The following is a 57,671-nucleotide window of genomic DNA, read 5'->3' as shown; positions in this document are numbered from 1 at the left end:
CCACGCCAGCAGCGCCGCACCAGCGAGCTTGGGCAAAAGGCAGGTCTGCGCTGACCGTCAGCACAACGACGTCATCGCCAAGACCGGCAGCTTCTTGGTTAAACCGACGGGTTTGCGCGTCACAGACGCCGGTATCCAGTGAAGGAACAACGCTGATCAGTTTGATTTTGCCGGCGAAGTCCTGGAGTGTAGCTTCTTCCAGCAAGTTTTTATTTAAGCGGAAATCTGGGGCTGTATCGCCAACTTTCAGTTCCGGGCCGATCAGCGTGATCGGATTGCCTTTAAATGTAGCTACATTTACGCGTTCTTGGGCCATGTTTATTTCCTCCTAGACAGATGGATTTATTCAATCAAATTTAATTATAATCGTTTTGAAAAGAAAATGTCCAACATTAGGAAAAACAACGGTAAGGAGGGGATCCGTTTGATTTTCATACGATACGAAAACTGGCGAAGCTACCTGCGATATTATCCCGTCACCTGCTTGCTTCTGGCAGCTAACATCGTGATGTTTATCGTCCTTGCGCTGAATGGGGGATCGACGAACCGGATAACCTTGCTCAGATTTGGGGCGATGAGCGATATCGAGCCCTTTGCCGGGGAAAGCTGGCGGTTGTTTACGGCGATGTTTCTGCATAACGGGTTTGATCACCTGTTTTCAAACTCGTTTGCGATTTTGGTCTTTGCGCCGCCGCTGGAGCGACTGCTGGGCTGGTGGCGATATGCCTTGGTCTATTTGGGCAGCGGACTGGTCGGCAACCTGATCAGCATGGGGGTGTATCAGTTTAGCTCGGTCTCTCATATCTCAGTTGGGGCCTCAGGCGCTGTCTATGGGGTGTATGGCGCGTTTCTCTACATTGCCTTGCTGCAGCGTCACCTAATGGATGAAAGCTCGCGAAAAACGCTGTACAGCCTTCTCATTATTGGGGTGATCTATTCACTATTAGTTCCCAAGATTAACCTAGCCGCTCATGTTGGCGGGTTGGTTGGCGGCTTTTTGATCTATGGACTTCTTGTCCGTTTGTTAAAACGGCGTTGAACCAATGGATTGTAAATGGTACATTAAATTTAGAGTATTATGTCATCAGAAGATGTTCGATGTTCGTAGCACATGCGAAATGGAGCGATCAGATTCGTGGAATTGAGACAACTGCAGTATTTTGTAAAAGTGGCGAGGAAAGAGCACGTGACTCAGGCTGCCGAGGAACTGCACGTCGCCCAATCGGCGGTAAGCCGGCAAATTCACCAGCTCGAGCAGGAGCTTGGCGTTAATTTGTTTATGCAGAAGGGCAGGAATCTCCACCTTACCGCTGTGGGCCAGCTATTCTGCAGCCGGGTGGAGATGATTCTGAAGGATCTCGACCGGGCCGTGAGCGAGGTGCACGAATTTCTCGATCCGGAGCAAGGGGAAATTCGCTTAGGCTTCCCTAATAGCCTAGGTATTCATATGATTCCTAGTGTAGTGGCAGAATTCCGCAAGCTGTATCCCAATGTGAAGTTTCGGTTTAGGCAAGGCACTTATCCTACATTAATTCGGGATGTAGTTTCGGGAGAAGTGGATTTAGCTTTTATTTCTCCGTTTCCGGAAAATCATGATCAAGTCACCGGTAACGTGGTATTAACCGAGGATTTGGTAGCCATCCTTCCGCCGGGGCATCCTCTGGCTGGGGAGCAGAGCATCAAGCTCAGCCAGCTGAAAGACGAGAAGTTCATTTTGTTCAGCAAAGGATATTCCTTGCGGCCAATCGTTTGGCATGCCTGCCTGGAGGCTGGGTTTACGCCGAAAATCGCCTTCGAAGGTGAAGAGACCGATACGATCCGCGGGTTGGTTGCCGCTGGGATGGGCGTCAGTCTGCTGCCGGAAATGGCGCTGTTTCAGAGCTTTACGCTTCAGCCGATCCGTGTGCGGATCTCTGAACCGAAGGTGACTCGCACCATCGGGCTGATCCATCGGGTCGACGAGAAGCTGCCGCTGGTAGCCCAATCGTTCCGAATGTTCCTGCTGGAATACTTTGGACTTCAGGTGGATACGCCGCCAAACCAACAGAAGTAATGGAATCATCAAGAAGAACCTATTTACGAGGTAGGAACGAAAAAAGGCTGCACGATCTCGAGCCGATTGGGCTCGGTACCGTGCAGCCTCTTTTTTTGAGATTACAGGTTATTCGCGGTTGCTTGTAAAAATCAGAATGTAGCGAAGCAACTCCAGAATGGAAATCAACGCGGCAGCTACATAAGTTAATGCTGCAGCATTTAATACTTTGCCAACACCGCGTGCTTCATTCGGCGAAATGAAGCCTTGTTGAAGCATGACTTTGCGGGCCCGATTGCTGGCGTTGAACTCCACCGGCAGCGTCACGATCTGGAACAATACGGCCGCGGAGAAGAAAATAATCCCCAGACCAATCAGGTTCAGTGCGCCGAACAGGAAACCGGCGAGCAGCAAGAAAGGAGCAACCCCCGAGGCGAAGTTCACCACCGGGAACATCCGGTGACGCAGCACCAACATCGGGTACTTCTGCTTGTGCTGAATTGCGTGTCCGACCTCGTGGCAGGCAACGGCTACCGCAGAGATGGAGCTCTCATAATACACCGGCTCCGACAAGCGGACAACGCGGTGAATCGGGTCGTAATGGTCCGTCAGCGCGCCGCGCACCGGTTCGATAGGGACATCATAAAGCCCGTTCGCATCCAACATCCGTCTTGCGGCATCATGACCGGTTAAGCCATAAAGGTTCTGGACCTTTGCCCATTTGTTAAAAGTGCCTTTCACCCGAAACTGCGCCCACAAGGACAACCCAAATGCGAGCAGAATGGGAATCAGCATCACGTCTGAATACATGAATCATTCCTCCATATGATTTAGTTATCAAAGAAGCAATTGAGGCTGATCAGGAGTATGGGTTAGGAAAAGGGTCCGTGATTTAAGAGCAGCCGAAGAGCTTCCATGCAGGCCAAGCTTTGCGGCAATATATTGGCGAAAGCGCGTTTGGCCTGGTTCGGTTGTAAGCTGGAAATGAGCGGCTCCAGTTCTTTGACCTCGCGTTCCAGCTGCTGCATATGGAGCTCCAGCGAGCTTAGTTTCTCCGTCACTTGTTCTTCCGGAGAAACCCGGTGCCACTGGTCCAGCTTCTCGCGGATCTCTTCCAACGTATATTTCTCCTGTTTCAATTGATTAATACGTTCCAGCCTGGTCAAGGTTTCACTACTGTATAAACGATAATTTGTCTGGGTTCGCTTCTCCGGGGAGATCAGCCCGAGCTTCGTATAATAATCGATTGTACGCTCGCTGACATCAGCTGCCTTCGCTAACTCTCCGATCCGGTACAGTTTCTTTACTCCAATGTCATCACTCTCCCGACAATTCCAAAGGATAGCATTCTATATTTATTCTATTTATCCCCATAATACTTAACAACAAGCATACAGTCAAACGTCATACTTTATTTTTGTCAGTAACTATAAGGTGTGTTATTAAAATACCTTACATACAATGTAATAATACATGCAATTTGGCGATTTTTTTTGAAAAAAGTATTGTCATCCCTGAATCTTTCTCTTATAATCACATTAACAATTCATTTTGTGTTAGGAAACTTAACATTGGGGGAGTGTTCAAAATGAAGAAGAAGTGGCTTTACGGGGTACTCATTTTTCTTGCATCGTTTGCGTTTCCGGTCTCGGCGTTCGCAGCGGAGGGAGAGGTTACCGCTCCGGTTCTGGAGCTGGGCCTGAACTCGCTTTTCGTATTCGTCGCAGCCATGCTCGTATTCTTCATGCAAGCAGGCTTTGCTCTTCTTGAAGCGGGTACAGTTCGGATGAAGAACGCCGGACACGTTGCAGGTAAAACCGTCCTCACCTTGGGGATTGCTATTCTTGCTTGGTGGCTGATTGGTTTTGGCTTCGCTTTTGGCGACGGCAACAGCTTCCTAGGTACAACCGGGTTCTTTTTTGGAGGAGAAGGGGATATCGGTTCGTTCAGTGTATTTGCTGAAATCGGCGTACCATTAAATCTGATGTTCCTGTTCCAAATGGCGTTTGCAGCAGTATCGCTGGCGATCGCCTGCGGCGGGATGGCAGAACGTGCCAAACTCAGTGTCTACATTATCTTCGGAACAATCTTTATCGTATTGATTTATCCAATTGTCGCTCACTGGGTATGGGGCGGCGGCTGGCTTGGTAACTTGGGAATGCAAGACTACGCTGGTTCGACGGTAGTTCACTTAACGGGTGCTACAGCGGCGCTTGCAGCAACGATTCTGCTGAAACCGCGTCTTGGTAAATACAATAAAGACGGTAAACCGAACAACATTCCAGGTCATAACCAAGTGTTGACGGTACTCGGTGTTATCATTTTGTGGATTGGCTGGTTTGGTTTCAACCCAGGTAGTGCATTAACTCCTTTGGGTGATGGATTCTTCGGTTATGTCTTGATGACAACGAACCTGGCTGCTGCAGCTGGTGCAGTTGCTGCATTGCTGATCTCCTGGGCAGTTCTGGGCAAGTCGGATATTCCAAGCATGCTGAACGGCGTGCTGGCGGCTCTCGTAGCGATTACTGGTTCTTGTGCTTTCGTTGATGCTTGGGCTTCCGTAATCATCGGTGCGGTTGCAGGGATCTTGACCTTCTTTACCGCTAGATGGTTTGAACGTGCTGGTGTGGATGATCCGATTTATGCCTTCTCCGTACACGGGATCGCCGGGGTATGGGGTGCGGTTTCCACCGGTCTCTTCGCAACGCCGGAGCTGGCTGAGACTACAGGTGTAGGTAAAGCAGGCTTGTTCTACGGCGGTGGTTTTGGGCAATTAGGGGTTCAAGTGTTGGGTGTTATCGGGACTTTCGCTTTCGTACTGGTACTGTCGTTCCTGATTCTCGGAATTATGAAATGGACGATGGGGCTTCGCGTTACAGAAGAAGAAGAAACGATGGGTCTGGATATCAGTGAACATGGTACTTATGGGTATCCGGAGCAAATGAGCTTACTGAACAAAACAACTTCGTCTGGTATTCCTGCGGAATAATTGAAGACAGAGATCCTGGCGTGAGGCGTCCGGAAGAGAAAGGAAGTTGGGCTTATGAGTCATGAGACGGCCATGAACAACGCAAATTTAGACGCGATTCGGTCCGCCGCAACTCCCGGTTCGCTAAGAGCGGCCAGAATCGATGAGCAGAATCGCTTGTACAGCAAACTGACAACGATGCCGATTCAGGATTGGAACCGTGAAGTCTCGGACCTACATGATGCCGTCATGACCCAAGCTTGCCGATGCTGTGAAGAAGAAATGATCCAGGAGGGCTTCGGCCCTCCTCCTTCGCATTATGCCTTTATTGCGTTTGGAAGCGCCGGTCGGGCGGAACCCACGTTATGGAGCGACCAAGATAACGGTTTGATTTACGGGGATGGTGATGCGGATCAGCTGGAAGTCTACTTTGAGCGCTTTGGTGAGAAGCTGTCAGAGATTCTCGAGCAGGTTGGTTATCCCCCATGTCCGGGCAAGGTGATGGTGTCCAATCCGTTATGGCGGGGCAACCTTGACGCGTGGGAGAAACAACTGCTGGAATGGCGAGATATTTTGGCTTGGGAACAGGTTCGTTACTTGATGATTGCCGCCGATTTGCGCCATATCTGCGGGGATGCGAATCTAACCGATGGCTTGCGCAAGACGATGAAGCGGATTATGGAGGCGGATCAAGGCGGTGAACGCGATGTGGTGACGGCCATTTTGCGGAATACTGTCCGTCACAAAGCGGCACTAAATGTGTTGGGGCAAGTGATCACAGAGCAAAGCGGTGAACATGCCGGGGAATTTGACGTGAAATACGGGCTGTACATCCCGATCGTGAACGCCGTACGTTACTTGGCTTTGCAATACGGGATCGAAGCCTCGAACACTTGGGAACGGATTGCTCAACTTCTTCAGCTTGAGGCTGTTCCGACACGGTGGCTGGAGTCGTGCAGCCGCGCGTTTAATACGGCGGTGAAGCTAAGATCGCTTGTATCACCGGTCATCGAAGACGGCTTGCTCACGGGTTCTCATTACCTGCCCCAAGAAATGCTAAAACAGAAAGAGCTCCGGCGCGAGCTGCGGGAATCGCTCAGTACGGTCAAGGTCATGTACCGCACACTCCAAAGGCAGCACCGGTATGCGGAAAGGAAATGGTTATGAAAGAACCGATGAAGGGAAATGGTGGTTTTTGGGATGCTTTTAAGGGCGGCGGAGTGTCGCCAAGGATCGCCTCGATGCTTGGTGCCCCCAGCGCACAGCAAATCGCTTTCGTTCGTTCATTAACCAAAGGACAGCGCCGTCCGGAGACGCTTCACGTTCCGCTGGCTGAATTGAAAACGGCCGTCTTCGATTTGGAGACTACGGGATTTCATTACCATTATGGTGATGAAATCTTGTCCTTTGGAGCCATAAAAGTGGAGGGGGAGCGAATCACCGATGAGGTGTATTACTCGTTGGCCAAACCGGCTTGCCAAATTCCTGAGCGAATCATTGAACTAACTGGAATTACGCCGGAGATGGCTCAGTCAGCTCCATCCTTGCTGGAGGCGTTGCGCGAATTTATGGCATTCGTGGATGACCGGGTGTTGGTTGCCCACGGCAGTGCCCATGACAAAGCTTTTTTGGATGTGGCGTTATGGAAGACCACCAAAGCTCATCTCGGGCATCGGGTGCTGGACACGATGATGATCGCCCGGAAGCTGGAACCGGACCGGCGTATCTCTGGCAGCCTGGACGATTGGCTGGCCGTGTACGAGATTCCAGTAACGAAGCGACACCACGCATTGGAAGACTCCAAGATGACAGCTCAGCTGTGGACCGCGTTAATCCAACGGTTGAAAGAACAAAACGTGATTACTTTGGGAGATCTGTACACCTTCTTAAGCCGAACGTAAGCCTTTGCTGGCCTAGTTTTCACGTAACTTGATGGGCAGCAGACGATAACCTCCTGAATAAGCACTTATCCCATACGCGTGTAGCATGAAGCCGTCCGGTTCGCCGGGCGGCTTATCGTTTGATGGATTCATCCGACCACCAATTAGGTACAATTGAAGGCGATCGGCAAAATTCGGAAGCTGACGCAAATCCTCTGACGATGGCTGCGGCGGTGAAGTGGGGTGGGTGTGGTAGACGCCAATCAATCGCGGATCAAAGCAACTGCGAACCCAGATGGCGGGGTCGAGTTCAAAAGCGTGCAACGGAATCTGCGAATGGTTCGCCACAGGAAGATAACGTTCAATGGTGCCGATGCGGCCGTTCAGCGATCCAAACAGCAGCCCGCAGGCTTCCTCCGGGTAACGATCTTGCCCATCTTGCAGCATTTCGTCACGAATATGCGGCGGCAAAATCCAGGATTGATTCATTTTGCATGCTCCCGTCGTGATAGGTTAGAGTTCACCTTTTTCTCGATCCATTGTAACAAATCGTTAAAAAAGGGTACAATAATTACGGTAAACATAATCTTCAAAACCAGATGAGGTCATAAAAGGACGGGCAAAAGATGAAACGGAATCGATGGATACTTGCCGGGTTGCTAGTGTTGCTGGTTATCGCTCTGCTGGACCGTGGGGGACAGGAGGGCTGGTTTGGCAGCTTCCTCAGCGGCTCTAAGGGAGACAATAACGAACCTTCGCTTGGCGCCATGGCAGCCGAAGGGGCTCCGAAGCCAGGGACGACTGCGCCAACGTTCGAGTTAACCGGTTTGGATGGCAAGACGTATGAGGTTGGGGGCAAGCGGAATAAAGTGCTGCTTCTGAACTTCTGGGCGTCCTGGTGCGATCCGTGTAAGGAGGAAGCGCCTGAGCTAAAGGCGTTATCTGAGAAATACAAGGATTCACTGGACATCTATGCCGTGAACGTTACATTATACGATAACCTGGATGAGGCCAAGGCCTTCGTCAAAAAATATGGCTACACCTTCCCGGTTCTCTTGGATGAAAAAGAGGAGCTTTACCGGAAGTATAATGGTATTGCCTTTCCGACCAACGTGCTGATTGACGAACAAGGCGTGATTCGAGACGTCATCGTCGGAGTCATTTCGCCGGAAGAGTTAGAAGCCAAGATCAAAAGCTTGATATAGCACAGAAAAAAGCCCGAATCACCGTGAGTAACGGAGATTTGGGCTTTTCGCATAAGAGATGGCGTTTAATGGTTGACGAGTCCCCATCCGGCGGAAGGAATCTCTTCGTAGTCCTCCCGTTTCGTCTGTCCCAGCAGCGCGTAACGGATGGAGTCCACTAGCGCTTCCCAGCTCGCTTCGATGACGTTGCTGGACACGCCAACGGTATTCCAGGAATTGTGATAATCCTGGGATTCGATCAATACACGTACCTTCGATGCGGTAGCATCTTTGTCGTCGAGGACGCGCACCTTGTAGTCCGACAAATGCATATCCTTCAAGCCTGGGTAATAGGTAATCAAGGCTTTGCGAAGCGCATTGTCGAGGGCGTTAACCGGACCGTTGCCTTCGGCCGCGGTGTAGACGCTGACTCCGTCAATCTTCAGCTTGACGAAGGCTTCAGAAACAACTGGACGGTCAGCGGTCTTCTCAACGAGCATCTTAAACGATTCGAAGACGAACAGTTCCTTCATATCGCCATTCGCCTGACGCAACAGCAATTCAAGCGAGGCGTCAGCGCCTTCGAATTGATACCCTTGATGCTCCAGTTCTTTAATCTTGGCGATAACTTGTTTGGTGTTCTCGTTCTCCGGATTGAACTCGATTCCCATCTCCTGCGCTTTGGACAGGATGTTGCTTTGTCCGGCCAATTCGGAGACGAGCACGCGCTGACGGTTACCGACCAGTTCGGGAGCGATGTGTTCATACGTCCGTGAATCGCGAAGGATGGCCGAGACGTGAATGCCTCCTTTATGGGCGAACGCGGCGTTCCCGACATACGGCTGGTTGACCGGCATATGCACGTTGGCGATCTCACTGATGTAACGGGCGGTATTGGTCAGTTGCTTTAACCGGTCAGGTTCAAGCACTTCGTAGCCGAGCTTTAGCTGCAGATTTGGAATAATCGAGCAGAGGTTGGCATTCCCGCAGCGCTCCCCGTATCCATTCATCGTCCCTTGGATTTGGCTTACGCCGGCACGGACGGCACTAAGCGAGTTGGCGACGGCCAGCTCACAGTCGTTGTGGGTATGGATGCCCAGCTTCGAGCCGGGAATGACTTGGCACAATGCGCTGACAATATCATACACCTCGTGCGGCATAGTGCCGCCGTTTGTGTCACACATGACCAGCCAGTCTGCGCCAGCCTCTTCCGCTTTGCGTAAGACAGAGAGGGCGTATTCCGGATTGTTCTTATACCCGTCAAAAAAATGTTCCGCGTCAAAAATGACCTCGAGCCCTTGCCGCTTCAGATAAGCGATCGAATCGAAGATCATGGCGAGGTTTTCCTCTAACGTCGTTTGCAGCGCGGTATGCACATGGAAATCCCACGATTTACCAACCAGCGTCGCAGCTGGAACACCGGCTTCGATCATCCGATTAAGGTTAGCATCATGTTCGGCTAGGCTGTCTTTTCGGCGTGTACTGCCAAAAGCTGTAATCTTGGCCTGCAGCTTCAGCTCCTTGACCCGCTTAAAAAATTCGATGTCCTTCCCGTTACTGCCCGGAATTCCACCTTCAATATAATGGACCCCAAGGTAATCCAGCTTTTTGGCGATCTTCAGCTTATCGTCCGCCGACAGGCTGATGCCCTCGCCTTGGGTACCGTCTCGCAAGGTTGTGTCGAAGATGGATATTGGCTTTGACATGATCGAAGTATCCCCCTTTAGCAATGGATGAGGGTGGTTAGCTCTCCCCGAATGTTTAGTTTTTAATTAATAATTATAACATCAACATGTTAAATGTAACATGCTTTTTTGAGAGAACAGAAAGTATAAACTTCTTGCTCCTTAGCGATATTGACCGACTTTCCGGGGACAGGTATGCTGAACTTAGGAGTAACGTATGATAAACGAGGGGTAGGAAATGAGAGATACCGCTGATTTTTACCCGGCGCGGGGTAGAGTCATTTTACATGTCGATATGAACGCTTTTTATTGCTCGGTTCATGAGGCGGAGGAGCCGGACAAATATCGGAACCGTCCTACGGCGGTAGCGGGAAGCGTGGAGCTGCGCAAAGGAGTAATCGTCACCTGCTCGTATACCGCGCGCAGAATGGGAGTCTCGACCGGAATGACCGTCAGCCAGGGGCTGAAGAAATGTCCTGAGCTAATCGTCATCCAGCCGGATTTCCATCTATACCGCAAATATTCCCGGGCGTTTATGGACATTGCGTACGAATACACGCCGCTCCTTCAAGCGGTTTCCATCGATGAATGTTATCTCGATATTACCGGCTCCAAGCAATTTGGGACCCCGCTTGAAATTGCCAATCAAATCCAACAGCGGATCCGTGAAGAACTAGGCCTTCCCTGTTCGATTGGGATTGCGCCGAACAAGCTGCTAGCCAAGATGGCCTCAGATATGAAAAAACCAAACGGGATCACCGTGCTGCGCATCCGGGACGTGCCGAAGCTGCTGTGGGACAAACCGTGCAGCGACTTGTTTGGCATCGGCCGGAAGACGGCCGAGAAGCTGAAGTCGATGCGAATCTATACGATCGGGCAGTTGGCGGCTGCCGACGAACGCAAGCTGATCGAGCGGTTTGGGGTGGCCGGTGCTTGGATGAAGCAGGCGGCGAACGGCAGGGACGATTCGCCGGTGAGCGATGAGCGCGAGCGGAATAAATCAATTGGCCATACGACCACCCTTCCGCGGGATATCAGCCGGATGGAGGACGTGCAACGCGTGCTGTTGAACATCGCCGATCAAGTTGCGCGTCGGCTGCGGCGGCAAAATCTGATGGCCCAGACGATCCAGATTACGATCCGCACCCCGGACATGAAGACGATCACCCGCTCGCAAAGTTTGGATACCGTCACCGAACAAGCGGAAGTGATTTACCGGGAAGCCTGTGAGTTGTACCGCCGCCATTGGAGCGAAGATAAGCCGGTTCGACTCCTAGGAATCACTTTGCAAAATTTGGTTCCCAGGGAGGAATCGGCGTTGCAACTGGATCTGTTTGATTATGAGCGGCAGCCCAAAAAAGAGTCATTAACGCGAACAATGGACATGCTAAGAGATAAGTTCGGAGAAGATGCTGTGCTGACGGCAGGAATGTTGACCGATGATCCCTCGGCATTAATTCGCAATCATCGCATTCGCGGAACTTCGTTGCAAACCGACTTCCTTCGCCAGAACCGGGACGAAGAGGACGACCCTGCTCGTTGAAGGAATTATCACCTATCGGGATTGGAATAATACGGAAAATGAATTGAAATTGTAAACTATTTATATTATATTGATCATGGTGTTATAAAAAGCACCGGACTCGTACCGTTTATTCAGGAGGCAGATAAGAGATGGCGAAATATACTTGGGTTGAGAAGGACACATGTATCGCTTGCGGCGCTTGCGGCGCAACAGCACCGGATATCTACGATTATGACGATGAGGGTTTGGCCGAAGTAATTTACGGCAATGACGGCAACCGCGGGATCACGGAGATTCCGGAAGATCTGTACGACGATCTCCAAGACGCTTGCGACGGCTGCCCAACGGATTCCATCAAAGTTGCAGATGAGCCATTTAATAAAGAAGGCTAAGCCTTTGGAATAACTGCTCAAGGAACGCCCTGCGCCGATTTTGGCGAGGGCGTTCTTTTTTTACGGCGGTCAGGTAGCTTTGTTTGGTGCTTTTGCAGGATTATCCCGTTCGCTCAGGTCTTCGTCCTCCTTCCTATGAGCTATCCTATTGGATCAGAATGAATAGGAATTTGCCTTCCAACAGAATGGGTTCTGAACGAAAGGGATAATCGTGCAAAAGAGCTGTCCAGCCTACGACAGGAGTCCGGCAGCATTTTGATCATGAGGCCTGCTTGCTGGGTACATAGTCGCGAAATTTTGAGATTGGTGAAAACTGGGTAAGGAACGGTATTGTTTTTGCCGATATAAGTAATGAAAGGGATTTCTCAACGACTCTCTAATTGGAGGAACTGATGGGGAACTCGGCTTACCTTAAAAAATATGTGGAAAACCACCCACATAATAAAATGGCTTGGTATCTGCTAGGTAAAGAATATGAAGCAAGCGGGCAAGCGGGGAAAGCCCGCTATTGCTATATTCAGGCGGGCAACGTGTACGAGGCGTTTGAATCCAGCAAAATTCCGCTGCCAGAGGAAGTACTGGCCGGTTATAAAGAAGGGCTGTTGCAGGAGTCGCACCGCAAGGAGAAACGAAGCCGCTTCCTGCGCAAGCTCAGTCTTGCGCTGCTTCTTGCGCTGCTGATGTGGATTCCCTCGGCGGCTCACGCGCCGGGGGAGGGGGATCGACAGGCGGCGGTGCCCGTGAACGCCGTCGATGCAGGTGCCAGTGACGATGCCGACAACGAGGAGGCATCGGAGGAACCGCTGAAGCCCGCCGGGGATGAGGCGGGCGGAGGCGCGCCTGCGGGAACGCCGGCTTTCGCGGAGCCGGCGTTCACCGCCATCGGCTTCGCCGGCGACCCTGCCGGGACGCAGGCGGCCGCCGTAAGCGGTTTGCTCGCGCTGCAGCAGCAAACCGCAACCCCTCTGCTCCATGCCGTAGCGCTGGGCATGGAGCAGGCCGGCGACTGGCTGGTCTGGTCGGACGACCTGCCAGTCGCGTATGGCTTGGAGCAGCGTCCGGCCGTGGGGCGGACGGCGCTCCAAGCCTATGATGCGCGCGCGTGCGAATGCGCGCCGCCGGATTCAGCCGCGCTGCAACAGCGCGCGCGGCAGTGGATCCCGCAGCAGGAATCGCTGGGCGTGCTTGCCTCGGCGATGATCCACTACAAGCAGGCGAACGGGGCATGGCCTGCGAGCCTGCAAGACCTGGCCGGGCCATATCCCGACAACTGGATTGCCGGAACCGATCCGACCATGGAGCAGGCGTTTCAGCCGTTGCTTGCACAGTTAAAACGCAAAGGCGTTGACGGCGCAACCGGAAATGCGAATGGGCAAGAAGAGCTCGCGAAGGGGATGGCACCGGGGCAGCAGCCTTTTTTTGCCGAACCTTATGAAATGATCGTCGATACGGACACGCACACTTTGGCAGTGGTCAGCGGTAACGTCTTGATTCGAAGTTATCCCGTTGGATTGGGCGGCTCGCAGACACCGGTGGGTACGTTTGTTATTTCTGAAAAAGTGATCAACCCGAACGGGAAGGATAACGGCGAATTTGGCAGCCGCGGCATGCAGCTATCCGATACGAACTACGCGATTCACGGAACAAATGAGCCGGATAGTATTGGAAAGGATGAGTCGTTAGGTTGCGTCCGGATGGGGAAGAAGGATGTGGAGGAGCTGTTTGATTTGGTTCCGAAGGGAACGAAGGTGAGGATTGGGAAGGGGATTTTGCCGAAGCTGAAGAACGTCCCGGAGGAGCGTTTCGCCCTGGGCGATAGACAGGATCAGACTAATCCCCACCGCACTTACCATTGGCTGAACTAGCTTAGGTTACAATCAAAAGGACGGTAGTCACGATGACCAGCGCGGCAACGATGGATATGGACCAGATGAGCGCTTTCTTGTTGACTTCGTCCTTTTTCTTCTGGAGTGTAGGCGGCATGCGCTTGGCAGACATGATCATTTCCCCTCTCTAACCTAGTTTTAAGCGATATTAGAGGTGCTTTCCCCCTTATTGTAATGGCTTTCACGGCAAAATTCCATCACCTTGTTGTATCTTTCACGTGGCATATAGGTTAAACTTTTCTTTTCCAGCGGAAACAGCTAAACTGATATTAGCAAAAATGCAAAGCGTAAGATCGGAGTGAACTGTACAACGTGTTGTATCGCACATTGGGAAAACCGGTATTTTTTCGGATGGATCCGGAGAATGCCCATCATCTCGTTATCAACGGATTACATACTGCTGCTGCCGTTCCTGGAATGCTGCCGCTCTTGCGCGGAATGTACGGCGTGCCGGAAGCTCCGGAGCTCGCGACGGATTTATTTGGAATTCATTTTCCTTCCCCGGTGGGGTTAGCTGCCGGTCTTGATAAAAATGCCGACGCGGTGCCTGGTTTCTCCGCCATCGGATTCGGATTTATGGAAGTAGGTACGGTCACGCCGCTGGGACAGCCCGGCAATGATCGTCCAAGGTTGTTTCGCTTGCCTTCGGACGAAGCGTTGATTAACCGGATGGGCTTTAATAATCGCGGAACGGAGGCGATGGCACAGCGTCTAAAGGCGCTGAAGCACCGCCCGATTCCGATTGCCGTCAACATTGGCAAAAATAAAATCACACCCAACGAAGAAGCCTATCGGGATTACGAGAAATGTATTTCGGATTTATACGAATACGCCGATTTCTTCGTTGTGAACATCAGTTCACCAAATACGCCGGACTTACGTAAATTGCAGCATGGCAATGAGTTAGCTTCGCTGCTGACTGCAGTAACGGATCGGATGACGGCCGAAGCGAAGCGGCATGGCAAATCCAAAGCAGTGCTGGTTAAAATCGCGCCGGATGTAAGCTTTGATGAGCTGGAATATATGGTCGACACCATTCGCAATAGCGGCGTTTCCGGCATAATCGCCACCAATACGACGTTGTCGCGGGACGGCCTCACGCACCAGAACGCTCGGGAAACTGGAGGCTTAAGCGGAAAACCGCTGAACGCGCGATCCACAGAGATCATCTCGCGCGTGTATCGGCAAACGGAAGGCCGATTGCCGATTATCGGATCGGGTGGGATTTTCACAGCGGAAGATGCCTATGCCAAAATCCGGGCTGGCGCCAGCTTAGTCGAAATCTACACTGCGTTGATCTACGAAGGCCCGGAAATCAACCGCAAACTGCATCGCGGCTTGCGGGAGTTGCTGCGCCGGGACGGCTATCGCCATATCTCCGAGGCGGTTGGGGCGGATCTCCGATAAGCTAAGCCGGCATCGATTCAAGCCGGGGGACAGAAGACAGGAGGCATAAGGATGGACAGTAGAGATTGGGGAACATTTTTGCTTCCATATGAACAAGCGGTAGAAGAACTGAAGGTTAAATTCAAGACGATGCGCGCCGAGCTGAAGAAACGCGAAGAGTATGCGCCGATCGAATTCGTAACCGGACGGGTTAAGAAAATCTCCAGCATTTTGGACAAGGCGAAGCGGTTAAATGTGTCCATGGACAATCTGGAGACCGGAATCGAGGATATCGCGGGCATTCGCATTATGTGTCAGTTCGTTGAGGATATCCGCCGGGTGGCGGAATATATTCGTATGCGTAAGGACCTGAAGGTTCTTTACGAAAAGGACTACATTACAAACTACAAGGAAAGCGGGTATCGCAGCTTCCATATGATCGTGGAATATCCGGTGCAAACCGCGCTGGGTCAAAAGCAAGTGCTGGCCGAAATTCAGATTCGTACGCTGGCGATGAATTTTTGGGCGACGATTGAGCATTCTTTGAACTACAAATATCGGGAAAGTCTGCCTGAAGAAATGCGGGGCCGGCTCAAAAAGGCTGCCGAAGCTGCATTCGTACTGGATAATGAAATGTCGAGCATTCGCCAGGAAATTTTGCAGGCGCAGAAGAGCTTTGAGGACGATTCTAACGTGGTTTCCTCCGTGCTTGCGTCGATTCATCAGCTTTATTTTTACCATCTGGTCAAAGAAGCCATCGAAAGCCAGGATCGGTTTAACCGGTTGTGGGAAGCGAAGGATTTTGATGGGCTGAAGCAGCTGCAGGTCGAACTAAAGGATCTGATCAAGCTGCACAAAAAAGTGGAGGAGCCCGGGGATGAGTTATGAGCCGCTGTTTGTGGCGTATCTCGTATATTTCAACCGTGACCGCGATTACTTCGAGTGCCATGAGGTGCTCGAGGAATTGTGGCTAGAGCAAGGGCATGATCCGCTGTATAAGGGACTTCTGCAGGTCGCTGTCGGATTGTTCCACGCACGGCGCGGCAATTTGTCCGGCGGGCGGAAGATGCTGAAATCCGCTTTAGAGCGGATGGCCCCCTATCCGGAACACACGCTGGGCATCGACCTGGGGAAGCTGCGCCGGGACACGGAAGCGTACGTCCGGCAGCTGACAGAAAGGAGTATTCAAGCTTTTACGTATTACGACCTCACGATCCAGGTGCTGGACCCGGAGTTGGTACGCCTGGTGGCGGAGGCCTTTAGTAACATCGCTCCGAACATTCCGCAGCGGCGTACGCCGCAGCGCGGGGAGAAGCATGCGGAGCGACAGCGGAAGCTGGAACAAAGGAAAGCGCGTGAACAAGGCTGAGAGCGGCCCGTCCCCCGGTGTTGGGGAGACGGGCGTTTTTACGGTATGCCGTTTGCGCAAGGGTGCAACCAACAGGATTGAAACAAAGAATGGATGGGACAAGCATGGCGGTTCAACTACCAGAGGAATTTATAGAACGGATGCGCGGGCTGTTGGGCGAGGAAGAGTTTGCGAACTTTTACGCGTCTTATGACAGTCCTAGATTTGCAGGAATCCGGGTTAATACGCTAAAGATTGATCCGAAGGACTTCAAGGCGATGGTGCCGTTTGATTTGCGGCCGATCCCTTGGTGCCGGACAGGGTACTACATCGAGGAGCAGGCAAAGCCGGGCAAACATCCGTATTATCATGCCGGGCTATATTATATTCAGGAGCCCAGTGCGATGGCGCCGGTGGAACTGCTGGACGTTACTCCCGGAGAGCGGGTGCTCGATCTTTGCGCAGCTCCTGGCGGGAAGTCAACGCAAATCGCAGCGAAGCTGTGCGGACGTGGGATGCTGGTCACCAACGATATCAACACGGAGCGGACGAAGGCGCTCGCCAAGAACATCGAGCTGTACGGGGTTCGAAATGCCGTTGTGCTGGGGGAGTCGCCGGAGCGGATTGCGCGGGCGTTTCCTTCTTTTTTCGATAAGATCCTGATCGATGCGCCTTGCTCGGGCGAGGGCATGTTCCGGAAGGATGAGGATATGGCGCGGAATTGGGAGCCCAATTGGGTTCGGAAATATGCCGACATGCAGCAGGAAATTTTGAACTCGGCTGCGGCCATGCTGGCGCCCGGCGGGAGAATCGTCTATTCTACCTGCACGTTTGCCCCGGAAGAGAATGAAGCGACGATCGCCGAGTTTCTGCTGGAGCATCCGGAATTTCGAGTAGTGCCTTTGGGTTTAGATTATGGTATCGCACCCGGACGGCCGGAGTGGCTTACTTGGCTCGCTGAGCGCGGGGAAGGCAAGGTGTATCCGCCGGAAATCGCCGCACAAACTGCCGGCTGTGGTCGGCTATGGCCGCATCAGGTGGAGGGCGAGGGGCATTTTCTCGCTGTGTTGGAGCGGCAGGGGGAAGAGCAATCCCTGAAGGAAGCCGAAGAAGATCGTAATGTCTCCTCCAAATGGGAAGAGAACTCTCGCGATAAACGGAATTCCCGTCAATCCCATCGCTCCCGTACCGGTGCAGCTCGTGATGCGAAGGCGGTGGACGATCGGGAGGTGCTGGAGAGCTGGCGGGCCTTTGCTCAGGAACAACTCGCCGGAGCGGAATTGCCGGGGGAACCGCTGCTCTTTGGCGGCAACGTCTATTTGTCCCCGCTGGCGAAAGAGCGGCTGGACGGCTTAAAAGTCGTGCGCCCCGGATGGTACGTCGGAACTGTGAAAAATGGGCGTTTGACACCTGGACAACCTTTGGCCACGGCACTGTCTCCGACCGAAGCGGCGCGGGTATTGGACCTCTCTTCTGCGGACGGTGAGGCGATTCGGTATCTGAAAGGTGAGACGCTGCAGGCGGACAAGGAACGGATTCGTTGCCAGGAAGGCGCCAACCCCAAAGGCTATGTGCTGGTCACGGTTGACGGTTACTCGCTGGGCTGGGGCAAATGGCAGGACGGATTGCTGAAGAATGAATATCCCGCCGGGTGGAGGTGGACATAAAATGAGTAAAGGCAAGAAGACGCAGCGCTTGGACAAAATATTAGGCCATCTGGGTTACGGCACCCGGTCGGAGATAAAAAAATACGTTAAACAAGGCCGGGTCACAATCAACGGTGCGGTTGTCAAGGACAGCGGCATGCAATGTGACCCGGAGGTTGATGTTGTGGAGCTGGATGGCGAGCAGATTTTTTACCGCGAATTCGTCTATTTGATGTTACATAAGCCGCCTGGTGTGATCTCAGCCACAGAGGATATGAGAGAGAAAACCGTCATTGATTTGTTGCCGGTGGATTTTCAAGTGTTCTCCCCGTTTCCTGTCGGTCGGTTGGACAAGGATACAGAGGGTCTGCTGCTGTTGACCAACGATGGTCAGCTGGCACACGATCTGTTATCTCCGCGCAAGCATGTGCCGAAAACGTACGAAGCCGTTGTTCTCGGCCATGTGGGAGATCCGGAAGCTGCACGCTTCCGGGAAGGCGTCGAGCTCGACGACGGTTATGTCACCTTGCCCGCTGAGCTGAAGGTGCTGGAGCACCGCGTAGATACCGACGGAACTCCTATCTCACGCATCCAGCTGACGATCTCGGAAGGGAAGTTCCATCAGGTGAAGCGGATGTTCGAAGCCGTTGGCTCGCGGGTGACTTACCTGAAGCGCATATCGATGGGCCCGCTCGTTCTTGACGAGACCCTGCCGCTAGGCGCTTTCCGCGAGCTGACCGAGTCCGAGCTAGAGTCGCTGCGAACTTACAAAAACCCTGCAGCCCCTAAAAAGCAGCCTACAACGTAAAAGCACAATAGTAAGCGAATCCCGCAGGGAGAGCGTCGGGTTTGCAGGAAAGAGATAAAGAAGCACGCAGTAGCACCAACAAACCAGCGGTTTGCGCAACAGTAAGCGAATCCCGAAGGGAGAGCGGTGGGTTTGCAGGAAAGAAATAAAGAAGCACACAGTGGCATCAACAAACCAGCGGTTTGCGCAACAGTAAGCGAATCCCAAAGGGACAGCGGTTTGTTTGCACGGCGTAGAAGGATAAAAAGCCCCGCGTCGCAGTTTTCGTACCAGCAGGAGCGCCTCAAGTAGAGCGTGCCCGCAGGGCGACAAGCGGCTTAGAGCACACAAGTCTGCCCGGGTGCTCCGAGAGAAGCAGAGTTGAGCAGTACGGTTTACCAGGGAACCCGGGAGCGCCAAAAGTTAGACGTACCCGAAGGGGGAAAAGCGTTCCACAAGCCAACCTAAGCGATTCCCCAAAGGGGAGAGCGTGCAGGAGCGCCTCTGTGCCTCCTACGTTCCTCCCCTTTGCGGGAGACCAGAGGGCAGCAGGCCCTCGGGCCCCCTCCCTTACGGTAAGGGAGGGATGGGGAGGGTTGAGACAGAGAGACAGAAAGGAGACCACACCATACATGAAATATAAACTAATTGCTTTGGATGTTGACGGCACGCTGCTGACGGACGACCACGTCCTGACGCCAGGAACGATCGAGACGATCCGCGCCATCGCGGAACAAGGTGCAGAGTTTGTGTTGTGCACCGGCCGGGCTCCTCGGAGCTCGATCCCATATATGCGTGAGATTGGCTTGGGCGGCTACGTCATTTGCCATAACGGTGCAGCTACGGTGGATGTGCGGACCGAGGAGGTTATCCATGAATTTGCGATGAATCCGCACGGGCTGGAGCCGTACATGGAGTATTGCCGCAAACACAACATTCATTTTGACGTGAATACCACTTTTACGTTGTATGTGGAAAATCTGGCCGGGCTGACCCAAGAAACGCTGGACGTGTACCACCAGTTTTTTATGGAACCGGAGGATATGCCAGCCTGGGCAGATTTCACCCAACCGATCGTGAAGTTCACCGCAGCCGGCGGGATGGAGGAGCTGGATCGGGTGTATGCTGACTGGAGTCAGTGGACGCAGGAGTTTAATATGCTGCGCAGCGGCGATTTCTTCATCGACTTGATGCATAAAGACGCCTCGAAAGGAGCGGCCCTGCAGAAGCTGGCGGAAAAACGCGGAATCCCGGCGGAAAACGTGATGGCGATCGGGAATTATTATAACGATATCACGATGCTCACCTATGCCGGACTGGGCGTAGCGATGGACAATTCGCCGCTCGACGTAAAAGCTGCCGCCGATGCCGTCACGGCCTCGAATAACGAGGAAGGCGTGAAGCGGGCGTTGGAGAAATATTGCCTGGAAGCCTAACAGCGTGAACATAGATCAAGCCGAGCCCGGAACCGGGTTCGGCTTTTTTGGTGTCTCTAAGTGGTCAGTCCAAGGACATTTGCGGCGGTGGCTCGGTTTCTTTCAAGGGATGGGCCTTGCGGCGGTGCAGCAGCCAGACCATGGCAACGGAGAAGCCCAGCAAGGTGAGGAGCGTTCCCCCGGCGAACCCCAAGGTTCTAGGCGCTACGGCTTCCAGCAGGAAACCGGAAGCGAGCATGGCGACGCCCATCACGGTATTTTGCAGGGTGGCTAAGCCGCCGAAGAACCGCCCCTGCCATTCACCGGGAATCAGTTGCATCAATACCGTCTCGTTGCAGGCGTTGCCCACGCTGGTGATGACCGCCGATAAGGCCAGCAGCCCAACCAGCAGGAGAAAAGACGGCGATTGGCTGCTGATCACTTGAGAGATTCCTTCCAGTCCAAGGGTGAGGACCGCGGCGGTCCGCATATGACGGGCCATCTTGCCGGCGAGTCCAGAGCCGATCAGCATCCCGGCACCCAGCGCCCCATACAGCAGCCCAATGCCGACGTCTCCCATGTGAAACACTTCAGAGGCGTATACGCTGATCAGCACGTTAAAGATCCCGTCCCCGATCGGCCAAATGGCAAAGACAATCAGCATGATTTGCAAAAAGAAAGTCTGACGTACCAGCCGGCGAAATGTGGTGGATGAGGGCATCGCGGGCTGCGAGCTTGACTTAGCCGCTTCTGCGTCGATCGCGTCTGCTCCGGCTACGGGCTGCGCTGCCGGATTCAAGCGAAGAAGCAGCAGGCCGGAGACGAGGAAGGACAGGGCGTTCAGCACAAAAGATACCTGGCTGCCAACTGCCGCAGCGAGGATGCCGCCCGTGACAGAGCCGCCGATGAGCACAAAGCCCGTCATCGCCTGCTCTAGGCTGTTTACCGCCAGCAGGTTCTCCCGACGGACGAGTCGGGGAATGAGCGACATGCGGGCCGGGGCGTAGATCGCTTCGCCCGCGGACAAGGCAAACGAGCTGACATAGATGATCCAGACGTCTCCGGCATCGTGAACGAGAAGCGGTGTTAATGCAAAAAAGATCCGGACGGCGTCGGTGAAGAGCATGATCGTTTTTTTGGTAAAACGGTCGGCAAGCCACCCGCCAATCGGTCCAAAGACAAGGTAGGGAACGAGGCGAACCGCAAAGGTGATGCCGACGGCCAGACCTGAGCCGGTCAACGATAGCAGCAAACCGAGGACAGCCACCTGACTGAAGCGGTCGCCGATGCCGTTCACCAGACCAGCCGCAAACAGGCGGCGGTAGGAAGGTTCCTGGCGCAGGATTCGTAAAGATTTCATGGGATGAGGCCAACTCCTTTTATACATCTGTCTAATTAAATGATTATCGAATTGCATTCGCGAAAAAAAGGCAATAAGGCGAAAAGGCACGGCCAGCCTTATTGCACGGCGAGATATTCCTGAACCGCTGTAGTTGCAATCAGGATGGGCTCTTGTCCCAGAGCTCCGGCGGGTTCAACTCGTAAATATCATTTTCGCGGTACATGAAATGGTTCATGATAAACTCCCGGCGTATCGTCGCATAATCCTCGTGGTATTGCCGAATATACTCGTTGATTTCTTTTTCCGTATATTTGCGGTGCGGCTCCAGGCCTTTGACGAGACGTTCGAGCACAATCAGCTTCTTCTTGCGTTGGGCTGGCAAGTGCTTAAGGGTGCCGTCTCTGTTAAAGAAGTTGTCCTGGATCGCGGCTTTGCGTGCCGCCGCTTCTTGCTTGTCCTCGGCCGCAGAACTCGCCTTGCCGACTTTTAGAATCGCTTGAGCTTGTTGGGTGAGGCTTTTTTCGTTCAAATAAAAATAAATCGTATTCTTGTCGCGGCGTTCGTACACCAAATCCGCCTCCCTTAACTTGGTCATATGGTGGGTAATCGTCGGCGGCGTGACGCCAAGCTTTCCGGCCAGTGCTTGACCGTGTAACGGGCCGTTTTGAAGCAAGGCGATAATCCGGATCCGGGTCACATCGCCAACAGCTTTATGAAAATGAACTAATCGGTCGAGCTGCATCCTCATCCCTCGCTAATTCGATAATCGTTTAATTAGATGAGTGTATTATTTCACCCTCGGTGGTTTCTTGTCAAGGGATAAAAAAAGAGGTTGGAATCCAGGCCGGATTCCAACCTCTTTACAGGCTCGTTGCTGCATTACACCAGAAGCGAACGGGAAACGATCACGAGCAAGATGAACAGTACCAAAATTGCTGCCGTTGAAGTGAAGCCCCCTCCATGGATTCCACTCATTGTTATTCCTCCCTTACGTCAGGATGGTTTCCCGTTTTTAAAACGAGATAGTTCATTGTATGCAACAAGGAGGTATACGTTTGGACATCCGGCAGGAGTGACCTGCAAATAGGCGCATTCAAAACTTTAATGACGCAATCCTTTGGGCAGGTGATTTTTCAGCTGTCCGCCGCTGGCTTTGCCCCAGCCCAGCGGATGTTGGTCGTCGCCGCAGGCGACGGTCACGAGGTGCCAGCCGCGTAAGGAGGCTGGCACCTCAAGCGTCTCGCCGCGCAGGTAGGCGGCGACGAGCGGCGATTCCGCGTTGAGCGTCCACAGACGCGGGGCGGCTTCATCTGCGCTGAGCGCCATCGCCAGCGCATGGGCGGGCTCAAACCGGCCTTTGCGGACGTCGCCGAGGTGCAGCCCGGCGCGCGGGACTTTCAGGCCGGTTAAGTGTTCCGGCGTCAGCGCCAAACCGCCGCTGGCCGGAAGCAGGTACAGCGCCTCGCCGAACAGAAGCGGGGTGCCTCCGGCGGGAGGCGTGAAGGCAGGAAGCTCGTCCGCCGCCCAAGCGCGGAAGCTGTCCCAGGCTGCTGCGGCGCTGCGCTCGGACGGACCGGAGCGGGCGCCGCGCTTGCGGTCGCGCTCACGTCCGCCGCGGCGGCCGGAGTCAGCTGACTCCCGATTGGCGACAGCAGGGGTGATCGCGGGGGCCTTCTCGTCATGATCCCGTTCGATCAGGGCGACGTAATGGCCTTCCCCTTGTTCGCGGTGCGGCCAAATTCGCTTCTCGGCGATCAGGCGCAGGAACGGGTACTCCGCCAACAGACGGGCGATGGTGTCCTCGTTCTCACGACGGTTAAACGTGCAGGTCGAGTAGGCAAGCCGCCCTCCGGGCTTCAGCATCGCGACCGCGTCCTGCAGGATGTCCCATTGCCGGGAAGCACACAGCTCCACGGCCTCCGGAGACCACTCACTGATCGCGTCGGGATCCTTGCGGAACATCCCCTCGCCGGAGCAAGGGGCATCCAGCATGATGCGGTCAAACGCAAGCGGGAAGCGGGCGGAGAGCGCAGGCGGTGCTGCCTGCGTCACGACGGCGTTCCGAATGCCGAGACGCTCCACGTTTTCCGCTAGAATGCGTGCGCGCTGCGGGTGAATTTCGTTGCTGATCAGCAGACCTTGGCCGGCCATTTTGGCAGCGATTTGGGTTGTCTTGCCGCCGGGGGCAGCCGCTAAATCCAGTACCGTCTGACCGGGCTGCGGGTCAAGCAGCTCCACGGCGGACATCGCGGAGGGCTCCTGAATATAATAGAGACCGGCAGCATGGTAAGGGTGTTTCCCCGGCCGGGTGGATTCCTCGTAATAATAGCCTGTCCCGCACCAAGGTACCGGACGCAAGGCGAACAGCTCCGCGAGCTTGCCAGCCGCCGGGGAGGACGGAGGAATTTTTAACGTATTAAATCTTAGTCCATAGGTGCGAGGCGCATCATAGCTTGCTAGGAATGCCTCGGTCTCGGCCGGGCCGAGCAGGGCCGTTATCGCTTCAACGTAAGAGGTTGGCAGGTATGGATTGCTCATCGTTGTTGCTCCTTCCACAATCTAAAAAAGGCCGTCATAGGCCGGAACATCTATACTTCAGCAGTTTATCATATCCCTTTTTATTCACAAAAGAGGCAGTTGATCAAGCAGTGATTTTTTAATGACTCGTAAAAAAGGGGAATGGATGTTCCTTCCTGCCTATGGCATAATGGAAAAAGAAGCGGATTTAAACGCAAAAAACGTACGACATGCAAAGGAGAAGCACAATGAAACTGCTGCAGGCTTTATTTTTCCCGCCGGAACAGCCCGGTGGCGTATCGTCGATGATTCCGTACCTGCAAGATCGGTTTAATCCTCCACATTGGGAGATGGAGTTGTTTTCACTGCCCAAACGGATCCGTTCGAAGGGGAGCGATCCCGTTATTTTCCATACCTTTGATTGGCAGCAATACGGGGACAGCCCGATCGTCCAAAAATACGTGCAAACCTATCGCGACTATTTGTGGTGGACCAAGCTGCGATTGAAACAGCCGTACGATTTGATTCATGCCCATCACCCGATCGCAGGGCTGGCGATGAAGGAAGTGTTCCCGCAGACGCCGGTGATCCAAAGCATTCACTCGAGTTATGAAAAAGAATTGATTCTCAACGGTCGCATCCGAGAGAACGGGCCGGAGCACCGGTTTCTTACGTCGCTGTACCGCGAGCTGGAGCATCGCACCGATCGGTTGCTCACCGTATCGAAATCTTTTGCCGAGTATTTGGCGCCGTATGTGGACGATCCTGCGGCTATCGGCGTGATCCCGAACGGGTTTGATGAGAAGCGGTTTAAACCGGTCCCTCATGAAAATGAAGTCGCTCAGCTCGTCGCCGTCTGCCGCCTCGTGCCGGCCAAAGGGCTGGACACGTTGCTGCATGCGTGCGCCGAACTGAAGAAGCGCGGCCATAACTATGTGCTGCACATTATTGGCGACGGTCCCATCCGTCAGGAGCTGGAGCAGCTGGCGCAACGATTGGGCATTTATGATGATACGATTTTTTACGGGTATACGCTGCATCCGGAAGAATTTATGCCGTTCTTTGATATTTTCGTATTGCCTTCTCGGGCGGAGGCCTTTGGCAATGTGTTCGCTGAGGCTGCGCTGTGCAGTCTTGCGCTCGTTGGAACGCGGATCGGCGGGATTGCTGAGCAAATTGAGGATGGCGTGAACGGTCTGCTGGTGCCTCCGGAAGATCCGAAGGCGTTGGCTGAAGCGCTGGAGAAAGTGATCGTGGATCCGGATTACCGTTATCAGCTGGCCCGCAGCGGATCGGAGAAGGCGAAAACCCATTATTCGCTGAATCGGGTGGTCCACGAGCTGAAGAAGCTGTACCTGCAATTCAAATAGGAAAGAGTTGTTGTGCGGATGAAAGCCTTTCGTTTTCTACACGCAGCCGATTTGCACCTGGATACCCCTTTTTCGGGGATGTCCGGGGTGCCGGATCGGCTGCGCGAGTTATTGCGGGAATCAACCTTCACTGCGTTCGAGCGAATGATTCGGCTTGCGATCGAGGAAGCCGTTGATTTCGTGGTGATCAGCGGCGATATTTACGACGCATCGGACTCTTCGCTGCGCGCGCAGCTGCGTCTGCGCGAGGGCTGGGACAAGCTGGGAGAGCACGGGATTCCGGTGTATCTGATTCGGGGCAACCATGACCCCTTGTCCGGCCGGAGGCTCAGGTTGGCCTTGCCTGATCATGTGACGGAGTTTGGCCCCAAAGTGGAAAGTGTGACCGCCGTACGGCGCAGCGATGGGGAGCCGGTGGCGGTGCTGACCGGGGCTTCTTATCCAACTCCGGCGGTGCATGAGAACTTGGCGATTCAATATCAGCGCGAGCCAGGCTCGGACCTCTACCACATCGGGCTGCTGCACGGCAACGTGGACGGCCAGGAGGGGCATGACGCATACGCCCCGTGCTCGCTTCGCGATTTGCAGGCCTCGGGATACGATTATTGGGCGCTGGGTCATATCCATAAGCGGCAGACTCTCTGCGATTCACCGTGGGTGGTGTATCCCGGCAACATCCAAGGGCGCAGCTTAAAGGAATCCGGACCAAAGGGCTGCTATTTGGTGGAGGTTGCGGAGAACGGTGAAGCGGAGTTGTCGTTTCGGCGACTCGATCAGGTGTTGTGGCTGGAGAGCCGCTTGTCCATCGACGGGCTGGCAACGGAAGAAGCTTTGAAGCTGAGCCTCGAGGAGCAACTGGACGAGCTGCGGGAGGCCGAGCCGGATCGGATGACGGTCGTTCGGTTGATTTTGACCGGGCGCGGGCCGCTGCACGGGATGCTCCAATCGGGGCCGGAAGCGGCAGAGCTGCTGCAGGAGCTGCGGCGTAAAGAACTGGGACGCTTTGAGGCCGAGGCTGTGGAAGCAAGGCAGGGCGAAGGCATCGTATGGCCGGCCGGCTTCAAGCTGGAAACTGGGGTGGAGCTGGACCGTGAGGGGCTGCTTGCGGAGGACAGCTTCCTCGGTGAGCTGTTCCGGTTAGGAGAACGCACAGCAGCTGAACCTGAACGGGTGGAGGAGTTGGTTGACACCGCGCTGGCGCAGGTGGCAGAGAACCGGCAACTGCGACGGATCTTGCAGGAGCTGAACCCGGAAGCCAAGCGGGAGCTGGTTCGCCGGGCGGAGGAGTTGGCCGCGGCCTTGCTGAATGATGACACGCCGACGTCGCGGGAAGGGAGAAGCGTCTCATGAAGCTGGAACGGATGCAGATCAGCGGCTTTGGCCGTCTGAATGGCCTGGACGTGGAGCTTCCGGGGCAAGTAACGGTGCTGTACGGTCCCAATGAAGCAGGCAAAAGCACGCTGCTGGGCTTTGTCCGGGCGATGCTGTTTGGCATCCCTACCCGGGCGGCTGCGGCTGAACGGTATGAGCCGCTGCGGGGCGGTGCACACGGCGGGGTACTGACGATCCTGGGCGCTGACGGAACGCGCTGGATGATCGAGCGCTATGCGCAGCCGCCGGAGGGACGAAATTTGCCGGGCACGCGCGGCGACCGGCTGCGGATTACGCGCAGCGATGAACAAGGCGGCGTGCGGGAGGCATCGCAAGAGGAAATGCAGCGGAAGCTGCTCGGCGGCATGTCCAAGGCGATGTTTAAGCAGCTGTTCGCCGTGTCGCTGACGGAACTGCAAGAAGTAGGCGCCTTGCAGTCGGAGGAGCTGAGCCGTTACCTGTTCCACGCCGGGATTGGCGGCGGAGCAGCGGTGCTGCGCGGGGAGAAGCGCTTGGTCCAGGACATGGACAAGCTGTATCGGCCGCGCGGGCGCACGCAGGAAATCGCTCAGCTCCTCCAGGCGGTGGAGCGGCTCGAGCGCGAGGCCGAGGCGGCCAAAGCGCTGCTGCCGCGTTACAACGACGTGCTGGAGGAGCTGGAGCGGCTGGCCGCGCAGCTGGCGGAAGCCGAAGCGGCCCGCGCCGCGCGCAGCCGGGAGACGGCCCGGCTGCAGCGAGCGGTAGGCAGCCGGGCCGATTGGCTGCAGCGCGAGGCGCTCCGCGCGGAGCTGGCGGCGCTGCCGCCGGTCGCCCGCTACCCCGCGCAGGGGGCGGCGCGCTGGCAGGCGCTGCAGGCGGAACGCGAGCGCCTGCAGCTGGAGCGCAGCGAGTGGGCCCGGCGGCGGGAGGCGCTGCAGGCGGAGCTGGCGCGGCACCGCCCGGATGCGGCGGTGCTGGCGCAGGAGCCGGCGCTGCGGCAGCTGGCCGGCCTCCTGCCGGGCTACGAGGCCCGGCAGGGCGAGCTCGCCGAGCTGGCGGCGGAAGCGCTGCAGCTCGAGAGGCGGCTGGCCGAGTGCCTGCGCAGCATCCACCCGGCATGGGGCGCGGAGGAGCTGCGCGCTTTTGCCGGGACGGTCGGCGAACGGGAGAGCGTTCGCCGGTTTGCGGCGCGGTTTGCCGCGTACGACAAGGAGATGGAGCTGCTGCGGAGCGAGCGCGCCAAGCTGGAGCGGGACGCGGCAACCGCGGAGAAGGCCGCTGCGGCAGCGGTCGCGCGGCTGGAGGCCAGCGCCGCGGAGGGGCGGCGGCAGTTCGCCATGCTGGTCCCGCAGCAGCCGAGCGAAATCCGCGCGCTGTGGAGCGAGCTGCGCGGCGAGCTGGACCGCTGGCGGGAAGGCCAGGGGCGGCTCGCGTCCGAGCAGCGGGCGGCGGACGCCAGGGCGCTGGCGGAAGCGCAGATGCGCGCGCTGTACCGCAAGCTGCTCGCCGGCTGCGGCCTGCTGACGGTGGCGCTGCCCGCCATCCTGTGGCTGACGGCGGACGCGCCTTGGGCGGCCGCCGCCACGGCAGCAGCGCTGCTGGGTCTGGACGCGGCCCTGGCGCGGGCCGCCTTCCGCAGCGCATCGCCTGCCGGCGAGCGGCGGCTGCGCCGCAGTGCGGCCGCGCTCGGCGCTGGCGACGACGCCGGCCCGGAAGCGCGGCTTGGCGCGCTCCTGTCCCGGCTCGTCCGCCATCCGCAGAGCGCCGCGGCCGCTTCCCGGTCGCGCAGCGGGGCCGCCCCTTCGTCCCGTCCGGTGGACTGGGACGAGGAGGAACGCCAGCTGCGCCGGTTGATGGAGGCGTGGCTGCTGTGGGATCAGCGCCACGCCGCGCTTCAGGGCGAGGCGGAGGCCGCCTTGAGCCAGGCCTCCGCCGCCCGGGACGAGCTCGCGGCTGCTGAACGCGAGCTGACGCGCCGTGAAGCCAACTTTGAGGAGTTGGCCGGGCAGTGGGAAACGTGGCTGACCGAACGAAAACTGTCCGCCGATCTGTCCCCGGAGGCGGCAGCAGACGTGTTCCGCCTCGCGGAGCAAGGACGGGACTGGCTGGCCCGTTTGGATGGGCTGGCGGTTAAGATGGCCGCGCTGCGTGCGGAGAACGAGCGGTTTGAACAGGAATGCTTGGCTTATGGAGACCCAGCCGCCCCTGATCAGGCCGCAGCAGTTCTGCGAGCAGCTTTATCACGCCTAGACAGTGCGCTCGAAGCGCGGAAACATCACGACCAGCTTTCCGCTCAGTTGTTACCGCTGGAGGAAGAGGGTCAGCGCTTAGACGATCGGTTGCGGCAATTGCGGGAATCGGAGCAGGCGTTGCTCGCCGAAGCGGGTGCAGCTGACGGGGAGGAGCTGCTGCGTCTTGGGGCTGCGAAGGAACGGCGGGAAGCTTTGGAGCGGGAGGTGCGGCAGCTGGAGTTGATGCTGTTTGCAGGACTGGACGAAGCGAAGCGGGAGGAGCTGGAGCAGCTGCTGCGGATGACGGAGGAAGCGGAGCTCCTCCAGCGCTTGGACACGGCGGAGCAGGAGCTGGCGCAAGCTGAAGCTTGGCTCGGACAGCTCCAGGAGCAACGCGGACGTTTGCTGCAGGAGCAGGAAAGCTTAGCCGCCCGCTGTTTACGGGACGATCTGATGCAGCAATTGGAGGAGCAGCGGGCGGCTCTGCGCGATCGTCTCGATCAGTATGCGGTGATGGCGGTGTGCCATGAACTGATTGGCCGTGCACGCCGGGTTTACGAGGAAGAGCGGCAACCTGCGGTGCTGCGAGCCGCGTCGGGATACTTCGCGGAAATGACCGGCGGCACCTACCGCCGCATCGTCATGAAGATCGGCACGCAGGAGCTGATGGCGGAGCATGCGGAGTTAGGTCCGCTCGAAAGCGCACGGCTTAGCCGAGGGACCGCGGAGCAGCTGTACTTGTCGATGCGGCTGGCTTTGTCCGAAGCGGTATCGGGTTCTCATCCGCTGCCGTTGCTGCTCGATGACCTGTTCGTCAACTTTGACGAAGGCCGCCTGGTAGGGGCGTTGTCGGTGCTGCGGAAGGTTGCGGACCGCCAGCAACTCATTATGATGACTTGCCATGAGCATGTGGTTCGGCATGTCCAAACCTTGCTGCCGGAAGCCAAGATCGTGCATATGTAAATTGATCATGTAAGTTTAGCAGCGCAAGAGTATCATTGATAGACAGCCAGAAGGTCCCCGGGGGATTAGCCCCTGGGGGTTTCTTTTTGCCGATATATCCCTAACATGAGCGCCCAAATCAAACTGAACAAGCCAAATACAGGATACAGCACCGACAGCAGGGAGCTGAAGCCAAACTGGCTGGTGATATAACAGATACACAAAATCGTAACCGAAATCAGCATCGGCGGGACCTGAATCCGTTGTTGCAGTTGAAGGGTCACCCCATAGATGTCGGCAACAAAGGTGCTGAAGATTTCCATAAAAATAAGCAGCACATAGATCAGTTGGATGGTGGTTCCCAGCTGCTCGGCAATGCTGCCCATCGGGATTTCGTATTGCACGATCCCTGGCATGTAAGCCGACAGGGCAAAATGACCGGCCATTAGCATAAAGCCAACGCCCACGCCGCCGAGAACGCCGCCCAGGACAATCACCCGGCGGCTTTCAGTATGGCTGCCGATCGGCACAAGCACTGCCTGAGCCATGGACAAGTTAAAGGCTGCATACATCAGCGGCGCAGCCCAAGCGGCGATCAGCGGATGATCCGTCTCCAGCGACAGAAAACGAGCCGCCCCCGGCGAGCCCGCGGTATTGGTGATAATGGCGAGGGAGAGAATCAGCATCATCGGGACCACGATGGAGTTCAACTGCAGCACCCCTTTGATTCCCCGGCCCAGCAGCAGATAGGTAGCAATCAAAGTGATCCAAAGGCCTGTCTGATAATGCAATCCCAGGTGTTCCATAAAGACGGAGCCGGCGCCTGCCAGCATCACGCTATTGACACCGATGAGCACGATCAACGTAAAAATGCTGAGCGCACTGCCGATCCGTTCGCCAAACAAACGGCGGTTTAAGTCTTCATAGGAAGCTGCTTGAATCGTTCGAGCGAGCAGCATCATTTTGGTGCCAAGCCAGACGAACAGCAGCGTAGATAGCAGGATCGTCAATACGCCCCATTTGCCGTACCGGGTGAAAAACTGAAGAATTTCCTGTCCCGTCGCGAAACCGGCGCCAACGACGGTGCCGATGTAGGTGAAGGCGATCTGCAGAACTTTTACGGCATTTTTCATGGTTTTCCCCCCGGTTCTTGTGCTATATATAGTACAAGGTATGTTGTCCAAGAACTGGACATGACTTAAAACCTATAGGTCGTCCAAAAAGTCATCTTTCGAGCGCGGCAGAAGCAGTTGCAGTTCTGGCTTAACGGTGAGCTGTGGCAGGGTTGTGGCAGACTTCGGCGATGGTTCATGATTCGTCCACGTAACGGAACTGAGAGACGTTATTTGCCGGAGTAACGAGCTTCGCAGATTCTAACGGAACGAGAAGACCTTATTTGGGCAAAATGGAGCGGATTGACCGGCAAAATGGTCGAATAAGGTCTCTTGGTTCCGTTAGCGCGGGAAATAGCCGGGAAATGGGCAAATAAGGGCCGTACGGTCCGTTAGCCTCAGCGTCAGCCTCAGCAACCGCCTGCTTGGGGGGGCGAACCCTGTCAGTGCACAGGCGGCGAACGAAGTAATGCGTACGGTTCAGACGCTTCCCGAGCCGCACGCACTGTCCGGGCTGCGTATCACCGGGGCCGTACGAGGCGCAGCGGATCGCCCATGCAGCATGCAGTCAGGCCCGATAGCACCTAGGCCCCGCGCAGCCCGGCTGATCGCCCTATACGGCCCCCCGCCTGTGCCGCACACAGACCGGGCCGGATACGGCGCACACGGCCAAGCCGCACACCAGCGGGCCTCACATACAACCCAGCCGCAGCAAGCCGCTCCCGATGCGGACTCGAAATCTGACTTGTTGGACGAAGCTATAGATTATGAGCTGTGGAGGAAACGATATGGAATTGTTAAAACAAAAAATCATCGAGCAAGGGGTTATCGTCTCGGACCAAGTGCTGAAGCTGGACGGGCTGTTGAACCATCAGGTGGATCCGCAACTGACGATGGAGATGGGCAAGGAGTTTGCCAAGCGGTTTCGCGATCAAGGGGTCACTCGCGTCATTACGGTGGAGTCGTCGGGGATTGCGGTGGCGTTTGCGACCGCTTATGAGTTAGGTGTCCCGCTTGTATTCGCGCGGCGGAAGAAAACGCTGCTGGCAGAGCCGGACATGCTGTGCGAACGCGTCCCTTCGTTTACGAAAGGGATCGTGACGGACATTCTGGTGTCCCGCGATTTTCTTGGAGAGAACGACCGGGTATTGTTCATTGACGATATTATCGCAAATGGCGACGCGGCTCGGGGATTGATCCGAATTATTGAACGATCCGGGGCAGAACTGGTTGGAGCGGGCATCGTCATTGAGAAATGCTTCCAGCCCGGAGCCCAGGCGATTCGGGAGCAAGGGATCCGTCTGGAGACGCTGGCCCGCATCGCATCGTTGGAGGGCGGACAAATCAGGTTCGCGAACTAAGGACAATCGGGCGAAGAAAATGCAGCCAAATTACGGTTAATCCTTTGCAGGCCCCCGTTTTTTCGCTATAATGAGGATTACTAGGGAGAGGAGGCTAAAAGAATGGGGAAAGAATTGGCAGTAGACGCGGAGTTTTTTCTTTCGAAATTGTCCGAAGCGAAGGTAACTTTTGAACGTGCCCTGGATTGCAAACATACCGAGTTTGATGACCTTTATCCCTATATGCTTGAACATCCCCAGTTTTTCTGGTACAAACGCTATGTAGCATGGTCGCAATTGTTAACGATAGCCGGGCTTTGCCAAGAGCTCGATGTGCCCTGGAAGGAACAGTTCAGCCCGCAACAAGTAGGGTATTTGGAGCAAAGAGTAATGTCGGCCAAAGTGCTTGATTTCTGGTTTGAAACGAATGACAGCAGGGAGCACGCTTCGCGCTAATCCCTTGCGTAGGTTCAAAGCAACCTGATGCAGTCCGGTGCTGCACCGGCTGCTGCTGAAAGCATTCAAAGTTCGAAGTCCCGCTAGTTCGCTGGCGGGGCTTTTTCTTGTATTCCTCAAGGGTGGAAGATGGACGAGACCGGCAACTATTGTATAATGATTTCCAGGAGGTGGGGTATCCGATGATCTCGGATGAATTATTAGACCAATACCGGCTGTCCGGAGAAAAAATACGCGTCGTACGCGACGGCCTTCCGGAGAACGACGTGCGCGGAATCGTGGTGGCTTGGGACGATACGCATGTATTAATCCGCAAGCCGAACCGCAACGTGGTGAAGCTGGACCGCAGTTACATTTATCAACCTGCGAAAGAGCCTAGAGTTTCGCCGGTGGATTAAGATATGAGGGAACAGGGGACCTTAAGGTAGGAGATGAGCCTTGAGGTTCCCTTTTTCCATGCGTTCTCTTCGGGATGAACTTGCCGTCTGTGCGGTTCCATTCAAATAAGCGCGCATCCGGGAGGTTATCTCCTGCTGCAGGCCGGCCCACAATATCCGCATATTTCCCCGATAACCCCGGCAACGGTATTCCGCCTGAATGCCGTTCTCATCCTGGTGAATGCGTTCAATGGCGATGTTCCGCTCGCGGAGATTGCCTTGGATTTCCGAGAGGACCAGCGCTGCGCGGCGCTCACCGCCCCGGATCAGTTCAACGTAAGCTTCGGGGCTCTTCAGCAGCCCGCTTTGCTCAAGGATTCGGGCGTCTCTTTGAAATACTCTCTGCAGAAAACCAAGCAGCAACGCGCTCTTGATCAGCGCGAGTTCTTCTTCCTTCATGCCGGGAACGGCCATAGCTCAACACCTCTTCATACGAACTTATGTTCTTATCATAACCCAATGGATGATTTTTAATCAAGGGGGAGGATTTGAAAGTTAAGTATTGACTTTTGGGTGTTGGACATGGTATGATTTATCTTGTCGCTGCAAAATATGATTTTGTACGATATCGACTATGCGGTCGTGGCGGAATTGGCAGACGCGCACGGTTCAGGTCCGTGTGGGCTAACCCCCCGTGGAGGTTCGAGTCCTCTCGACCGCATCGATTTTTAACGAACAAGAGCTCTTGATTGACCTTTATGGTGATCGAGAGTTCTTTTTTTGCTCATTGTTGTGAGAGATCGTGTTGACAAATCCCCAGAGCCAGCCTAATATCAACTTAACTTAAACGTTTAAGTTTAGAACATTAATCGTTTAAGTTAAATTTGCTTGCCGAAGGGATGGTTACGAATGGGAGCGGAAATCGTTACACTTGCTAATGTGTACTCCAGGTTTTTGGGCAATGCTCGGGAGGTTTATGTCTATTTGCCTCCTTCTTATGAGGAAGCGGAGCATCGTCGGTACCCGGTGCTTTATGCGCAGGATGGACAGCATATGTTTGCGTCTGATTCTAAGGGAGACTCTTGGGAGATGCACCTAACGGCCGAGCGGTTAAGCCGGGAAGGTCGGATGGAAGAAGTGATTATCGTGGCGGTATCGTCCATTGAGGATCAACGGGGCTCGGAGTATTTCCATGATCATCCGGGAGTTCGAGAAGCTTTCCATACGACTTGTAAAGGGGATCTGTACGAAAGGTTTCTCATTGAGGAACTGAAGCCGATGATCGATGCTAAGTTTCGGACATTAACGGACCGGGAGCATACGGCGATCATCGGTTCTTCTGCGGGCGGACTTGTCTCTTATCATATCGCTTTTCGTCGTCCGGACATCTTTGGACAGGTGGCGATCCTGTCGCCTTTTCTGGTGCATGCGGTGGTGAATGAACCAAGGGACCATATGAACCATCTTGAACCGGTACGCGAGCAAAAAATATACCATTCCTTCCCGGTCAAACCGCCCGCGCTGCGCGTTTGGGTCGATATCGGCGGTGCGGAGGGGCTGATCATGCCTCGTCACGTCCGGGCGTTTGTGGATGAATTGATCCAAAGCGGTTTTGCGCCGGGCGAGGATTTGATGTTTTTACTTGATGAGGCGGCGGGCCACTCCCAAGCCGCTTGGGCCAGACGGTTGCACTCCCCGCTGCTGTATCTGTTTGGCGAGATCGGACGTCCGCGCAGTATCAGGCTGGACGGGAGAAGACAAGTGGGGCTGCAAGGGCATCGGGTTTGGCTCTATCCCCAAGTGACCTGCGACACAGGCTTCGAAATGAGTTTACTCCAGGCAGACTATACGGTGGACTGTCCGGAAGTGCTGACGGTGGGACCGGACGGCTTGATCGTTCCGCAGGCCGAAGGGAAAGCTGATGTAACGGTCAGCTTCGGCGGGCTTACCGCACTGACGAGCATCGAGGTGATCCCGGACTTGTCCGAGCACGTGCAAGTTGAAATCAGCGTGACCGTTCCACCGTCTACCCCGGCGGATGCTCGAATTCACGCGGGGTTCGAAATCCCGAAAGTTCGAGACGGGTTCTATCAGGGGAGCTTCTTGCTGCCTAGAGACCTGGTATTTGATGTGAAGGTATCGCGAGGCTTTGGATTCCATGAGCGCAGGGCAACGAGCCGACGCTTTGACACCTCCGAGCCGGTTCGTCTGCATTTCATCGTGGAGGAGTGGGAGGATGACCCAACTGCCTAATCCTTTATGGACCAAGGCAGTAGCGATTCCCTTCCGGGATATGGTATCATCCTACCAAAGTGCTAGAGATTTGATGAGGTGTTGGCCGTGAAAAAAGCAACCATGAAGGATATTGCCCGTGAAGCGAAGGTTTCGGTGGCAACGGTTAGTTACATTTTAAATCATGTGGACAACCAGAAAATTACGGATGAAACGCGCTGCCGTGTGTTGGAAGCCGCGAAGAAGCTAAATTATATCCCCAGCCTTGCGGCACGTTCGCTTGTCCGGGGGAAATCCGGCATGGTGGCCTTGCTCTTCTGCCGCAGCGAGCGGGACGGGTTATGGAAGCAGCTCTATTACGGCAGATTAGCTGAACGGATGGAGATGCTCTGCAATCAGGCAGGCTATCACCTGCTTGTGCTGGGGATGGACGCCTTGCGGCCCAATCCAGAGATCATCCGGCAGCGGGAGGTGGATGGGGTGCTGTTGGCCGGAGTGAAGCAGGACGTCTTCCGGGACATTTCCATCCATTTTAGCTTTGGGGTTCCGATCGTACTGCTCGATACCCATATCGACGATCCGCTGTTTCATAAAGTTGTGATGGATTACCGCAAGGCGTTTACCTTATGGAGAGAGCAATCGGCCGCGACCGCACGGCGCTTTCTGGTGTTGGATGACTTCACGAATGAGAACACGATGAAGATCATCATGGATGCGGCAGAACTCGAACCGGAAGCCATTTTCGTGCTCACAGCGGACAACGTGGACCATTTGCCCGATTTTCTGGCGCGGTTTCGAGGGGGCGCCGGGATTGTGATCAACGAGTTTGTTGGCATGCTTGTTGCGAACGCCTCACGAGGACTGGACGTGGATCTGACCGTCCTTTGTACGAGCGGCTGTCCTGAAGTGCTGCCTTCGACGGTCCACAAGCTCACCTCAGAAGCAAATCGCGGACAACTGGAGGTTGCTTTTCAGATCATGCAGTTTTATATCGAATCGAAGGACAACCCCCCTTCAAATGCAAGCTCCAAAACTCAAGTGGGATATGAAGAATACGTTTCGATTCCATTGCAGCAAGTGAATGCCGAGGGCTAACTTCCCTCCGCTTCGTACGCCTCTTGCCACGATTATCCCTTTCGTTCAGGAAGCTATAAGCCGGGAGCGGGCAAGGTGAAGTGAAGGGAGAAAGCAGGTGCAGTGATAGGCGGTCATCAAGCGGGTTGCGGGTTCCTGAACAAACGGGATAATCCTGCAAAAGCTCCGGCCTATTTATACCTCCGCCCCCGCCGCAGCCTTACATCGATTTCCGAATGCTCCCCGGCGAATGCGCTGCTGCACCTTCCCGATACTGCCCCGGTGTCATCCCCTCTATCTTACGGAAGGAGCGGATAAAGTTCTGCGAGTTGTTGTATCTCAGCTTGGCCGCGATCTCCTTGACGGGCATTTCCGTATTGCGCAGCCATTCTTTCGCCATCTTGAAGCGGTACATCGTGAGGTACTCGCTGAAGGAGCAGCCCGTTTCTTTCCGAAAAATGCTGCTGATGTAGTTCGCGTTGTAATGAAGACGGGCGGCGCAAGCCTCCAGGGTTAAATCGGTGTCGTACTCGTGGTGAATCAAATCGATAATTTTCTCCGAAATATTTTGGTACTGGGCGTTTTGCCGGTTATGAAAGATGCGGATCATCGGGTGAATGACCGTCGTCCAGAACCAATCCTCGATTTCTGCTTTGGTGTGCAGCCCAAACATCTCTTCAAACAAAGAACCGCTGCCTGCAGGCCGGATCTGGTGCAAGGCGATCCCCGCTTCCTGCATCATTACCAGCAAATTATTCAGCAGGCGGGTCAGCGGGATTTGATATTCCTGCGGCGTCAGCTCTTGGTTGAACATGGAGTTGAACAGCCGCGCATTCACTTCCTTGGCCTTCTCCGTTTCCGCCAGCTTAATGGCGTCTAGCAGCTCGTTTTCCTTATGCGTCGGATAGTTCACGTTCAGGACATGCTTGCCGGAGTTGAGGTTCTCGTATTGAATAATGACCCCCGTCCCGAGCTTCATCCGATATTTTAATGCCTCCATCCCCTCGCGGTAAGCGATGGGCAGTTTTGAGATGGACTGAAATGACAAGCTTAGACCAATGCTGACATGGACTTTCAGGCATAGATGGATTTCGTGCTGCAGCTTCTCCGTCCAAGTATATACGGTTTGGTGGAACGAATCAGGCTCCTCTTCAGCACTTCCGATCAACGTCACGATGGTTTGGTCCATAATCACCGGGGTGAACCGGCTGCGGGGATCCAGCAACTCCTCGATGATATTTTGCGCGGCGAACAGCAGCAGGTTAAGATCCTTTTTGCCATAGGCTGATTCCTCCGTAAAATCCAGGGCTAAGGTTAACACCGTCATCGTTCGCCAAGCGCGGATCTGCTCCTGGTAGCCGTATTGTTCAAGCTTCTCTAGTAATTGGCTTTTGGTGTAGCGTCCTTGAAACGCTTCGATCAAGGAGAACGCCCGCACTTGTCGGATATGCTGCCGAACTTCCGTTTCAAGCTGCGATTTGGACTGGAACAAACGATCATACTCTTCACCAATGAGCTCAAACTCATCGGCATGTGTCCGGCGAACATCGGTTTTGCGCCGGCCGATGAGATGCAGAAGGCGTTCGATCGGCGAGTACATCCGGCGGGAGCCGAACCAGGCCAGCCCGATCGACAGCACTAGCATAAACAGGCAGACATAGAAGGTGAACAGCCCGATTTTTCCGGCTTCCTGGGTCAGGCTGCCGATTGAGGTGACCGAGAGATACATCCATCCGTTCAACTGGGAGCGCAAGTAGGTGACGGCATAAGCTTTCTTGCCGATGTGCGTCTGAAACTGCCCGGAGGGATGAGTCTCGTCCGCGAGCAGGGAGGTATTCTCCCATCCGGTCTCCTCTAGTTGACGGCCGATCAACGAAGGATCAGGGTGCATCAGGATTTGCCCGTGCTCATCTACGACAATCACCAGGTCCTCGGTCTGAACGTCCGTTGCCACAACGTCTTGCAGGCTGCAGGCAGGAAAATTGGCTAACGCCAGTCCGTATTTATGTAAGCTGGAGACCGGCAGCTTCTTGATCAGGCTGATGCTGTAATGGCAAGGTGCTGAATCCGCATTCTCCTCGCTATAAAACCAGGAGGACGGCGTTAACATCCAGGTGGTATCATTAGGCGTATCCATCAGCTGTTCCAGACCTTCACGGTCCTTATATTCACTCATCCGATACAATCCAGAGTTCTTCACCATCCAGTCCTGCTGGAGATTCATCAACACGACATCCTCCAGCTTCGTATCGAAGGATTGCATGTTGCGGATTTCATTTCGCAGGTCATTATATAGTTTGAAATCGCTTTCAGATAACGGGTTTTGAAGAGCCCGCTTGAGTACGGTCGAGTTGACGACTTGATTTAATGTTTGGTTGACAGTTGTTAACTTCCGTTCTACATTGGAGTTAATTTGCGAAATTAGCTCAATTTTGCTTCGGTTGACATTTTTTTGGATTTCTCGGGTTGAAGTCAGATAGGAAAACGTTCCGATGAACAGGACGGGCAGTGTACTTACGGCGATTGTAAAAATCATCAGTTTGCTTAAGAAGCTTAAAGGTTTCACCAATCTCAGCACCTGACCTTATCGTTAAAAAGTCGTTCATTCCAAGTGTATGATGTCTGTCAAATAATAGCAATAATCATCTCGTGAGGCAATAATCATTTTGTATTATTCTTCGGTTTGAGGGGGCTTTGAGCAATGATTAGAACAAAAGGCGGGGACCGCGGGTTATTCGCGATGGCGTTGCTCTTAATCGTGCTTGTACTCTTGGTTTCCTTGCTAAGCGGGTGTATAAACCGGGATACGCAACTTCAGGCATCCGATTCGGATCGGCCGTATTTGTCCGTTTTGGTGCCGCTTCACTTTCCTCAGCCGCCATCGAAGGAGATGGTAGCCAAAATCGAGGAGTTAACCGACGTGCGACTGGATCTTAGATGGGTGCCGGAGGGCGTTTATACCGACAAAATGATGACGGGGTTAGCCACCAACTCCTTGGCGAAGGTCAGCTTTGTGAAAGTATCGGATTATCACATGGTGAAAAATTCGATTCGTTCCGACGTCTTCTGGGAAATTGGGCCGTATTTGGCAGAGTTCCCGAATCTGAGCAAGCTGGATCCGAACATATTAGATCAGACGGCCGTAGACGGCAAGATTTATGGGCTATATACCGAACGCCCTTCTTCACGGCAAGGGGTCATTTTGCGCAAGGATTGGTTGGAGCGACTGGGTCTGGAGGAGCCCAAGACACTGGATGAGCTTTATGAAGTGCTGCGGCAGTTTACATACGGAGATCCAGATGGCAACGGGGAGCAGGACACGCTTGGTGTCGTAGACCGGAACGATTTGGTTTACGGTATTTTTAAGACGCTCAGTTCCTATTTTGGCACCCCCAACAACTGGAAGATCGAGGACGGCAAGGTCATTCCGGAATTCATGACGGATGAATATTTGAATACGATGAATTTTATGAAAAAGCTGTACGACGAGAAGCTGATCAATTCGGATTTTCCGCTGACCAGCAAAGAGGTGCAACGAGATCGGTTCATCCGCGGAGAGGCGGGCGTTCTGATCGGAAGTATGACCGACGTGCAGCGCCTTGCCATTGAAGCGCGAGCCATCAATCCGGATGCGGACTTCACGCTGGTGAACCGGATTAAGGGGCCGTACGGGTACAAAGTGTGGTCGATTCCGAATTTTAACGGTTTGTATCTATTTTCAAAGAAAATGATTCCCACCGAGCAGGATCTCAGAGACGCACTTCGGTTCTTCGATCGGACGATGGATCGGGATGTGGCTAATTTAATGAAATACGGCTTCGAAGGCAGACACTACCGGACAGAGAACGGGATGGTTATTTTGCCGGAGGAAACGTCGCAGCTGCGGGTGAACGAGGTGAATCCGCTATATTCGCTGATGATCGCCGATATTAGTAACCCCAATGTGATGGAAGTCGCGCAAAAAGAGCATTTGACGCAAATTGCCGAGCAGCTGAGTAAAGACAATGAAGCCTTCCTGGTGGATGATCCGACCGTTTGGCTCAGCTCGCCGACCTATGACGAGAAGAGTGCGGAGCTGTCCACGATTATTAGCGATGCCACCTACAATTACATCCTGGGGCGCATCGACGCCCACGGCTTTAACCAAGAGATTGAGCGCTGGAAGCAAAGCGGCGGTCAAGTTGTCATTCAAGAATTTGAGAAAGCGCTATCACATCGATAATCATTAGTTCAGGTTTAGCGTTGAGCCGCTGCCGTTATGAGGAAATGATTGTTTCCGTACCCACGTTGTGGCGATACCGTGGAAGAGTAAGCAATCCAATCCATGGGAGGTCCAAAGGTTATGAAGAAACAATCCTTCATCCTCATTCTGACCGCACTGTTAGCGCTAAGCGTTGTGCTGGCTGGTTGTGGAAGCGCTAACAATAAGGGGGGCGGCAATTCAGCAGCGACAGAGCCTGCCGCAACCACGGCGGATAACGGCGGGAACGCTGGCGCAGAGGCGGAGAAACCAACGGAGATTACGATTATGCTGCCGTTAAATACGTCGGAGACGCCGCCGGATACGATCAAAGCGGAACTAGAGAAGCTGACGAACACGAAGCTGAACTATCAGTTTTTCCCGGCAGACACGTATGAAGAGAAGCTGAACACCGCATTTGCCACGGGCTCCTTGCCCCAAGTGACCTACCTCAAAAACCAAACGACATTTATTCAAATGAAAGAAGCGATTAAGGACGGACAGTTCTGGGAAATTGGCCCGTTGTTAAGCGAATTTCCGAACCTGAACAAATTGAAACCGGAAATTCTGAACAATACGAAGGTGGAAGGCAAGCTGTACTCCCTCTATATCGGCAGACCGCTGGCCCGCCAGGGGATCATCTACCGCAAGGATTGGGCCGATAAGTTAGGCTTGTCCGCACCGGCTAATGTGGACGAATTGTTTGAAATGGCCAAGGCGTTTACTGAACAAGACCCGGACGGCAACGGTCAAAAGGATACGATCGGGATCGCTGACCGGAACGAGCTTGTCTATGGAGCGTTTAAGACGGTATCCGCTTGGTTTGGCACACCAAACAATTGGGGGGAGAAAGACAGCCAGCTGTTGCCGGAGTTTATGTTCCCGCAATATATCGATACGATGGATTTCTTTAAGAAGCTGCGGGATAACGGTTACATTAACCAGGATTTTGCGGCAACCAGCAAAACCGATGCCGTCAATATGTTCACCAGCGGGAAGGCCGGGCTTTATATCGGCGGGTCGATGCAGGACATCGATTCTCTCAACAAGGATCTGATCAAAAATGTGCCGGATGCCGTACTCGACACGCACAGCATGGTCGCTGGTCCGGACGGGAAGTTTGCGCAATGGATGATTCCGGGCTACAACAATATCATCCTGTTCCCGAAATCGGCGATCAAGGATGAAGCGGAGCTCAAGAAAATTTTAGCGTTCTTTGACAAGATGATGACGCCGGAAGTGGCTAACTTGATGTACTGGGGCATTGAAGGTACGCATTATACGGTCGTAGAAGGCAAAGCCAAGGCAGCGGATAACAAAGAATTAATCGAGCGTGAAGTGAAGCCGTTTAAGGACAGTGTCATCGGCGAACCCGAAACCAACGGCATGTACGAAAGCTACAATACGCTGCCAGGCCGGATCCATGCGGAAGAATTAATTAAGGAGAACGTCAAAGTAGGCGTCCCTGATCCTACAACAGCGCTGGATTCACAAACCTATACGGAGAAAGGCGTAGAGCTGCAGCAGTTGATTACAGACGCGACGTATCAATATATCTATGGACAAATCGACAAGGCGGGCTTCGAGAAAGCGATCGAGCAATGGAAGAGCCGGGGCGGCTCGCAGATTATCGAGGAATATAACGCAGCGAGATAACGTCTGTTTGAAGGACCTCACGGGAGGAGATTTATATGAGAGAAGCAACTGTTTCATCCTCCGTTGCGCCAAAGCTTCCGTCGCCCGATCGACGCACGAAGGCCGCACAGCTTCGCAAACGGCTGTGGCGAAATAAATGGCTGTATGTGATGCTGCTGCCCGGCGTGCTCTATTTTATCATCTTCAAATATTTACCGATGTACGGGCTGATCATCTCCTTTCAGGACTATAAGCCGTATAACGGTATCCGGGGCAGCGAATGGGTAGGAATGGAGCATTTTCAGCGGTTGTTTACGGAACCGGACTTTATGGTCATTTTGAAAAACACAGTGATCTTGTTCGCGCTCAACCTGTTTATTTATTTCCCAGTGCCAATCATTCTGGCGTTAATGCTAAACGAGCTAAGAGGGAACTTCTTCAAAAGGCTGTTCCAAACCTTCGTCTACTTGCCGCATTTTATGTCCTGGGTCATTATCGTGTCGATTACCTATGTGATGGTGACGATGGACGGCGGGATTATCAACGAGCTGTTGGTGTACTTTGGCTTCGAGAAGATCAACTTCCTGTTGAACCCCGACTGGTTCCGGCCGATGTACATCCTTCAGGTCATCTGGCGGGAGGCCGGCTGGGGGACGATCATCTACCTGGCCGGCATGGCGGCCATCGATCCCGGATTGTATGAGGCGGCGCGGATGGACGGAGCCGGCCGGATGCGTCAGGTATGGCATATTACGCTTCCATCGATCCGGGGTGTGATCATTACGCTGTTTATTTTGAAAATCGGGCATGTGCTGGATTTAGGCTTCGAGCATGTCTATCTGCTGTTGAATTCGATGAACCGGCAGGTTGCGGAGATTATTGATACGTATGTGTACACCGCAGGTTTGCGGCAAGGACAATACAGCTACAGCACGGCGATTGGATTCTTCAAATCCGTCATTGGCCTGATCCTGGTTATGCTGGTCAATAAACTATCCAAGAAGTTCGGGGAGGAGGGCGTTTACTGATGGTGGAGGATCGATCGATCAGCGGTCGTATTTATGCGGCGATTAATTTTACGCTGTTGGCCATAATTTCGTTGATTACGGTGCTGCCCTTCGTGCATGTCGTGGCCGGTTCTTTTACGACAAACGCAGAGCTGGCGGTAAATAAATTCGTGCTAATTCCCAAAGTGTGGAGTTTGGAAGCCTATCGGTTTATTTTTTCGACGAACACGATTTTTAGGGCGATGGGGGTTTCCGTTGGCGTCACGCTCGTCGGTACGTTGTTCAGCATGCTGCTGACGGCGCTGATGGCATATGGGCTGGCGCGTAAAGACCTTGATGGCCGAAGAACCATCAATTTTCTTGTTGTTTTTACGATGCTGTTTAACGGCGGCTTGATTCCGACGTTCCTGGTCGTGAAGGAGCTGGGGATGATCGATACGTATGCTTCCTTAATCATTCCTTCTGCGATCAGCGCATTTAATATGATCATTCTGAAGAACTTCTTTCAGAACATTCCGGAGGGTTTGGAGGAGTCCGCGCGGATCGACGGCTGCAACGACTTTGGCATCCTGTTCAAAATCGTGCTGCCGCTGTCCATGCCGGCCATCGCCACGATCTCCCTGTTCTATGCGGTGACGTATTGGAATACGTACATGTCGGCGATTTTGTATTTGAACGATAGCGCCAAATGGCCAATTCAGGTGCTGCTGCGACAAATCGTCGTGCTCGCGAGCGGGATGGACCACAGCGCCGAGTTGGATGGAACCGTGCCGCCGCCGGATCAGACAATCAAGATGGCGGTCATCGTGGTTGCCACTCTGCCGATTTTGCTGGTTTATCCGTATCTGCAGAAGCATTTTGCCAAAGGAGCTTTGCTGGGATCGATGAAAGGGTGAGGGATCGATGGCGATGAAATCCGAAGCGGAAGGAGTTGGAGAAAGATGGGGCAACGTCCAGACTCTCCTTTAGCATGGGCGAAGACGGCATGCGATTCAATGATGGACATTTACCAGGATGCGGGAACTCTCCCTCCCGCTCATCGCTGGCATTATCATCAAGGCGTCTTTCTGTGCGGGATGGAACAACTGTGGGAGGTCGTTCAGGAGGAGAAGTACATCCAGTACATTCAACAATATGTAGATGACTTGGTGGATGAGCAGGGCAATTTGATGTTCGCCCGCGATGAGCTGGATGCCGTGCAGGCTGGTTTGCTGCTGTTTACGTTATATGAACGAACTGGGAAAGTTAAATATCGGAAAGCTGCCGATAAACTGCGTTACCTGTTGCTGACGCTGAATCGCACGAGTGAGGGCGGTTATTGGCATAAGGATAAGTATCCGTATCAGATGTGGTTGGATGGACTCTATATGGCCGGGGTCTTTTCGCTCAAATATGCAAATGCGTTCGGGGAAGCAGGGCTTCGGGCTGAAGTGCTGCACCAGGAGAAGCTGATGCGCAAACATATGCTCGACGCCAAAAGCGGCTTGCTCTATCATGCCTGGGACGAGAGTCGGCGGATGCCTTGGGCGGATCCGGAAACCGGCTGTTCCCCGGAATTTTGGAGCCGCTCGCTGGGCTGGTACGGCTTGGCGCTGGCTCAATTCCTCGATTTGCTGCCGGCAGACGAGCCGGGGAGGGCGGAGCTTGCGAGGGCGTTCTCCAGTTTTGTAGATGCGCTGATCCGTTATCAGGATCAAGAGAGCGGGCTCTGGTATCAGGTGGTTGACAAAGGTGATCGTCCGGATAACTGGCTGGAAACGTCGGGCTCCTGCTTGTTCGTATACACCTTGGCTAAAGCGGTGCAGCAAGGACTGGCCGGTGAAGATGCCGGGCGTGCCGCATTGCGGGGATACGAAGGGCTGACTCAAGTCGTGGAATGGGACGATAAAGGCCGTCTGGTGTTACCGGATATCTGTATCGGTACATCGGCGGGGGATTATGACCATTACGCGGCGCGCCCGAAAGTGAAAAACGATCTGCACGGGGTGGGCGCGTTTGTGATGGCCTGCACCCAAATGGAAATGCTCCTCAGCAGAAAGGAAGATCCTGCGGATGTGCACGTATAATATCGTTGATTATGGGGCTGTGAAGGACAGTGGGGTTCCGGCAACCGCAGCCATAGCGGCCGCAATTACGGCAGCAAGTGAAGCCGGCGGAGGCACGGTGCTCGTGCCAGCAGGAACGTTTGTGACCGGAGCGATTTTCTTGAAGAGCCATGTCGAGCTTAGGTTAAGCCCTGGGGCGGTGTTGTCCTTCAGCACTAACCCGGATGATTATCCGGTCGTACAGTCCAGATGGGAAGGGGTGCAACGGGAGGTCCATGCCTCCTGCATCTACGGGGAAGATCTCGAGAATGTGTCCGTCACGGGGAACGGATGCATCAACGGGAACGGCCAGCCCTGGTGGGAGAAGCACCGGAACCGGCCGGAGGAGCTGCACTATCCGCGTCCGAAGTTGATTAGCTTCGACCGCTGCCGGAGGGTGACGATTAGAGACGTCACATTGGTCGACTCCCCTAGCTGGACGGTCAACCCGATTCGCTGCCACAACGTGACGATTGATAACGTATCAATTCTGAATCCGGCGGATTCCCCGAATACAGACGGAATTAACCCGGAATCGTGCTCGAACGTGCGAATCAGCAACTGCCATATCGATGTCGGGGACGATTGTATTGCGATTAAGGCAGGTACGGAGGAGACGGCGGAGCGGGTTCCCTGTGAGAACATTACCATTACCAACTGCACGATGATTCACGGTCACGGCGGGGTGGTAATCGGGAGCGAGATGAGCGGAAGTATCCGGAACGTGACGATCTCGAATTGCGTCTTCCAGCACACGGACCGCGGTATTCGGCTCAAGTCCCGTCGCGGGCGGGGAGGTGTCGTCGAGGATATCCGCGTCAGCAACCTCGTGATGGATAACGTGATCTGTCCCTTTATTATGAATCTATATTATTTCTGCGGTCCACGCGGCAAGGAGAAATATGTGTGGGACAAAAATCCGTATCCCCTTACGGAGGAAACCCCGCAGTTCCGCCGGATTCATTTTTCTGACATTACCGCGCGCGAGGTGCATGCCGCTGCCGGTTTCTTGTATGGATTGGCGGAGCAGTACATTTCCGAAATTACCTTCGACCATATCGAGATTTCCATGGCCAAGGACGCGATTCCCGGCCGTCCTGCCATGATGGATGGAATCGAGGAGATGGTGCGGCGCGGGTTCTACCTGGGAAATGTGCGGGACATACGATTTAACCTAGTGTCGATTGAAAACCACGAGGGTCCGGCTTTTTATATTGAACACGGGGAGGATGTAGAACTTACGGGGTGCCGCTCACTCCGAACCGCCAAGCCGGAGTCTTTAGTGGAGCGACATTAAGAGGGGTGCAATTTTCGGGTTGAGGGCGCAAATATCGGATTTTCCGCCCGGGCAGCAGCCGGGTGCTATAATGGTGGCGTACAAACCGATCAACAGGGGGAGGACTCGAACGATGCACGAACATACGGACCGCTCGCGGGTAAAAGGCTTTCTCCGCGCAGAAGGAACAAAAATCGTCAACGGCGATGGAGAGGAGATCCTGCTGACGGGCTGGGGACTGGGTAATTGGCTCTTATGCGAAGGCTATATGTGGTTATCCCATCACTCCCGGTTCGATCGGCCACGGCGGATAGAGGCCGTCATTCAGGAATTGGCCGGAGCAGATTATGCCGAGCAGTTCTGGAAGCGTTTCCGAGAGAATTACGTGACCCGCGAAGATATCCAGCGCATGGCGGAGCAGGGGTATAACTCAGTCCGCATTCCTTTTAATTGGAGAGTGCTGATGGAGGACGAGCCGGGCATTCGCTGGAAAGAGGACGGGTTCGCATTGATCGACCGCTGTTTGGATTGGTGTGAGGAGTTTGGCCTCTACGCCTTTCTGGATATGCATGGAGCGCCCGGCGGACAGACCGGAGCTAACATCGACGACTCGATCGACGATTTCCCTCGCCTGTTCACCGATGAGGACAGCTGGAACAAAGCGATCGAGCTGTGGAAGGAGTTGGCGCGGCGGTATCGCGACCGCTGGATTGTCGGCGGGTACGACCTATTAAATGAGCCGGTTCGTCCCGGTTTAATGGAAGGCAAGCACGAGGATTACCTCGTTCGGCGGCTGGCGGCATTCTATGAGGAAGTAATCGCAGCGATTCGGGAAATTGACGACCGGCATCTGCTGTCGGTGGAAGGGCATCACTGGGCGACGAATACGGCTGTATTTTATAAACGTTATGATCCCAATATGGTGATCCATTTCCATCGGTACGCTTGCAAACCCGGCAAAGAAGCGTACGAGGAGTTCCTTAAGCTGTCCGAGACGCTGGACCAACCGCTATGGCTTGGCGAGACCGGGGAGAATGAGCTGGAATGGTTTGCGGCGATGTATCCGTTAGCCTTGTCGCTGGGTATCGGCTACAACTTATGGCCGTGGAAGAAGATGGAGCGCGCCAATTCGCCGTATTCGGTGAACAAACCTGATGGCTGGGACGAGCTGCTGGCTTATGTCGAAGGTGGAGCACGACCAAGTTATGAGCGCACGCGGCAGATTCTTGATGCTTATTTAGATAACATCAAGGTAGAGAACTGCACTCCCCGTCCAGAGGTAACCGCGGCGGCCTTCCGCAAGCCGGGTTGTCGGGTTCGCGGTACAGATTTTGATGAGCTGCCGGGCAGAGGCATCTCGTTCAGCGGACGCCGCACGGAAGGGAACATTTATAAATACCGGGCCCAAACGGGCATGAAAATCGTGCCGATCTCGGATGAGCCGCAACCGAAGAAGTTCGGGTTTGATTGCGGCTGGCAAAATCTCGCGCTCGAGCTTGCGGACGGCGAGTTTGCCGCCTATTCGTTCTGCGGCATCGAGGCAGGCAACACGGCGATGCTGGAGTTGATTTGCCGGGAAGAAACGGTGATCGCGTTGAAGCAGGATGGGGTTGAGAGAGCGCGTCTGACGATTTCTCCAAGCCGAGATGTCAGCCGCTACAGCGCCATACTTGTTGAGGCCGCGAAGACCACGCTAACCGTTAGTGTGGAGGCGGGTCGAGTCGAGTTGCATGCCATTACAGTGGAATAAATTGAAAAAAAGCCTTGACTCTTTTCGCGGCGCATGATATTTTATATCTTGTCGCCGCGAAAAATGCTTTAACGGCTTTCGCGGAGAGGTCACATTAAGCGGTCGTGGCGGAATTGGCAGACGCGCACGGTTCAGGTCCGTGTGGGCTAACCCCCCGTGGAGGTTCGAGTCCTCTCGACCGCATCGTTTAAACTGCAAGAAGCTCTTGAATTCTCCTGTAGAATTTAAGAGCTTTTTTGCATACTAGGCATAAACAGCAACAGCGGAGTGAAAGGGATAATCACGTAAAGCTGCGGGCAAGAGAGTAATCCATACAAGCGAGGTGAGGCCGAATTGTTCCGTGTGGCGATTTGTGATGATGAGAAGCAGCAGCGTGAGCAGATTAAGCAGATGCTGCTTACGTTATCTTTTAAAGCCAATATCGAATTTGATATCGAGCTGTTCCCTTCGGGAGAGGCGCTGGTGGCCCATTATGAACAAGGGCAGACGCCGTTTCATATTCTCATTTTGGATGTGGAGATGGGCGGGATCAACGGCATTGCTGCAGCTCGCAAAATCCGGGAGCTTCAGCATCTGGATGAGCAGATTATCTTTTTGACGAGTTATCCTGATTATATGGTGGAGAGCTTGGACGTGTTTATTTTTCAATATCTGATTAAGCCCGTTGAGCCCTCCGTGCTGGAGGAGAAGGTGCTTAAGCTCTGTCATTACATCCAAGCGCAAGAGAAGAAATTTCTGATCGTCCAGTCCGGCTATGAAGAAGTGGTGCTGAAGCATGAGGAGATTATCGCGATCGAATCCGCCAAGAGCCTAACGATGAAAAATAAACTCAAGGTTATCACTGTTTCCAAGGTGGTTGAAAGTAAGGGGCTGATCACGAAGTATGCGGAAGCGCTAAAGGACAGCCATTTCTTGCAGATCCATCGTTCGATTATCATCAACCTCAATCACGTGGTTAAATTTGCGGGCAATTTCGTACAGATGTCGAACGGGCTGGAGCTGCCAATCGGACGCTCGAAAGTGAAAGAAGTGAAGGATTTCTATACCAAATATAAAGTGATGAAGGATATTACCCATGATTCCATTTAATCTTCCGATTCTGATCAGCAGCGTGTTTGTGCTGGGGTTTCAGATTATTTTCTTCTTTGATTCAGTGTTTGGAAGAGCGGCCCGTAAACCGCAGCGATTCGGGCATTTTGTTCTATTCGCGTTGTTGGCATCGGTCTATTTGACGCTTGATTTGGAATGGTTTGCCTCCGGCGTGGCACTGCTATTGATCTATAGTCTGGCGGATACGTACCAGGTTGAGTTGAAAAATAAACTTATGTTTACCGTGTTGTACGGCGTGTTGATGTCGATTGTGAATTCGCTGTCCATTTTTATTTTCTATACGCTTGATGCGGATGAATTTCGGGACTTTGAACCTACCAATTTTACGGCGTCCGCGAAAACCTTGTTGCTGTCCTGCATTTTGATGTTTGTCGTCATTCAGTTGATCCGGATGGTGGCCAAACGGCGAACGTATCCGTTAAAGCCCGGCTATTACCTGCTCTTCCTGTTCGTACCGGTGTTCAGCATCTATCAGGTCAATTTGCTGGCGGCGACCAGTGAGAAGAATCTGCATTTCTTCATTTGGGTCATTGGGCTGTTGCTCCTGAATGTCTTGGTGATCTATATGTTTGACACGATGATGGATAAGTTCCAAATCCAGCAGGAGAACTTCCAATTGCAGCGGCAGATGGACTATCAGGACGCCAACTATGAAAAAACGGTACATAGCTTCAAGTCGATTAAACGCATCATCCACGATACAAACCAGCATTTTCTATATATCGAAGAGTGCATGAAGCGCGGGGATACGGCTGCGGCGTTAGAGCATATTCGGGTTACGCTAAATAAGGTCGAAGACGCTTATCATCGGGTGAATACCGGCCATCTCGTAATCGATGCGCTGGTGACCAATGCGCTTAACATCGGTGAAGCGAACGGCATTCGGATCGATACACAGCTACAGCTCCATTCGCAGGAGCTGAACATCGACCGCTATGACCTCTGCGTTGTTCATGGAAAGCCAGAGACGGCAAAACATACTATGCGCTGGACGAAAAAATCAATTCGTTTTTTTACTTGTCCACGGCCATTATCAACAAAACGTTAGCGCTTGATCTGGATTACGGATATGCCAACGGCGCGAAGATCGTGGATGCGAATCAAGCGGTTAACGTGATGGAAATTCCGAATATGAACGGCCGGGATGCGTTTGATTTCAAATTCTCAAAGTCCAGCGGCGCAGAGATTTTGGATGTAAATGGTCAAACCTACATTCGCGAGGACGGGATTCCGAACCTTTACGCTGGTAAGGAATCGAAGATTACCATTCAACCAAGCGGCCAGGCAAGATGGTTTCACATTCAGCCGTCCTTGGCCGGGCGGACGATGACCGTGAACATGGAAGGTAGCGGCGGCTTCATCGTATATGACGAACAAGGGCTGATGGTCCACTCGTCGATCATTCGTAAGCAAAATTCCATTCCACTGCCGGCCGGCGGGAAGATCGTCTTTGGCGGGCAGGCAGGTGATGTATTCCGCATTCATTTAAGTAATAAGTAAATAATCCGATATAAATCCAAAAGCCGCTAACCTGGCATATGTTGCCGGGCAGCGGCTTTTTTCTGTACTCAGGTGGGTTCTGGAGAGAAGCCTGGGCTTACAGTGGATAAATATTGGGCGTAACCCGGATCGAGCCTCGCCAGCTCAGCAAAATAGCTCCCAATTCCATGATTGGTAGATAATGAAGTATCGGCAAAGTACAAGGGATACGAGACGGGGACATGTCGGTAGTAGTAGGTTTTTCCTTGTTTGGGCAGCTTGAACACGGTTGGAGGGATGTGAGTCACCGCATCAAATTCATTATGAATCCGGTAACTGTTGGGGACCTGCTTCGCAAAAGCTTGCACGAAATCCGGATCACCAACGCGAGGAGAACCAAACGTAAACAGGACGGGAACCCGGTTCGTATTTGCGGCGAGATCCATTGCACATAACGTTGCCAATGCGGCTCCCAGGCTGTGGCCCGTAAGATATAACGTTCTGTCCTCCGGCAACTGGCGCAGCGCGGAGTGAATCTGGCGGCGGGCCGATCCATATATACCGGTAAATCCCCGGTGCGTAAGGCCGGCATCCTTGGCCCACTTGAATTTCTGCTGCGTTGCGATGGCATCGGCGATCCAGTTGGAAGCCGAGCTGGTTCCCCGGAAGGCGATGATGATCTCGTCCGTCGATTGCCAAATAAAACCAAAGCGCTCCCATTGTCCAAGCAAGGATTTCGCTTCAAGGGGTTCGAACAGCGTATACGGCGGCGGGAGGACAAACGTACCGTCCGGATTTGTGAATTGCGCATAGGTTTGGCCGCAGACGGCGGCCAGGAACAACGCCCGTTGAACTTGGGCTTGGTTTAATTCCATCTTACATCCTCCCTTCGCTCCTGCTTCCAATATATTAAGAGCAAAGAGGGAAGATGCTACAGAGCCGGGAGGGTAACCGAAAACAAAGCGCCCCCGTGCGTTTGGTTGGCGGCCTCAATCCGACCGCCGCAGCGTTCAACGATCGCTCGGGAGATGGCGAGTCCTAATCCGTTTTCGCCTTCTTTTCCTTTCACGAAGCGGTGGAAGAGGTGCGGCAGCAGCTCCTCGGAAATTCCCCTGCCATCGTCGGTAACCGTGATTCTCACCTGATCTTGATCTACGCTGACGCGGATAGTGATCGCCCGGTCGGCATGTCTGGCGGCATTGGCGACCACGTTCAGCAGGGCTTGCGACAGTTTGTCCGGGTCGGCGCTTACGGCCACCTGTTCCGCGGCTTCGTCCGCATACTCGATCGCCAACTGGAGGTCCCTGTCTTGCAGCAGCGGATTGACGCGTTCCACGGTCTCCTCCAGCAACTCTTGAATCGCAACTTTTGCCGGATGGAAAATATCCGCCTCGCTATCCAGCTTCGCGAGCAGCGTCATCTCCGAGACGATCCGCTTCAACCGGCCGCTTTCGCTTAAGATGATATCTAATCCTTTTTGCGACTGCTCCCCTTCAAAGACGCCGTCACGGATCGCTTCCGCATATCCTGAAATCGACATCAGCGGGGTTTTCAACTCATGGGACGCGTTCTGAAAAAATTGCTTCTGCACTTGGATATAGCGGTCCAATTCCCCGGCCAAATCATACACGGACTGAGCAACGATCCCGATCTCGCCCCCGGCTTGAATGTGCCTGACTTCCGCGAACCGGCGTTCCTTCACTTTCTTCAGTTCATCCCGCAACTTCATCAGCGGGTTGATGAGCTTGCGTGTAATGACGAGGCTCAGCAGCAGGACAAGCAAGGCACCGATTCCAAGCACGATCAGCAACCGGACGTATAAGGCCCGTTCGATCGCGCTGACAGTGCTTTTGGGGGTGACGAGCGTCAAGGTTCCCTGGGGCAGGGCACGGACCGCAACGATATAACGGTTGTCCTCCCCATCCTGCAGTGCCTGCAGCTTTTTCGCGTCAAGCGGATCGGTTCCGGTGATCGTAATGGACTCCGCAGCGATCCCGCGAGTTACCGAAGGCTGGGAGGGGAGGGTTCTGGACAGAACCTTCCCTTCAGAATCCGCGAAAATCGCTTGGACTCCGTAAGCGAGAGGGACGTCGGATTCTTGCCAAGCCGCACGGTTTAAGGGCAGTTCGGCCGGAAGGAGCTGATGTTCCATGCTGATTGCCACGCTGGCGCTGAGGGTATTCATTTCCTGCTTTTTCGCTTCGATTAAATGGTCCAGGAGAACGTAATGAATGATGACGGCGGTAGCTCCCAGGATCACGGCCAACAGCAATCCAAACGCCAGGTTAATTTGATGGACTAATTTCATGAGGGATCCCCACCTTCCATACGCATGCGATATCCGTGTCCCCAAACAGCTTCGACGGGGAGGTTTTCGATTTTTTTGCGCAGACGTTTAATGAGATGGTCCACTGCCCGATCGCTGCCGAAATAATCGTCGCCCCAGACCAAAACCAGCAATTCTTCCCGGGTAAACGCACGGTTCGGATGCTCTGCGAACGCTTGGAGCAAAGAAAATTCCTTAAAGGTCAGGTCGACCTCCTGTTTATCCCAGAACACGCGTCGCTCATCCAGCAGCAACTGCAGCGGGCCGAGTTCCAGCATGGATTTGCTGTTGTTGGCTTCGACCGGCACATCGGAGGTTCGCAGCTTGTCCCAACGCTGCAAATGCCTTTTCACCCGAGCAACTAGCTCTCTAGGGCTGAAAGGCTTAACCAAATAATCGTCGCTGCCGAATTCGAGCCCCATGATCTTATCCACTTCGCTGTCTTTGGCGGAAATCATGACGATAGGGACGTCGGCTTCTTCCCGGATTCGGCGGCACAGCTCATACCCGTCCATTCCCGGCAGCATGATGTCGAGAACCCAGAGATCGGGCGGGTCGTTCCGCCATAACGCCCAGGCTTCCTCGGCGGTGGCCACCCCGAGGGTGCGGTAATTTTCTTTCACCAAATAGGCTTCCACAAGATTACGGATATGCTGATCATCGTCCACGACGGCGATAAAATAGTCGTTCATGCGTTTAACACCCCTTCCCGTCATATTATACCAACGGCGTCTCCACTTGCGGCTGCTGCCATCGTTTTTCCATAATTCCACCAAACTCCTGACATCACTTAGGGATACACTTGGACGTGCAAGACAAAATCCCAATCAAGGAGTGTGTTTCTGATGATGAACCTTAGTAACCGAAAGATCTTGCAAAACATCGCCTTGTCGACGCTGCTGGTATCGGCGATCGCCGGTCCCACGGCAGCAAGTGCCAAGGAAGCGGCAGGTCCGGACGAGGTCGCTCAAACGGTGGCCATCCCGGCGATTGCGACGGTGAAGTTCGAGGATCCGGCAGCCCTCGCCAAACAATATGCACCGGAAACGGCCACAGCTTGGAGTAATCTCTTGAAAAAATACGAGGAGCTTGCCGTAAAATCCACACCCACTGCCATAGATATCAAACTGGCTCCAACCCCAAATGGAACTGTTCCGGCGGATGGACAAGGAGTCCAATTCATTAACGTGACGAAGGGGCAGGAAGGCTTCGCGGTGAAACTAAAGGGAGGGCTTCACATCACGGGAGCTGGAGTTCCAGAAGGAACCCGCAAGGGCGAAATGGTGACGTTGACTACGGTTACCCCGATTGCGGATGATTTGCTTCAAGGTCAAATCGATTTGGGGAAAGCGGTGGAGTCGAAGGACACGAAAGCCATCCAGTCGGCTCTGGCCGATTTGTTCGAATTGTATGAGGCGGAAATCGCCAAGCTGGAGCAAGTGAAGTCCGAGTAACCAAGAGGTTGTTGTTGCGAGGAAAAAGGTTGGAAGCATAGAACGCGAGGATATATCTTCGTGATAGAGGCAAAACCCCTGACCTATATGGTTATGGGGTTTTTGTTATGGCGGGAGACCAGCGAGCGGGAAAATTCATCCTCGCGGGTGCGCGATCGTCCCGGTGTTATTATAATAGGGACAACAACTCCTATAGGAAGGTAAAGGGTGTGGCTGTATGATGTGGTTAATTCTAATCATTGTTCTGATCTTGGCATTTGGATTGATTGCGACGATAAGGATCGGACAATCGCAAAGCAACCGGGAGGAAAATTCGCGTTATACCCAACAAACGGGCCAGAATTGGCTCCGCCTGGGCGTGATGTACGCTATCGGTGTGCTGGCGGTTGTGTTAGTCTTAATCCTGTTCATGTAATTTGATCATTTTTATATCGAAGTTACGAATGGAGGAACAACCATGGATACGCGGATATTGGCCCTTAGCCCGGAGCGCCTGGAGGACTTCAAGGCGTATTGTCGCAAGCATGGCCAGGTGGTGGACGATTCCTTTCTGTATGAGGAGGATTTAGCGGAGTTCCAAATTCACGAGGAGCATCCAACCTATCTCGCCGTGAATGGAGAGGGGGAAGTGGTTGGGGCGGCCTCGATGATTGCCGACGCGTATCAGCGCAGGGGGAAGCAGGCGCGTTTTCGGATTTTTCACACCGAGACGGAAGATACGGCGGTGTATCGCCGCTTGCTTGATGAGATTGTGAAACATGGCGAAGGTTTGGCCAGTATGTTTATCTTTGTGCCGTCGGTGAACCCCGGACTGATGGAGCGCGTTGCGCAGTTAGGTTTTCAGGTGGAGCGGTACTCCTTCCTGCTGGTGAACGAGCCGCTGCAGCCTGCGCCCTATGAGTTGCCGGAAGGTTACCGCCTCCGCGCGTTTCGTCCCGGGGAGGACGAGGAGGCCTGGTGCACCGTGCGGAATGCCGGCTTCGCCCAGTTAAAGGGCAGCCAGACGCCAATCACCCAGGACATGGTGGCGAAGTATTCCGGGGAGGTGGATTATCTAAACGGCGGCATGCTGTTCCTGGTGCACGAGGAACGGCCCGTCGGCATCGTTCGGTGCTCGGATGACGAGTACCTGGATGCGCCGATTATGAATATCGGATCCTTGGCCCTCCTCCCCGAATATCAAGGGAAGGGACTGGGCCGCCTTCTGCTGCGCCGGGCCTTGGAGTTTGGCCGGGAGAACGGATATGCCCGGGCTATCTTATGCGTGAATGCGGAAAATGAACGGGCGAAGGCATTGTATCTACAGGAAGGGTTCAGAGAGACGGAATATGCGGTGAACTATCGGCTCGACCTGCGGTGACGGTGACGCGGTGGGATGGTTCCGCTTCTCTTTTTTCTGTAAACGCTGTCACGACGAGTGGGAATGGTTAAATGCGGAGGGGATGGACATGAGAGAGGTTTGCCGGATCCTGATTGTTGACGATGAGCTATTGGTGCGGCAGGGGATTAAGCACCATTTGGATTGGGAGCAGCAGGGATTTCGAATCGTCGGCGAGGCGGCCAACGGCCAGGAGGCGCTAAAGCTGGTGGAGCAGCTGTCGCCTCATATCGTGATTACGGATATCGTCATGCCGGTGATGGACGGGGAGGAGTTCACCCGCGTGCTGAAAGCCCGCTACCCACAGGTCGAGGTGATTGTGCTCAGCAGCTTTGGGGAATTCGAGTATGTTCGGTCCACGTTCCAAAGCGGTGTGGCGGATTACATTCTCAAGCCGAAGATGGAGACGGAGGAGCTTCTGCAGGTGCTGCAAAGAACCGCCCGCAAAATCCCCGGGCTTGCGCTCCAGGAAACCGAGCGCTGGAGCCTGCCGCTGGAGCGCCTGCTGGAGAGGTTGATCGACGGTTACGAGCCGGAGGAGGGGGAAAGCCGGCTGGCGGCAGCTTTCCCCTACGAGCGGTTCCTGCTGACCGGCACGGATGCCGGGTGGATGGCCGGGGAGCCGGAAGGGTATCTGGAGGGACTTGCGGCAGGGCTCGAGAGCCGATTACAGGAGCTGTCTGTTCCGGTGCGGCTCCAAAGTATTGTTACCGGGGACAAACGGTTGCTGATGCTGCTGAATTTTTCCGATGCGGACAGCCAGGAAGTGATTGAGGCGATTCGCGAGTACGCGCGGAACAAGGCGGAGGCGATGCCGGAGACAACGTGGGTGATCGGCAGCGAATTTGCGGAGCTAAACGATTTGGGGAGTATGTATCGGGAGGATTGGCTGAAGCTGCTGAGCTATCGGTTTTATTTTCCGGGGATAACCGTCCTACAGGCGGATGAGTTGCCCCCAGCTCGCGGTCTTCCTGCGTTCGATATGAAGGAATTACTGTCCGGGCTGAAGCGGGGGCAGGCGGAGGAAGTTTTTGCACGAATGCGAGAACTTGCCGCCGAAGCGGCCGGTTGTTACTTGCAAACGCCATTTGAATTCAAATCGTTCCTGGGGAATGCGGTCTTCCATGTCACCCTTGCTGCCTTGGAGCTTCATCGTGAGGCGAAGGAACTGGACGGGTTAAAATACGCTTACTTCAAAGCGATCGATGAAGCGCAGGATGCGACGGGTGCTCTGCAGGCGTTTAACACGTTCTTAAGCGAAGTAGAATCGATCGTTGCCGCCCGCGTTCCGCTCCCCGGCGACGGTAACATGAAGCTGCTGCTCGACTATATCGACGAGCACTATGGCGAGCCGCTCACCTTAACCTCGCTTAGCCGGCATTTTCATTTTAATCCGTCGTATTTATCGAGTTATTTCTCTGCTCACAATGATGAGGGGTTCAGCGAATATTTGAA

General features: G+C 54.1%; 53 protein-coding genes, 2 tRNA genes and 1 pseudogene (2 of these 56 cut by a window edge). 40 read left to right on the top strand and 16 right to left on the bottom strand.

Annotated features, from left to right (window positions below; all coding sequences use genetic code 11):
* Window positions 1–316: the 5' portion of a thiol peroxidase gene (gene tpx, locus C812_RS11035; protein ID WP_016312739.1), read on the bottom strand. Its footprint begins 206 nt before the window's first position; 316 of the gene's 522 nt are visible here — the first part of the coding sequence; it begins with the start codon at window positions 314–316; the stop codon falls past the left edge of the window.
* A gap of 108 nt (window positions 317–424) precedes the next feature.
* Here tpx and C812_RS11030 point away from each other — a divergent pair, with 108 nt between their 5' ends.
* Together C812_RS11030 and gltC are read left to right on the top strand one after the other, a co-directional pair.
* A complete protein-coding gene (locus C812_RS11030; RefSeq protein WP_016312738.1) occupies window positions 425–1,039 on the top strand; it encodes a rhomboid family intramembrane serine protease in 615 nt (204 codons plus the stop codon).
* 96 nt (window positions 1,040–1,135) lie between these two features.
* Window positions 1,136–2,053, top strand: coding sequence for a glutamate biosynthesis transcriptional regulator GltC (gltC, locus tag C812_RS11025; protein ID WP_016312737.1), 918 nt, complete (start codon window positions 1,136–1,138; stop codon window positions 2,051–2,053).
* 108 nt (window positions 2,054–2,161) lie between these two features.
* Here gltC and C812_RS11020 read toward each other — a convergent pair whose 3' ends face one another.
* Window positions 2,162–2,842, bottom strand: a complete 681-nt coding sequence (locus tag C812_RS11020; protein WP_016312736.1) for a zinc metallopeptidase — start codon at window positions 2,840–2,842, stop codon at window positions 2,162–2,164.
* A 62-nt stretch (window positions 2,843–2,904) separates the two neighbouring features.
* Window positions 2,905–3,330 (bottom strand): MerR family transcriptional regulator, encoded by a 426-nt coding sequence (locus C812_RS11015; protein WP_425270087.1) that lies wholly within the window; start codon window positions 3,328–3,330, stop codon window positions 2,905–2,907.
* A 290-nt stretch (window positions 3,331–3,620) separates the two neighbouring features.
* On the opposite strand from C812_RS11015, the gene C812_RS11010 reads away from it, so the two are divergent.
* The 3 genes from C812_RS11010 (at window position 3,621) to C812_RS11000 (ending at window position 6,901) form a co-directional block, all read left to right on the top strand.
* Window positions 3,621–5,021 (top strand): ammonium transporter, encoded by a 1,401-nt coding sequence (locus C812_RS11010; RefSeq protein WP_016312734.1) that lies wholly within the window; start codon window positions 3,621–3,623, stop codon window positions 5,019–5,021.
* 72 nt (window positions 5,022–5,093) lie between these two features.
* Entirely contained in the window at window positions 5,094–6,167 is a 1,074-nt protein-coding gene (locus C812_RS11005; RefSeq protein WP_036625336.1) for a DUF294 nucleotidyltransferase-like domain-containing protein, read from the top strand.
* On the top strand, window positions 6,164–6,901 hold the full coding sequence (locus C812_RS11000) for an exonuclease domain-containing protein (RefSeq protein ID WP_016312732.1): 738 nt from the start codon (window positions 6,164–6,166) through the stop codon (window positions 6,899–6,901). The genes C812_RS11005 and C812_RS11000 overlap by 4 nt, the downstream gene beginning before the upstream one ends.
* 12 nt (window positions 6,902–6,913) lie before the next feature.
* On the opposite strand, the gene C812_RS21530 is transcribed toward C812_RS11000, so the two are convergent.
* A complete protein-coding gene (locus C812_RS21530; RefSeq protein ID WP_016312731.1) occupies window positions 6,914–7,369 on the bottom strand; it encodes a M67 family metallopeptidase in 456 nt (151 codons plus the stop codon).
* A 137-nt stretch (window positions 7,370–7,506) separates the two neighbouring features.
* On the opposite strand from C812_RS21530, the gene C812_RS10990 reads away from it, so the two are divergent.
* Window positions 7,507–8,085 carry a TlpA family protein disulfide reductase gene (locus tag C812_RS10990; RefSeq protein WP_016312730.1) on the top strand — a complete coding sequence of 193 codons (579 nt, stop codon included), beginning with the start codon at window positions 7,507–7,509 and terminating at the stop codon, window positions 8,083–8,085.
* A 65-nt stretch (window positions 8,086–8,150) separates the two neighbouring features.
* Here C812_RS10990 and cimA read toward each other — a convergent pair whose 3' ends face one another.
* Window positions 8,151–9,770 carry a citramalate synthase gene (gene cimA, locus C812_RS10985; protein WP_009222800.1) on the bottom strand — a complete coding sequence of 540 codons (1,620 nt, stop codon included), beginning with the start codon at window positions 9,768–9,770 and terminating at the stop codon, window positions 8,151–8,153.
* 217 nt (window positions 9,771–9,987) lie between these two features.
* On the opposite strand from cimA, the gene C812_RS10980 reads away from it, so the two are divergent.
* From C812_RS10980 to C812_RS10970, 3 genes are all read left to right on the top strand, one after another.
* Window positions 9,988–11,292: a DNA polymerase IV gene (locus C812_RS10980; RefSeq protein WP_016312729.1), complete on the top strand. Its 1,305-nt coding sequence runs from the start codon at window positions 9,988–9,990 to the stop codon at window positions 11,290–11,292.
* A gap of 131 nt (window positions 11,293–11,423) precedes the next feature.
* Window positions 11,424–11,666, top strand: a complete 243-nt coding sequence (locus C812_RS10975) for a ferredoxin (RefSeq protein ID WP_009222802.1) — start codon at window positions 11,424–11,426, stop codon at window positions 11,664–11,666.
* A 392-nt stretch (window positions 11,667–12,058) separates the two neighbouring features.
* Window positions 12,059–13,531, top strand: a complete 1,473-nt coding sequence (locus C812_RS10970) for a L,D-transpeptidase (protein WP_016312728.1) — start codon at window positions 12,059–12,061, stop codon at window positions 13,529–13,531.
* Between the two features lies 1 nt (window position 13,532).
* Here C812_RS10970 and C812_RS22955 read toward each other — a convergent pair whose 3' ends face one another.
* Window positions 13,533–13,664 carry a hypothetical protein gene (locus C812_RS22955; protein ID WP_016312727.1) on the bottom strand — a complete coding sequence of 44 codons (132 nt, stop codon included), beginning with the start codon at window positions 13,662–13,664 and terminating at the stop codon, window positions 13,533–13,535.
* Window positions 13,665–13,864: 200 nt separating this feature from the next.
* Here C812_RS22955 and C812_RS10965 point away from each other — a divergent pair, with 200 nt between their 5' ends.
* From C812_RS10965 to C812_RS10940, 6 genes are all read left to right on the top strand, one after another.
* Window positions 13,865–14,959 (top strand): quinone-dependent dihydroorotate dehydrogenase, encoded by a 1,095-nt coding sequence (locus C812_RS10965; protein WP_016312726.1) that lies wholly within the window; start codon window positions 13,865–13,867, stop codon window positions 14,957–14,959.
* 51 nt (window positions 14,960–15,010) lie between these two features.
* Window positions 15,011–15,826: a GTP diphosphokinase gene (gene yjbM / locus C812_RS10960; protein ID WP_009222805.1), complete on the top strand. Its 816-nt coding sequence runs from the start codon at window positions 15,011–15,013 to the stop codon at window positions 15,824–15,826.
* Window positions 15,816–16,307 carry a DUF309 domain-containing protein gene (locus tag C812_RS10955; RefSeq protein ID WP_016312725.1) on the top strand — a complete coding sequence of 164 codons (492 nt, stop codon included), beginning with the start codon at window positions 15,816–15,818 and terminating at the stop codon, window positions 16,305–16,307. Before yjbM ends, C812_RS10955 begins: the two co-directional genes overlap by 11 nt.
* A 104-nt stretch (window positions 16,308–16,411) precedes the next feature.
* Window positions 16,412–17,953 carry an RsmB/NOP family class I SAM-dependent RNA methyltransferase gene (locus C812_RS10950; protein ID WP_036625088.1) on the top strand — a complete coding sequence of 514 codons (1,542 nt, stop codon included), beginning with the start codon at window positions 16,412–16,414 and terminating at the stop codon, window positions 17,951–17,953.
* Between the two features lies 1 nt (window position 17,954).
* Window positions 17,955–18,740, top strand: coding sequence for a pseudouridine synthase (locus C812_RS10945; RefSeq protein ID WP_016312723.1), 786 nt, complete (start codon window positions 17,955–17,957; stop codon window positions 18,738–18,740).
* Window positions 18,741–19,351: 611 nt separating this feature from the next.
* Window positions 19,352–20,155, top strand: coding sequence for a Cof-type HAD-IIB family hydrolase (locus C812_RS10940; RefSeq protein WP_016312722.1), 804 nt, complete (start codon window positions 19,352–19,354; stop codon window positions 20,153–20,155).
* Window positions 20,156–20,219: 64 nt separating this feature from the next.
* On the opposite strand, the gene C812_RS10935 is transcribed toward C812_RS10940, so the two are convergent.
* The 4 genes from C812_RS10935 to C812_RS10925 form a co-directional block, all read right to left on the bottom strand.
* A complete protein-coding gene (locus C812_RS10935; protein WP_016312721.1) occupies window positions 20,220–21,494 on the bottom strand; it encodes an MFS transporter in 1,275 nt (424 codons plus the stop codon).
* A 139-nt stretch (window positions 21,495–21,633) separates the two neighbouring features.
* On the bottom strand, window positions 21,634–22,218 hold the full coding sequence (locus C812_RS10930; RefSeq protein ID WP_009222811.1) for a DUF2087 domain-containing protein: 585 nt from the start codon (window positions 22,216–22,218) through the stop codon (window positions 21,634–21,636).
* Between the two features lie 137 nt (window positions 22,219–22,355).
* Entirely contained in the window at window positions 22,356–22,451 is a 96-nt protein-coding gene (locus tag C812_RS22695) for a hypothetical protein (protein WP_009222812.1), read from the bottom strand.
* Between the two features lie 126 nt (window positions 22,452–22,577).
* Window positions 22,578–24,014 (bottom strand): RsmB/NOP family class I SAM-dependent RNA methyltransferase, encoded by a 1,437-nt coding sequence (locus C812_RS10925; RefSeq protein ID WP_016312720.1) that lies wholly within the window; start codon window positions 24,012–24,014, stop codon window positions 22,578–22,580.
* A 227-nt stretch (window positions 24,015–24,241) separates the two neighbouring features.
* Between C812_RS10925 and C812_RS10920 the strand changes: the two genes are divergently transcribed.
* The 4 genes and pseudogenes from C812_RS10920 (at window position 24,242) to C812_RS22840 (ending at window position 29,907) form a co-directional block, all read left to right on the top strand.
* Window positions 24,242–25,363, top strand: coding sequence for a glycosyltransferase family 4 protein (locus C812_RS10920; RefSeq protein WP_016312719.1), 1,122 nt, complete (start codon window positions 24,242–24,244; stop codon window positions 25,361–25,363).
* 18 nt (window positions 25,364–25,381) lie between these two features.
* Entirely contained in the window at window positions 25,382–26,713 is a 1,332-nt protein-coding gene (locus C812_RS10915) for a metallophosphoesterase family protein (protein ID WP_036625085.1), read from the top strand.
* Window positions 26,710–27,384 (top strand): annotated as a pseudogene (locus C812_RS22845) (AAA family ATPase); the annotation flags it as partial. The gene C812_RS10915 and the pseudogene C812_RS22845, both read left to right, overlap by 4 nt.
* Window positions 27,385–28,191: 807 nt before the next feature.
* Complete coding sequence (locus C812_RS22840) at window positions 28,192–29,907, top strand: ATP-binding protein (protein WP_244268338.1); 1,716 nt, start codon at window positions 28,192–28,194, stop codon at window positions 29,905–29,907.
* 65 nt (window positions 29,908–29,972) lie between these two features.
* Here C812_RS22840 and C812_RS10905 read toward each other — a convergent pair whose 3' ends face one another.
* Complete coding sequence (locus C812_RS10905; protein ID WP_016312716.1) at window positions 29,973–31,019, bottom strand: YkvI family membrane protein; 1,047 nt, start codon at window positions 31,017–31,019, stop codon at window positions 29,973–29,975.
* A 767-nt stretch (window positions 31,020–31,786) separates the two neighbouring features.
* Here C812_RS10905 and C812_RS10900 point away from each other — a divergent pair.
* The 3 genes from C812_RS10900 to C812_RS10890 all read left to right on the top strand — a co-directional run bounded on the left by C812_RS10900 (window position 31,787) and on the right by C812_RS10890 (window position 33,192).
* Window positions 31,787–32,359, top strand: coding sequence for a xanthine phosphoribosyltransferase (locus C812_RS10900; protein ID WP_016312715.1), 573 nt, complete (start codon window positions 31,787–31,789; stop codon window positions 32,357–32,359).
* A gap of 102 nt (window positions 32,360–32,461) precedes the next feature.
* Window positions 32,462–32,794, top strand: a complete 333-nt coding sequence (locus C812_RS10895) for a hypothetical protein (protein ID WP_009222820.1) — start codon at window positions 32,462–32,464, stop codon at window positions 32,792–32,794.
* 182 nt (window positions 32,795–32,976) lie between these two features.
* Window positions 32,977–33,192, top strand: a complete 216-nt coding sequence (locus C812_RS10890; RefSeq protein ID WP_016312714.1) for a hypothetical protein — start codon at window positions 32,977–32,979, stop codon at window positions 33,190–33,192.
* Window positions 33,193–33,213: 21 nt separating this feature from the next.
* Here the strand turns inward: C812_RS10890 and C812_RS10885 are convergent, their stop codons facing one another.
* Entirely contained in the window at window positions 33,214–33,645 is a 432-nt protein-coding gene (locus C812_RS10885; protein ID WP_016312713.1) for a YhjD family protein, read from the bottom strand.
* Window positions 33,646–33,807: 162 nt separating this feature from the next.
* Here C812_RS10885 and C812_RS10880 point away from each other — a divergent pair.
* From C812_RS10880 to C812_RS10870, 3 genes are all read left to right on the top strand, one after another.
* Window positions 33,808–33,892, top strand: a tRNA-Leu gene (locus tag C812_RS10880).
* A 188-nt stretch (window positions 33,893–34,080) separates the two neighbouring features.
* Window positions 34,081–35,424, top strand: coding sequence for an alpha/beta hydrolase (locus tag C812_RS10875; RefSeq protein WP_016312712.1), 1,344 nt, complete (start codon window positions 34,081–34,083; stop codon window positions 35,422–35,424).
* An 87-nt stretch (window positions 35,425–35,511) separates the two neighbouring features.
* Window positions 35,512–36,498, top strand: a complete 987-nt coding sequence (locus C812_RS10870) for a LacI family DNA-binding transcriptional regulator (protein ID WP_016312711.1) — start codon at window positions 35,512–35,514, stop codon at window positions 36,496–36,498.
* A gap of 199 nt (window positions 36,499–36,697) precedes the next feature.
* Here the strand turns inward: C812_RS10870 and C812_RS10865 are convergent, their stop codons facing one another.
* Window positions 36,698–39,043: a helix-turn-helix domain-containing protein gene (locus C812_RS10865; RefSeq protein ID WP_051134943.1), complete on the bottom strand. Its 2,346-nt coding sequence runs from the start codon at window positions 39,041–39,043 to the stop codon at window positions 36,698–36,700.
* A 135-nt stretch (window positions 39,044–39,178) separates the two neighbouring features.
* On the opposite strand from C812_RS10865, the gene C812_RS10860 reads away from it, so the two are divergent.
* From C812_RS10860 to C812_RS10810, 11 genes are all read left to right on the top strand, one after another.
* A complete protein-coding gene (locus C812_RS10860) occupies window positions 39,179–40,699 on the top strand; it encodes an extracellular solute-binding protein (RefSeq protein ID WP_016312709.1) in 1,521 nt (506 codons plus the stop codon).
* Window positions 40,700–40,819: 120 nt separating this feature from the next.
* Window positions 40,820–42,373, top strand: coding sequence for an extracellular solute-binding protein (locus C812_RS10855; RefSeq protein ID WP_016312708.1), 1,554 nt, complete (start codon window positions 40,820–40,822; stop codon window positions 42,371–42,373).
* 35 nt (window positions 42,374–42,408) lie between these two features.
* Complete coding sequence (locus C812_RS10850) at window positions 42,409–43,380, top strand: ABC transporter permease (RefSeq protein ID WP_016312707.1); 972 nt, start codon at window positions 42,409–42,411, stop codon at window positions 43,378–43,380.
* Window positions 43,380–44,255, top strand: a complete 876-nt coding sequence (locus C812_RS10845) for a carbohydrate ABC transporter permease (RefSeq protein WP_016312706.1) — start codon at window positions 43,380–43,382, stop codon at window positions 44,253–44,255. The genes C812_RS10850 and C812_RS10845 overlap by 1 nt, the downstream gene beginning before the upstream one ends.
* 45 nt (window positions 44,256–44,300) lie before the next feature.
* Entirely contained in the window at window positions 44,301–45,425 is a 1,125-nt protein-coding gene (locus C812_RS10840; protein ID WP_016312705.1) for a glycoside hydrolase family 88/105 protein, read from the top strand.
* A complete protein-coding gene (locus C812_RS10835) occupies window positions 45,412–46,740 on the top strand; it encodes a glycoside hydrolase family 28 protein (protein ID WP_016312704.1) in 1,329 nt (442 codons plus the stop codon). The genes C812_RS10840 and C812_RS10835 overlap by 14 nt, the downstream gene beginning before the upstream one ends.
* A 112-nt stretch (window positions 46,741–46,852) precedes the next feature.
* Entirely contained in the window at window positions 46,853–48,469 is a 1,617-nt protein-coding gene (locus tag C812_RS10830) for a glycoside hydrolase family 5 protein (RefSeq protein ID WP_016312703.1), read from the top strand.
* Window positions 48,470–48,567: 98 nt separating this feature from the next.
* Window positions 48,568–48,652: transfer RNA gene (locus C812_RS10825), tRNA-Leu, on the top strand.
* Between the two features lie 150 nt (window positions 48,653–48,802).
* Window positions 48,803–49,558, top strand: coding sequence for a LytR/AlgR family response regulator transcription factor (locus tag C812_RS10820; RefSeq protein ID WP_016312702.1), 756 nt, complete (start codon window positions 48,803–48,805; stop codon window positions 49,556–49,558).
* Entirely contained in the window at window positions 49,545–50,627 is a 1,083-nt protein-coding gene (locus C812_RS10815; RefSeq protein ID WP_016312701.1) for an ATP-binding protein, read from the top strand. Before C812_RS10820 ends, C812_RS10815 begins: the two co-directional genes overlap by 14 nt.
* Entirely contained in the window at window positions 50,597–51,079 is a 483-nt protein-coding gene (locus tag C812_RS10810; protein WP_016312700.1) for a hypothetical protein, read from the top strand. Before C812_RS10815 ends, C812_RS10810 begins: the two co-directional genes overlap by 31 nt.
* A gap of 68 nt (window positions 51,080–51,147) precedes the next feature.
* Here the strand turns inward: C812_RS10810 and C812_RS10805 are convergent, their stop codons facing one another.
* Genes C812_RS10805 through C812_RS10795 form a run of 3 tightly spaced genes read right to left on the bottom strand, consistent with a single transcriptional unit; the run spans window position 51,148 to window position 54,076 of the window.
* The gene (locus C812_RS10805) at window positions 51,148–51,933 is read right to left on the bottom strand and encodes a lipase family protein (protein WP_016312699.1); all 786 of its coding nucleotides are present in this window, start codon (window positions 51,931–51,933) and stop codon (window positions 51,148–51,150) included.
* A 56-nt stretch (window positions 51,934–51,989) separates the two neighbouring features.
* On the bottom strand, window positions 51,990–53,366 hold the full coding sequence (locus tag C812_RS10800) for a sensor histidine kinase (RefSeq protein WP_016312698.1): 1,377 nt from the start codon (window positions 53,364–53,366) through the stop codon (window positions 51,990–51,992).
* A complete protein-coding gene (locus C812_RS10795) occupies window positions 53,363–54,076 on the bottom strand; it encodes a response regulator transcription factor (RefSeq protein WP_016312697.1) in 714 nt (237 codons plus the stop codon). The genes C812_RS10800 and C812_RS10795 overlap by 4 nt, the downstream gene beginning before the upstream one ends.
* Before the next feature lie 156 nt (window positions 54,077–54,232).
* Between C812_RS10795 and C812_RS10790 the strand changes: the two genes are divergently transcribed.
* The 4 genes from C812_RS10790 to C812_RS10775 form a co-directional block, all read left to right on the top strand.
* Window positions 54,233–54,838 (top strand): hypothetical protein, encoded by a 606-nt coding sequence (locus tag C812_RS10790; protein WP_208855753.1) that lies wholly within the window; start codon window positions 54,233–54,235, stop codon window positions 54,836–54,838.
* Window positions 54,839–55,055: 217 nt separating this feature from the next.
* The gene (locus C812_RS10785) at window positions 55,056–55,253 is read left to right on the top strand and encodes a hypothetical protein (RefSeq protein WP_016312695.1); all 198 of its coding nucleotides are present in this window, start codon (window positions 55,056–55,058) and stop codon (window positions 55,251–55,253) included.
* A 42-nt stretch (window positions 55,254–55,295) separates the two neighbouring features.
* Window positions 55,296–56,198, top strand: coding sequence for a GNAT family N-acetyltransferase (locus tag C812_RS10780; protein ID WP_016312694.1), 903 nt, complete (start codon window positions 55,296–55,298; stop codon window positions 56,196–56,198).
* An 88-nt stretch (window positions 56,199–56,286) separates the two neighbouring features.
* Window positions 56,287–57,671: the 5' portion of a response regulator transcription factor gene (locus C812_RS10775; protein ID WP_016312693.1), read on the top strand. It continues 175 nt past the right edge of the window; 1,385 of the gene's 1,560 nt are visible here — the first part of the coding sequence; its start codon is at window positions 56,287–56,289; the stop codon falls past the right edge of the window.

This window comes from Paenibacillus barengoltzii G22 (genome assembly GCF_000403375.2).
Lineage (GTDB): Bacteria > Bacillota > Bacilli > Paenibacillales > Paenibacillaceae > Fontibacillus > Fontibacillus barengoltzii.
The sequence above is the reverse complement of the archived record's forward strand: the minus strand, read 5'-3'. Positions and strand labels throughout refer to the sequence as shown.

Coding starts and splice junctions, on each gene's coding strand:
- C812_RS10790 (WP_208855753.1), top strand. CDS start 54,233: ATGAACCTTAGTAACCGAAAGATCTTGCAAAACATCGCCTTGTCGACG.
- C812_RS10975 (WP_009222802.1), top strand. CDS start 11,424: ATGGCGAAATATACTTGGGTTGAGAAGGACACATGTATCGCTTGCGGC.
- C812_RS22695 (WP_009222812.1), bottom strand. CDS start 22,451: ATGAGTGGAATCCATGGAGGGGGCTTCACTTCAACGGCAGCAATTTTG.
- C812_RS10930 (WP_009222811.1), bottom strand. CDS start 22,218: ATGCAGCTCGACCGATTAGTTCATTTTCATAAAGCTGTTGGCGATGTG.
- cimA (WP_009222800.1), bottom strand. CDS start 9,770: ATGTCAAAGCCAATATCCATCTTCGACACAACCTTGCGAGACGGTACC.
- C812_RS10950 (WP_036625088.1), top strand. CDS start 16,412: ATGGCGGTTCAACTACCAGAGGAATTTATAGAACGGATGCGCGGGCTG.
- C812_RS10925 (WP_016312720.1), bottom strand. CDS start 24,014: ATGAGCAATCCATACCTGCCAACCTCTTACGTTGAAGCGATAACGGCC.
- C812_RS10875 (WP_016312712.1), top strand. CDS start 34,081: ATGGGAGCGGAAATCGTTACACTTGCTAATGTGTACTCCAGGTTTTTG.
- C812_RS10855 (WP_016312708.1), top strand. CDS start 40,820: ATGAAGAAACAATCCTTCATCCTCATTCTGACCGCACTGTTAGCGCTA.
- C812_RS10840 (WP_016312705.1), top strand. CDS start 44,301: ATGGGGCAACGTCCAGACTCTCCTTTAGCATGGGCGAAGACGGCATGC.
- C812_RS10980 (WP_016312729.1), top strand. CDS start 9,988: ATGAGAGATACCGCTGATTTTTACCCGGCGCGGGGTAGAGTCATTTTA.
- C812_RS11005 (WP_036625336.1), top strand. CDS start 5,094: ATGAACAACGCAAATTTAGACGCGATTCGGTCCGCCGCAACTCCCGGT.
- C812_RS11010 (WP_016312734.1), top strand. CDS start 3,621: ATGAAGAAGAAGTGGCTTTACGGGGTACTCATTTTTCTTGCATCGTTT.
- C812_RS10945 (WP_016312723.1), top strand. CDS start 17,955: ATGAGTAAAGGCAAGAAGACGCAGCGCTTGGACAAAATATTAGGCCAT.
- C812_RS10780 (WP_016312694.1), top strand. CDS start 55,296: ATGGATACGCGGATATTGGCCCTTAGCCCGGAGCGCCTGGAGGACTTC.
- C812_RS10785 (WP_016312695.1), top strand. CDS start 55,056: ATGATGTGGTTAATTCTAATCATTGTTCTGATCTTGGCATTTGGATTG.
- C812_RS10795 (WP_016312697.1), bottom strand. CDS start 54,076: ATGAACGACTATTTTATCGCCGTCGTGGACGATGATCAGCATATCCGT.
- C812_RS10890 (WP_016312714.1), top strand. CDS start 32,977: ATGATCTCGGATGAATTATTAGACCAATACCGGCTGTCCGGAGAAAAA.
- C812_RS10905 (WP_016312716.1), bottom strand. CDS start 31,019: ATGAAAAATGCCGTAAAAGTTCTGCAGATCGCCTTCACCTACATCGGC.
- C812_RS10920 (WP_016312719.1), top strand. CDS start 24,242: ATGAAACTGCTGCAGGCTTTATTTTTCCCGCCGGAACAGCCCGGTGGC.
- C812_RS10900 (WP_016312715.1), top strand. CDS start 31,787: ATGGAATTGTTAAAACAAAAAATCATCGAGCAAGGGGTTATCGTCTCG.
- C812_RS10805 (WP_016312699.1), bottom strand. CDS start 51,933: ATGGAATTAAACCAAGCCCAAGTTCAACGGGCGTTGTTCCTGGCCGCC.
- C812_RS21530 (WP_016312731.1), bottom strand. CDS start 7,369: ATGAATCAATCCTGGATTTTGCCGCCGCATATTCGTGACGAAATGCTG.
- C812_RS10895 (WP_009222820.1), top strand. CDS start 32,462: ATGGGGAAAGAATTGGCAGTAGACGCGGAGTTTTTTCTTTCGAAATTG.
- C812_RS22955 (WP_016312727.1), bottom strand. CDS start 13,664: ATGTCTGCCAAGCGCATGCCGCCTACACTCCAGAAGAAAAAGGACGAA.
- C812_RS10940 (WP_016312722.1), top strand. CDS start 19,352: ATGAAATATAAACTAATTGCTTTGGATGTTGACGGCACGCTGCTGACG.
- C812_RS10935 (WP_016312721.1), bottom strand. CDS start 21,494: ATGAAATCTTTACGAATCCTGCGCCAGGAACCTTCCTACCGCCGCCTG.
- C812_RS10970 (WP_016312728.1), top strand. CDS start 12,059: ATGGGGAACTCGGCTTACCTTAAAAAATATGTGGAAAACCACCCACAT.
- C812_RS10915 (WP_036625085.1), top strand. CDS start 25,382: ATGAAAGCCTTTCGTTTTCTACACGCAGCCGATTTGCACCTGGATACC.
- C812_RS10835 (WP_016312704.1), top strand. CDS start 45,412: ATGTGCACGTATAATATCGTTGATTATGGGGCTGTGAAGGACAGTGGG.
- yjbM (WP_009222805.1), top strand. CDS start 15,011: ATGGACAGTAGAGATTGGGGAACATTTTTGCTTCCATATGAACAAGCG.
- C812_RS10885 (WP_016312713.1), bottom strand. CDS start 33,645: ATGGCCGTTCCCGGCATGAAGGAAGAAGAACTCGCGCTGATCAAGAGC.
- C812_RS22840 (WP_244268338.1), top strand. CDS start 28,192: ATGCGCGCGCTGTACCGCAAGCTGCTCGCCGGCTGCGGCCTGCTGACG.
- C812_RS10850 (WP_016312707.1), top strand. CDS start 42,409: ATGAGAGAAGCAACTGTTTCATCCTCCGTTGCGCCAAAGCTTCCGTCG.
- C812_RS11000 (WP_016312732.1), top strand. CDS start 6,164: ATGAAAGAACCGATGAAGGGAAATGGTGGTTTTTGGGATGCTTTTAAG.
- C812_RS10830 (WP_016312703.1), top strand. CDS start 46,853: ATGCACGAACATACGGACCGCTCGCGGGTAAAAGGCTTTCTCCGCGCA.
- C812_RS10845 (WP_016312706.1), top strand. CDS start 43,380: ATGGTGGAGGATCGATCGATCAGCGGTCGTATTTATGCGGCGATTAAT.
- C812_RS11020 (WP_016312736.1), bottom strand. CDS start 2,842: ATGTATTCAGACGTGATGCTGATTCCCATTCTGCTCGCATTTGGGTTG.
- C812_RS10815 (WP_016312701.1), top strand. CDS start 49,545: ATGATTCCATTTAATCTTCCGATTCTGATCAGCAGCGTGTTTGTGCTG.
- C812_RS10800 (WP_016312698.1), bottom strand. CDS start 53,366: ATGAAATTAGTCCATCAAATTAACCTGGCGTTTGGATTGCTGTTGGCC.
- C812_RS10955 (WP_016312725.1), top strand. CDS start 15,816: ATGAGTTATGAGCCGCTGTTTGTGGCGTATCTCGTATATTTCAACCGT.
- C812_RS10990 (WP_016312730.1), top strand. CDS start 7,507: ATGAAACGGAATCGATGGATACTTGCCGGGTTGCTAGTGTTGCTGGTT.
- C812_RS10860 (WP_016312709.1), top strand. CDS start 39,179: ATGATTAGAACAAAAGGCGGGGACCGCGGGTTATTCGCGATGGCGTTG.